Source organism: Rhodoblastus acidophilus (genome assembly GCF_900187365.1).
GTDB lineage: Bacteria > Pseudomonadota > Alphaproteobacteria > Rhizobiales > Beijerinckiaceae > Rhodoblastus > Rhodoblastus acidophilus.
This window is the reverse complement of record NZ_FYDG01000005.1, coordinates 170,848-226,507: the sequence shown is the minus strand read 5'-3', so window position 1 is coordinate 226,507 and position 55,660 is coordinate 170,848. Positions and strand designations below refer to the sequence as shown.

The 55,660-nt window shown below is 65.3% G+C and carries 51 protein-coding genes; 24 read left to right on the top strand and 27 right to left on the bottom strand.

The features are described 5' to 3' along the window. Window positions 1-104 precede the first annotated feature (104 nt). Both acs and CFB24_RS23070 read right to left on the bottom strand, forming a co-directional pair. The gene (gene acs, locus CFB24_RS12715; protein WP_088520981.1) at window positions 105-2,042 is read right to left on the bottom strand and encodes an acetate--CoA ligase; all 1,938 of its coding nucleotides are present in this window, start codon (window positions 2,040-2,042) and stop codon (window positions 105-107) included. 156 nt (window positions 2,043-2,198) lie between these two features. Beyond that, window positions 2,199-2,912: an invasion associated locus B family protein gene (locus tag CFB24_RS23070; protein WP_176440439.1), complete on the bottom strand. Its 714-nt coding sequence runs from the start codon at window positions 2,910-2,912 to the stop codon at window positions 2,199-2,201. Window positions 2,913-3,041: 129 nt separating this feature from the next. On the opposite strand from CFB24_RS23070, the gene CFB24_RS12700 reads away from it, so the two are divergent. From CFB24_RS12700 to CFB24_RS12685, 4 genes are read left to right on the top strand one after another with little or no spacing between them, the layout of a single operon-like run. Next, on the top strand, window positions 3,042-4,025 hold the full coding sequence (locus tag CFB24_RS12700; protein ID WP_088520980.1) for an NADPH:quinone oxidoreductase family protein: 984 nt from the start codon (window positions 3,042-3,044) through the stop codon (window positions 4,023-4,025). 35 nt (window positions 4,026-4,060) lie between these two features. Then, window positions 4,061-4,657: a LemA family protein gene (locus tag CFB24_RS12695; protein WP_088521026.1), complete on the top strand. Its 597-nt coding sequence runs from the start codon at window positions 4,061-4,063 to the stop codon at window positions 4,655-4,657. A gap of 15 nt (window positions 4,658-4,672) precedes the next feature. Beyond that, window positions 4,673-5,455, top strand: a complete 783-nt coding sequence (locus tag CFB24_RS12690; protein ID WP_088520979.1) for a TPM domain-containing protein — start codon at window positions 4,673-4,675, stop codon at window positions 5,453-5,455. Further along, a complete protein-coding gene (locus tag CFB24_RS12685) occupies window positions 5,455-6,063 on the top strand; it encodes a TPM domain-containing protein (RefSeq protein WP_158255193.1) in 609 nt (202 codons plus the stop codon). Before CFB24_RS12690 ends, CFB24_RS12685 begins: the two co-directional genes overlap by 1 nt. 3 nt (window positions 6,064-6,066) lie before the next feature. Here the strand turns inward: CFB24_RS12685 and CFB24_RS12680 are convergent, their stop codons facing one another. From CFB24_RS12680 to purC, 9 genes are all read right to left on the bottom strand, one after another. Beyond that, a complete protein-coding gene (locus CFB24_RS12680) occupies window positions 6,067-7,245 on the bottom strand; it encodes a lytic murein transglycosylase (RefSeq protein ID WP_088520977.1) in 1,179 nt (392 codons plus the stop codon). 54 nt (window positions 7,246-7,299) lie between these two features. Then, the gene (gene leuD, locus CFB24_RS12675) at window positions 7,300-7,905 is read right to left on the bottom strand and encodes a 3-isopropylmalate dehydratase small subunit (protein WP_088520976.1); all 606 of its coding nucleotides are present in this window, start codon (window positions 7,903-7,905) and stop codon (window positions 7,300-7,302) included. A gap of 21 nt (window positions 7,906-7,926) precedes the next feature. Beyond that, entirely contained in the window at window positions 7,927-8,352 is a 426-nt protein-coding gene (locus CFB24_RS12670) for a metallopeptidase family protein (RefSeq protein ID WP_088520975.1), read from the bottom strand. Next, window positions 8,353-8,859, bottom strand: coding sequence for an OsmC family protein (locus CFB24_RS12665; RefSeq protein ID WP_088520974.1), 507 nt, complete (start codon window positions 8,857-8,859; stop codon window positions 8,353-8,355). A 9-nt stretch (window positions 8,860-8,868) separates the two neighbouring features. Further along, entirely contained in the window at window positions 8,869-10,281 is a 1,413-nt protein-coding gene (gene leuC / locus CFB24_RS12660; RefSeq protein WP_088520973.1) for a 3-isopropylmalate dehydratase large subunit, read from the bottom strand. 159 nt (window positions 10,282-10,440) lie between these two features. Then, window positions 10,441-10,833 (bottom strand): 50S ribosomal protein L19, encoded by a 393-nt coding sequence (gene rplS, locus CFB24_RS12655; RefSeq protein WP_088520972.1) that lies wholly within the window; start codon window positions 10,831-10,833, stop codon window positions 10,441-10,443. A 143-nt stretch (window positions 10,834-10,976) separates the two neighbouring features. Then, the gene (purQ, locus tag CFB24_RS12650; RefSeq protein ID WP_088520971.1) at window positions 10,977-11,660 is read right to left on the bottom strand and encodes a phosphoribosylformylglycinamidine synthase subunit PurQ; all 684 of its coding nucleotides are present in this window, start codon (window positions 11,658-11,660) and stop codon (window positions 10,977-10,979) included. A gap of 21 nt (window positions 11,661-11,681) precedes the next feature. Continuing rightward, the gene (gene purS / locus CFB24_RS12645) at window positions 11,682-11,921 is read right to left on the bottom strand and encodes a phosphoribosylformylglycinamidine synthase subunit PurS (protein ID WP_088520970.1); all 240 of its coding nucleotides are present in this window, start codon (window positions 11,919-11,921) and stop codon (window positions 11,682-11,684) included. Window positions 11,922-11,931: 10 nt separating this feature from the next. Further along, complete coding sequence (gene purC / locus CFB24_RS12640) at window positions 11,932-12,696, bottom strand: phosphoribosylaminoimidazolesuccinocarboxamide synthase (RefSeq protein WP_088520969.1); 765 nt, start codon at window positions 12,694-12,696, stop codon at window positions 11,932-11,934. 316 nt (window positions 12,697-13,012) lie between these two features. On the opposite strand from purC, the gene CFB24_RS12635 reads away from it, so the two are divergent. Continuing rightward, complete coding sequence (locus CFB24_RS12635) at window positions 13,013-13,333, top strand: DUF1476 domain-containing protein (protein WP_088520968.1); 321 nt, start codon at window positions 13,013-13,015, stop codon at window positions 13,331-13,333. Window positions 13,334-13,377: 44 nt separating this feature from the next. Further along, window positions 13,378-14,346 carry a tyrosine recombinase XerC gene (locus CFB24_RS12630; protein ID WP_088520967.1) on the top strand — a complete coding sequence of 323 codons (969 nt, stop codon included), beginning with the start codon at window positions 13,378-13,380 and terminating at the stop codon, window positions 14,344-14,346. Here the strand turns inward: CFB24_RS12630 and CFB24_RS12625 are convergent. The 10 genes from CFB24_RS12625 to zapE form a co-directional block, all read right to left on the bottom strand. After that, a complete protein-coding gene (locus tag CFB24_RS12625) occupies window positions 14,343-16,124 on the bottom strand; it encodes a chloride channel protein (RefSeq protein ID WP_088520966.1) in 1,782 nt (593 codons plus the stop codon). The two genes, CFB24_RS12630 and CFB24_RS12625, sit on opposite strands and share 4 nt — an antisense overlap. A gap of 34 nt (window positions 16,125-16,158) precedes the next feature. Then, the gene (locus CFB24_RS12620; RefSeq protein ID WP_088520965.1) at window positions 16,159-16,713 is read right to left on the bottom strand and encodes a hypothetical protein; all 555 of its coding nucleotides are present in this window, start codon (window positions 16,711-16,713) and stop codon (window positions 16,159-16,161) included. A gap of 88 nt (window positions 16,714-16,801) precedes the next feature. Beyond that, the gene (gene lpdA, locus CFB24_RS12615; RefSeq protein ID WP_088521025.1) at window positions 16,802-18,199 is read right to left on the bottom strand and encodes a dihydrolipoyl dehydrogenase; all 1,398 of its coding nucleotides are present in this window, start codon (window positions 18,197-18,199) and stop codon (window positions 16,802-16,804) included. A gap of 95 nt (window positions 18,200-18,294) precedes the next feature. After that, window positions 18,295-19,512, bottom strand: a complete 1,218-nt coding sequence (odhB, locus tag CFB24_RS12610; protein ID WP_088520964.1) for a 2-oxoglutarate dehydrogenase complex dihydrolipoyllysine-residue succinyltransferase — start codon at window positions 19,510-19,512, stop codon at window positions 18,295-18,297. A 75-nt stretch (window positions 19,513-19,587) separates the two neighbouring features. Further along, window positions 19,588-22,602, bottom strand: coding sequence for a 2-oxoglutarate dehydrogenase E1 component (locus CFB24_RS12605; protein WP_088520963.1), 3,015 nt, complete (start codon window positions 22,600-22,602; stop codon window positions 19,588-19,590). Window positions 22,603-22,779: 177 nt separating this feature from the next. Continuing rightward, window positions 22,780-23,670 (bottom strand): succinate--CoA ligase subunit alpha, encoded by an 891-nt coding sequence (gene sucD / locus CFB24_RS12600; RefSeq protein ID WP_088520962.1) that lies wholly within the window; start codon window positions 23,668-23,670, stop codon window positions 22,780-22,782. 1 nt (window position 23,671) lies between these two features. After that, the gene (gene sucC / locus CFB24_RS12595) at window positions 23,672-24,868 is read right to left on the bottom strand and encodes an ADP-forming succinate--CoA ligase subunit beta (protein ID WP_088520961.1); all 1,197 of its coding nucleotides are present in this window, start codon (window positions 24,866-24,868) and stop codon (window positions 23,672-23,674) included. Window positions 24,869-24,966: 98 nt separating this feature from the next. Then, window positions 24,967-25,929, bottom strand: coding sequence for a malate dehydrogenase (gene mdh / locus CFB24_RS12590; RefSeq protein WP_088520960.1), 963 nt, complete (start codon window positions 25,927-25,929; stop codon window positions 24,967-24,969). Between the two features lie 252 nt (window positions 25,930-26,181). Next, entirely contained in the window at window positions 26,182-26,814 is a 633-nt protein-coding gene (locus tag CFB24_RS12585; protein WP_088520959.1) for a TetR/AcrR family transcriptional regulator, read from the bottom strand. Further along, a complete protein-coding gene (gene zapE / locus CFB24_RS12580; protein ID WP_088520958.1) occupies window positions 26,811-27,992 on the bottom strand; it encodes a cell division protein ZapE in 1,182 nt (393 codons plus the stop codon). The genes CFB24_RS12585 and zapE overlap by 4 nt, the downstream gene beginning before the upstream one ends. A gap of 170 nt (window positions 27,993-28,162) precedes the next feature. Between zapE and CFB24_RS12575 the strand changes: the two genes are divergently transcribed. Further along, window positions 28,163-28,711 (top strand): MarR family winged helix-turn-helix transcriptional regulator, encoded by a 549-nt coding sequence (locus CFB24_RS12575; protein WP_088520957.1) that lies wholly within the window; start codon window positions 28,163-28,165, stop codon window positions 28,709-28,711. Window positions 28,712-28,721: 10 nt separating this feature from the next. On the opposite strand, the gene CFB24_RS12570 is transcribed toward CFB24_RS12575, so the two are convergent. Both CFB24_RS12570 and CFB24_RS12565 read right to left on the bottom strand, forming a co-directional pair. Then, window positions 28,722-29,138 carry an EVE domain-containing protein gene (locus tag CFB24_RS12570; protein ID WP_088520956.1) on the bottom strand — a complete coding sequence of 139 codons (417 nt, stop codon included), beginning with the start codon at window positions 29,136-29,138 and terminating at the stop codon, window positions 28,722-28,724. Next, window positions 29,135-29,422 carry a YciI family protein gene (locus tag CFB24_RS12565; protein ID WP_088520955.1) on the bottom strand — a complete coding sequence of 96 codons (288 nt, stop codon included), beginning with the start codon at window positions 29,420-29,422 and terminating at the stop codon, window positions 29,135-29,137. Before CFB24_RS12565 ends, CFB24_RS12570 begins: the two co-directional genes overlap by 4 nt. Window positions 29,423-29,612: 190 nt before the next feature. Between CFB24_RS12565 and CFB24_RS12560 the strand changes: the two genes are divergently transcribed. Further along, complete coding sequence (locus CFB24_RS12560; protein WP_088520954.1) at window positions 29,613-30,041, top strand: DUF3597 domain-containing protein; 429 nt, start codon at window positions 29,613-29,615, stop codon at window positions 30,039-30,041. 26 nt (window positions 30,042-30,067) lie between these two features. On the opposite strand, the gene CFB24_RS12555 is transcribed toward CFB24_RS12560, so the two are convergent. From CFB24_RS12555 to tsaD, 3 genes are read right to left on the bottom strand one after another with little or no spacing between them, the layout of a single operon-like run. Beyond that, window positions 30,068-31,051, bottom strand: coding sequence for an NAD(P)H-dependent glycerol-3-phosphate dehydrogenase (locus CFB24_RS12555; RefSeq protein ID WP_088520953.1), 984 nt, complete (start codon window positions 31,049-31,051; stop codon window positions 30,068-30,070). Next, window positions 31,048-31,605, bottom strand: coding sequence for a phospholipase D-like domain-containing protein (locus CFB24_RS12550; protein WP_088520952.1), 558 nt, complete (start codon window positions 31,603-31,605; stop codon window positions 31,048-31,050). Before CFB24_RS12550 ends, CFB24_RS12555 begins: the two co-directional genes overlap by 4 nt. Further along, window positions 31,605-32,675, bottom strand: coding sequence for a tRNA (adenosine(37)-N6)-threonylcarbamoyltransferase complex transferase subunit TsaD (gene tsaD, locus CFB24_RS12545; RefSeq protein ID WP_088520951.1), 1,071 nt, complete (start codon window positions 32,673-32,675; stop codon window positions 31,605-31,607). The genes CFB24_RS12550 and tsaD overlap by 1 nt, the downstream gene beginning before the upstream one ends. 149 nt (window positions 32,676-32,824) lie before the next feature. Here tsaD and hemC point away from each other — a divergent pair, with 149 nt between their 5' ends. From hemC to CFB24_RS12495, 10 genes are all read left to right on the top strand, one after another. Then, complete coding sequence (gene hemC / locus CFB24_RS12540) at window positions 32,825-33,745, top strand: hydroxymethylbilane synthase (RefSeq protein ID WP_088520950.1); 921 nt, start codon at window positions 32,825-32,827, stop codon at window positions 33,743-33,745. A gap of 3 nt (window positions 33,746-33,748) precedes the next feature. Further along, window positions 33,749-34,447 (top strand): uroporphyrinogen-III synthase, encoded by a 699-nt coding sequence (locus CFB24_RS12535; protein ID WP_088520949.1) that lies wholly within the window; start codon window positions 33,749-33,751, stop codon window positions 34,445-34,447. Then, complete coding sequence (locus tag CFB24_RS12530) at window positions 34,444-34,818, top strand: DUF2147 domain-containing protein (RefSeq protein WP_158255192.1); 375 nt, start codon at window positions 34,444-34,446, stop codon at window positions 34,816-34,818. Before CFB24_RS12535 ends, CFB24_RS12530 begins: the two co-directional genes overlap by 4 nt. 210 nt (window positions 34,819-35,028) lie before the next feature. Further along, a complete protein-coding gene (gene secA / locus CFB24_RS12525) occupies window positions 35,029-37,836 on the top strand; it encodes a preprotein translocase subunit SecA (RefSeq protein WP_088520947.1) in 2,808 nt (935 codons plus the stop codon). Window positions 37,837-37,871: 35 nt separating this feature from the next. Next, window positions 37,872-40,130 (top strand): primosomal protein N', encoded by a 2,259-nt coding sequence (locus CFB24_RS12520; protein WP_088520946.1) that lies wholly within the window; start codon window positions 37,872-37,874, stop codon window positions 40,128-40,130. A 203-nt stretch (window positions 40,131-40,333) separates the two neighbouring features. Then, on the top strand, window positions 40,334-40,906 hold the full coding sequence (locus CFB24_RS12515; RefSeq protein ID WP_088520945.1) for a F0F1 ATP synthase subunit delta: 573 nt from the start codon (window positions 40,334-40,336) through the stop codon (window positions 40,904-40,906). Continuing rightward, a complete protein-coding gene (atpA, locus tag CFB24_RS12510) occupies window positions 40,906-42,435 on the top strand; it encodes a F0F1 ATP synthase subunit alpha (RefSeq protein WP_088520944.1) in 1,530 nt (509 codons plus the stop codon). Before CFB24_RS12515 ends, atpA begins: the two co-directional genes overlap by 1 nt. Before the next feature lie 87 nt (window positions 42,436-42,522). Then, a complete protein-coding gene (locus CFB24_RS12505; RefSeq protein WP_088520943.1) occupies window positions 42,523-43,386 on the top strand; it encodes a F0F1 ATP synthase subunit gamma in 864 nt (287 codons plus the stop codon). Between the two features lie 27 nt (window positions 43,387-43,413). Then, window positions 43,414-44,853, top strand: coding sequence for a F0F1 ATP synthase subunit beta (gene atpD, locus CFB24_RS12500; protein WP_088520942.1), 1,440 nt, complete (start codon window positions 43,414-43,416; stop codon window positions 44,851-44,853). An 86-nt stretch (window positions 44,854-44,939) separates the two neighbouring features. Then, a complete protein-coding gene (locus CFB24_RS12495) occupies window positions 44,940-45,341 on the top strand; it encodes a F0F1 ATP synthase subunit epsilon (RefSeq protein ID WP_088520941.1) in 402 nt (133 codons plus the stop codon). 138 nt (window positions 45,342-45,479) lie between these two features. Here CFB24_RS12495 and ubiG read toward each other — a convergent pair whose 3' ends face one another. Further along, window positions 45,480-46,241 carry a bifunctional 2-polyprenyl-6-hydroxyphenol methylase/3-demethylubiquinol 3-O-methyltransferase UbiG gene (gene ubiG / locus CFB24_RS12490; protein WP_088521024.1) on the bottom strand — a complete coding sequence of 254 codons (762 nt, stop codon included), beginning with the start codon at window positions 46,239-46,241 and terminating at the stop codon, window positions 45,480-45,482. Between the two features lie 109 nt (window positions 46,242-46,350). Between ubiG and CFB24_RS12485 the strand changes: the two genes are divergently transcribed. From CFB24_RS12485 to CFB24_RS12460, 6 genes are all read left to right on the top strand, one after another. Further along, window positions 46,351-47,586 (top strand): aspartate kinase, encoded by a 1,236-nt coding sequence (locus CFB24_RS12485; protein WP_088521023.1) that lies wholly within the window; start codon window positions 46,351-46,353, stop codon window positions 47,584-47,586. A gap of 180 nt (window positions 47,587-47,766) precedes the next feature. After that, window positions 47,767-50,031 (top strand): phosphoenolpyruvate--protein phosphotransferase, encoded by a 2,265-nt coding sequence (gene ptsP, locus CFB24_RS12480; protein WP_088520940.1) that lies wholly within the window; start codon window positions 47,767-47,769, stop codon window positions 50,029-50,031. Window positions 50,032-50,068: 37 nt separating this feature from the next. Further along, entirely contained in the window at window positions 50,069-51,145 is a 1,077-nt protein-coding gene (gene prfA, locus CFB24_RS12475) for a peptide chain release factor 1 (protein WP_088520939.1), read from the top strand. A gap of 85 nt (window positions 51,146-51,230) precedes the next feature. Next, window positions 51,231-52,643: a mannose-1-phosphate guanylyltransferase/mannose-6-phosphate isomerase gene (locus tag CFB24_RS12470; protein ID WP_088520938.1), complete on the top strand. Its 1,413-nt coding sequence runs from the start codon at window positions 51,231-51,233 to the stop codon at window positions 52,641-52,643. 24 nt (window positions 52,644-52,667) lie between these two features. Next, window positions 52,668-54,167 (top strand): phosphomannomutase/phosphoglucomutase, encoded by a 1,500-nt coding sequence (locus CFB24_RS12465; RefSeq protein WP_088520937.1) that lies wholly within the window; start codon window positions 52,668-52,670, stop codon window positions 54,165-54,167. 144 nt (window positions 54,168-54,311) lie between these two features. Continuing rightward, a complete protein-coding gene (locus tag CFB24_RS12460) occupies window positions 54,312-55,625 on the top strand; it encodes an Nramp family divalent metal transporter (protein WP_088520936.1) in 1,314 nt (437 codons plus the stop codon). The last annotated feature ends 35 nt before the right edge of the window (window positions 55,626-55,660 follow it).

The following is a 55,660-nucleotide window of genomic DNA, read 5'->3' as shown; positions in this document are numbered from 1 at the left end:
GAACGAAGGCGTGAATTCTGCGGCGAGGATACGAGGGCGGCATAAAAAGCCCCTCGTCCAGCGGACGAGGGGCTTGCCGCATTTATTTTGCGCGCGGTTGAAGATCAGCCGCCGCGATTGGCGATCAGATCGTCGACGACCGTCGGGTCGGCCAGCGTCGAGGTGTCGCCGAGCGATCCGAACTCGTTTTCCGCGATCTTGCGCAGGATGCGGCGCATGATCTTGCCCGAGCGGGTTTTCGGCAGGCCCGGCGCGAACTGGATCACGTCAGGCGAGGCGATCGGGCCGATTTCCTTGCGCACCCAGGCCACCAGTTCCTTGCGCAGCTCTTCGGTCGGCTCGACGCCTTCCATCACGGTCACATAAGCATAAATGCCCTGACCCTTGAGGTCGTGCGGATAGCCGACCACCGCGGCTTCGGAGACGGCCGGATGCGCCACCAGCGCGCTTTCGACTTCCGCCGTGCCCATGCGGTGGCCGGATACGTTGATGACGTCGTCGACGCGGCCGGTGATCCAGTAGAAGCCGTCGGCGTCGCGGCGGCAGCCGTCGCCGGTGAAATATTTGCCCGGATAGGTCGAGAAATACGTCTGCTGGAAGCGCTCGTGGTCGCCATAGACGGTGCGCATCTGGCCGGGCCAGCTGTCGGCGATCACCAGATTGCCTTCGCAGGGTCCGTCGAGCACGGCGCCGCTGGCGTCAACCACCTGCGGCTGGACGCCGAAGAACGGACGGGTGGCCGAACCGGGCTTGAGCTTGGTGGCGCCGGGCAGCGGGGTGATGAGAATGCCGCCGGTTTCGGTCTGCCACCAGGTGTCGACGATCGGGCAACGCTCCTCGCCGACGACGCGGTGATACCATTCCCAGGCTTCCGGGTTGATCGGCTCGCCCACGGACCCGAGCAGGCGCAGCGTCTTGCGCGAGGTCTTCTTCACCGGCTCCTCGCCAGCGCCCATCAGCGAGCGGATCGCCGTCGGGGCGGTGTAGAAAATGTTGACGCCGTGCTTGTCCACCACATCCCAGAAGCGGGAAATCGTCGGATAATTGGGGATGCCCTCGAACATCAGCGTGGTCGCGCCATTGGCCAGCGGGCCATAGACGATGTAGCTGTGGCCGGTCACCCAGCCCACGTCGGCGGTGCACCAGTAGATGTCGCCGTCGTGATAGTCGAACACATATTGATGCGTCATCGACGCATAGACCAGATAGCCGCCGGTGGTGTGGACGACGCCTTTGGGCGCGCCGGTCGAGCCGGAGGTGTAGAGGATGAACAGCGGGTCTTCCGCGTTCATTTCGGTGGGGGGGCAATCCGCGGAGGCCGCCGCCATTTCCTCATGCAGCCACACGTCGCGGCCTTCGCTCCAGGCGACGTTTCCGCCGGTGCGCTTCACCACGATCTGCGTCTTGACGATGTCGCCGGTCTTGGCGATGGCGGCGTCGGCGTTGGCCTTGAGCGGCACCTTGCGTCCGCCGCGCAGGCCCTCGTCGGCGGTGATGACGACCGCGGATTTGCAGCCCTCGATGCGCCCCGCGAGCGAGTCGGGCGAGAAACCGCCGAACACGATCGAATGGATTGCGCCGATGCGCGCGCAGGCCAGCATGGCGTAGGCCGCTTCGGGGATCATCGGCAGGTAGATGGTGACGGTGTCGCCCTTGCCGACGCCCTTGGCCTTGAGCACATTGGCGAAGCGGCTGACTTCCTCGTGCAGCTGCTTGTAGGTGATCTTCCTGGATTCGTCGGGGTTGTCGCCTTCCCAGATGATCGCGACCTGATCGCCGCGCTTGGCGAGATGACGGTCGATGCAGTTCAGCGAGACGTTGGTCGTGCCGTCCTCGAACCATTTGATCGAGACATTGTGGGGGTCGTAGGACGTTTCCTTCACCTTGGTGAAGGGCTTGATCCAGTCGATGCGCTTGCCATGCTCGGCCCAGAACGCCGCCGGGTCCGACACCGACTTGGCGTAGAGTTCGCTGTATTTGGCGTCATCGACAAAGGCGCGCTTTTCCCACTCCGCCGGAACGGGATAAACTTTCTCGGACATGAATTCCTCCCCAACAACAATCGACGCCACTCTTTTCAAGCAGAGCGCCTGACGATCTACGCATATTATGGCTCAAGCGCGTAATGTCTCACAAGCAGGGCCACAATCACACTTTGGTCCTGCGACATTGGAGGGATCAAAACCGAGCGGGCGGCCTCAGGGGCATTCCTTGTGGACCTTGTCCAGCGCCTGGGCGAGCCCCGTCAGCGTATACGTGTCGGTGGTCGTCTTGCCCTTCACCGAATCGGCCGTGACGACCAGCTTTCCGCCCTTTTTCATGGCGGCGATGAACTGGGTTTCTTCCGCCGGGTTTTTCACCCAGGCGTTGGCGCCTTTGGCGAGCAGGCTGAAGCTGGTCGAGCCGATTTCGGCGGTGGCCTCGGCGCCGTCCTTCATCGCGAACCCCATGATGATGGAGATTTCATTCTTCACATTTTCCGCCGGCCGCGTGGAGATGAACACATAGGCGGGATCGCGGGTCAGGGCCTTTGGCTCCCGGCTCTTGGGCTTGGCCAGCGCGTAACAGGTCTTCGACTTGCCCTGGGTCTGATAGGCGCCCCATTCCCCGAACGTGCCGAGCCGCAGCGTCTTGTTGGCGTCGGAGGCTTTGTCGGCCTTGTCGGTCTTCTCGGTCTTGTCGGCCTTTTGCGCCTTCTTGCCCTTGTCGGCTTTGGCGTCCTTGCCCTTGGCCGGTTTGGCGTCCTCGCTGTCGGCGGGACTCGCCGCCGCGGGCTTGTCCTTCTTGTCCTTGGCCAGCGCGCCTGCGGTCGGGGGCAGCGCGCAGACTGACGCGGCGAGCAGTCCGATCATGAGCGTGCGAGCATTGCGGGGAAAAAAGGAGATCATGGTGCAGCCGTTGACAGGTTTCATTTCAGGCGAATCACTTGGCGAGGATCATAGCGTGGTTTTCTTTTTGGCAAGAGCGTAGCTCCAGCCGGATATGGTAAGAACTGGGCGGAAATCGGACCAGACTGGGAACTCCCGCCAAGGTGCAGAGGCATGATCGCAGCATTATGTGAAAGTTTCGGGCCGCCGGAAAATCTGGTTTTGCGAAACCTGCCCGATCCGACGCCGGAAGCGGGCGAGATTCTCGTCGCGCCCTCGCGCGTGGCGCTCAATTTTTTCGACACGCTGATCATCGCCGATAAATATCAGGTAAAGCCGGCGTTGCCATTTTCGCCGGGGGGCGAGTTTTGCGGCCGTGTGATCGCGCTCGGCGCGGGCGTCGAGGGTTTTGCTGTCGGGCAGCGCGTGGCCGGCTATTGCTCCTACGGCGCCGCGCGGTCGCGCCTGATCGTCTCCGCCGCCGATCTCGCGCCTGTGCCGGACGGTTTGAGCGACGATCAGGCCGCCGGCCTGTTCATCACCTATGGCACGACGCTCTATGCGCTGAAGCAGCGCGGCGCGCTGCAAGCGGGCGAGACTTTGGCGGTGCTTGGCGCTTCCGGCGGCGTCGGGCTGGCGGCGGTCGAAATCGGACGCGCTCTCGGCGCGGAGGTGATCGCCTGCGCCTCCTCGCCGGACAAGCTGGCTTTCGCGCGGGAGTTTGGCGCGCAGCGTGGCGTCGATTATTCCACGGAGGATTTGAAGGAGACGCTGAAACGCATGACCGGCGGGCGCGGCGTTGACTGCGTCTATGACGCGATCGGCGGCGAATTCAGCGAAAAAGCCTTGCGCGCCATCGCCTGGAACGGGCGGTTTTTGGTCGTCGGCTTCGCCGCCGGCGACATCCCGAAAATTCCGCTGAATCTCACGCTGCTTAAGGGCTGCGCCATCATCGGGGTCTATTGGGGCGAGTTCGTCAAACGCGAGCCCGAGGCCCATCGCGCAAATATGGCGCAGCTGTTCGCCTGGGCGGCGGACAAGACCATCTCCGCCCACGTCCACGCGGTGCTGCCGCTGGAGAGAATCGCCGAGGCGCTGAACCTGCTCAAGGAACGCAAGGCGCAGGGGAAGATTGTGCTGGCGGTGCCGCAAGCTTAGATTGAGCCGCACGACCTGAAACGAGGATGCAAGCCATGCGCCTTTCGACCCGGCTGAGAAATTTCGCCGTCATCGCCGCCGTCGGACTCAGCCTTTCCGGCTGCGGCTACAATACGATCCCCACCGCCGAGGAAGAAGCCAAAGCGAAATGGGCCGACGTGCAGAACCAATACCAGCGCCGCGCCGACCTGATCCCGAATCTCGTCGCCACCGTGCAGGGTTACGCCAAGCAGGAAAAGGACGTGCTGGTCGGCGTGACCGAGGCGCGCGCCAAGGCGACGCAGGTGCATGTGGACGCCTCGCAGCTGACGGACCCGGATAAGCTCAAGCAGTTTCAGGACGCGCAGGCGCAGCTTTCCGGCGCGCTCGGGCGTCTGATGGCGATTTCGGAGAGCTACCCCGATCTCAAGTCGAACCAGAATTTCATGGCGCTGCAGTCGCAGCTCGAGGGCACGGAGAACCGCATTGCGGTGGCGCGGCGCGACTATATCTCCGCCGTGCGCGACTACAATCTGACGCTGGAAACCCTGCCGTCGGCGCTCTGGGCCGTTACCGTGTTTCGCGGCAAGAAGCCGATGGCGGGCTTCGCCGCTTCGGACAATTCGCAATCGGCGCCGCAAGTGAAGTTCTGACGCGCGGAGGCGCCTATGCGGCAGGCTTGGCCTTCACCGGCGCGGCAGGCGCTCGCCTGGCTGATCATGGGCGTCTTGCTGACCTTCGCGACGCTCGCGCAGGCGCAGAACCTGAAATTCCCCGAGCTGACCGGCCGTGTGGTCGATCAGGCCAATGTTCTGTCGCCTGACAGCCGGCGGGCGGTCGAGTCCAAGCTGGCCGATCTGGAGAACAGGTCGAGCATCCAGTTCGTGGTCGCGACGCTCGCCTCCTTGCAGGACCAGGATATCGAAACCTTCGCCAATCTGCTGTTTCGCAAATGGGGGCTGGGCGAGAAGACAAAAAACAACGGCGTCCTGCTGCTGGTCGCGCCCAAGGAACGAAAGGTGCGGATCGAGGTCGGCTACGGCCTCGAAGGCGTCCTGACCGACGCCTTGTCGAAGCTGATTATCGTCAATGGCGTCGCCCCGCGCTTCAAGGCGGGCGATTTCGCCGGCGGGATCGACCGGGGCGTCGACGACGTCATTTCGATTCTGACCACCGACACCAGCGAATGGCAGAAAAAGCCGGATCTGCGTCAGGATTCGCCGGACTCCCTGTTCAATGCGATCCTGCCTTTCCTCATTGTCGCCCTGGTGATCCTCATCATCTGGCAAAGTCGGCGCGGTGGCGGAGGCGGAGGCCCCTTCATCGTCATGGGCGGTCCCGGCGGGTCCAGCGGCGGCGGCGGATGGGGCGGTTCTTCGGGCGGCGGCGATTCCGGCTTTTCCGGCGGCGGCGGCTCGTCGGGCGGCGGCGGCGCTTCGGGAGACTGGTGATGCGCGCTCAGGTCGATGAAACGCAAATCGTCGCGGCGGTGCGGCGGGCCGAGGCGAGGTCGAGCGGCCAGATCGTCTGCGTCCTCGCGCAAAAATCCTGCGATTCCGGCGGCGCCGCCGCGCGCTATGCCGGCGTGTTGGCGTGCCTGGTTCCGTGGCCGCTGTTGTCGGCGACGGACTGGTCCGCCCAATCTATCTTTGCGCTGCAAGTCGCGGTTTTTCTCGGCGCGCTGCTGCTGTTGGGCCTCACCTCGCTCGGGGTCGCGCTGGTTCCGCGCGCCGAACGACGTCGGCAAGCGTTCCGCGCCGCGACCGAGCAATTTTTCACGCGAGGCGTCGGCGGCGCCGAAAGCCGGGCGGGCGTGCTGATCTTCGTGTCGCTCGCGGAGCGTTATGCGCGCATCCTGCCTGACGGCGCCCTGGCGCAAACAATTTCAGACGAGGAATGGCGCGAGGCCATCGCGCTGCTCACCGAGCGCTTGCGCGACGGACGGGTGACCGAGGGATTTGTCGCGGCCATCGACCGCTGTGGCGCCTTGCTCGAACGCGCCGCGCCCTCCAAAGGCGGCGGCAACGAATTGCCGGACGCCCTCATCAAGCTGGATTGAGCCTCAACGTCCCGCGCGCAAAAGTTCGAGCACTTTTTGGCCGGCGCGGCCGTCCGGCTTGAGGCCGTTGGCGTCCTCATACGCCTTGATCGCCTCGCGGGTCTTGGTTCCCATCACGCCGTCATGCTTGCCGCCGACGTCAAAACCACGCTGTTCCAGCCGCGCCTGGACCTCGCGGCGCTCGGCGCGCGACAGACCGGGGTCGTCGGTGGGCCAGGGCGTCCGCACCCCCGGCTTGCCTTTGAGCCGGTCGGACAGCAAGGCGATGGCCAGCGCATAGGATTCCGCGGCATTATAGGCGTAGAAGGCGTCGAAGTTGCGCGACACCAGGAAGGCCGGTCCCTGCGGTCCCGCGGGCAGCAGCAGGCCGAACGCGCCCGAGCCGGACAGGGCGGAGCCGTCGATGCGGGTCAGGCCGCGCGCCGCCCAGCTCGCCAGCGGATGCTTCGCCGACCGCCCCGACGGTCCATGGTAATTTTCCGGCAGCGCGACCTCAAAACCCCAGGGCAATCCGCTCACCCATCCCGAAGACCGCAGGAAATTGGCGGTGGAGCCGAGGGCGTCGGCGACCGAACCGACCACGTCGCGGCGCCCGTCGCCGTCCATATCGACGGCGAGGCGCAGGAAGGTCGAGGGCATGAACTGGGTGTTGCCGAACGCGCCCGCCCAGGAGCCGGTGAATTCATCAAGCTGGACGTCGCCGTGATCGACGATTTTCAGGGCGGCGATCAACTCGCTGCGAAAATAGTCGTTGCGGCGGCTGCCCAGACAAGCCAGCGATGCCAGCGACTGAATCACGGGACGCGCGCCAAAATTCTTGCCGAAATTGGATTCCACGCCCCAGACCGCGACGACGGCGGCGGCCTCGACGCCAAATCGCTGCTGGGCGGCCACGGCGGCCTGCCGGTTGGCGGCGAAAGCGGCGCGGCCTTCGCTGACGCGTTCCTCATCCACCAGTCCGGCGATATAGTCCCAGATCGGCGTCGAGAATTCCGGCTGGACCCCGAGGAAGCTCGGGGCGTCATTCGGCTCGAGGTCGTCGAGGGCGCGCGAAAGCGTTGCGCCCGACACGCCCTCGGACGCGGCCTCGGCCTTGATGCGCGCCTTGCAGGAATCGAAATCGGCGCGCGCGGACACGCCGAGCGCGAGAAGGGTGCAAAGAGAAAGGCTCAGGACTTTCATGCCCCGAGCCTAACTTGATTTTGTTAACCAATCATCAGCCTTGTCGGACGGTCGTCAGATCCAGGGGCGCTCCTGCGCGATCTTGGATTCGAACGCGCCGATCTTGGGCGCCTTGACCAGGGTGAGGCCGATATCGTCCAGCCCTTCCAGCAGGCAGTGCTTGCGATGCGGGTCGATGTCGAATTTCACCACGCCGCCGTCGGGGCCGCGCACTTCCTGCGCCGCGAGGTCGATGGTCATGGTGGCGTTGGCGCCGCGCTGGGCGTCGTCCATCAGCTTTGCGAGGTCTTCCTTCGACACCTTGATCGGCAGAATGCCGTTCTTGAAGCAGTTATTGTAGAAAATGTCGGCGAAGCTGGTCGAGATGATCGCGCGGATGCCGAAATCGAGCAGCGCCCAGGGCGCGTGTTCGCGCGAGGATCCGCAGCCGAAATTGTCCTCGGCGACGACGATCTGCGCCTTGCGATAGGCCGGCTGGTTGAGGACGAAATCGGGGTTTTCCGAGCCGTCTTCCCTGTAGCGCATTTCCGAAAACAGACCCTTGCCCAGGCCGGTGCGGGCGATCGTCTTCAGATATTGCTTGGGGATGATCATGTCGGTGTCGATATTGGTGATCGGCAGCGGCGCGGCCACGCCCGTCAATACCGTGAACTTGTCCATTGTCTTGCTCGCTTTGTTAAACTAGTCGGCTTCGCGCTCGATGGTTTCCATGTCCTCGTCGGACAGACCGAAATGGTGGCCGATCTCATGGATGAGGACGTGCCGGACGAGATCGCCCAGCAACTCCTCGCCTTCGGCCCAGGCGTCCAGGATCGGACGACGGTAGAGATAGACCATGTTGGGGAACTGCCCGGTCTGAACCTCATCGCCCTGGGTGAGGCCGCGCCCGTGAAACAGGCCCAAAAGCTCGAATTCGCTTTCGCAGCCCATTTCGTCGAGCGTTTCCTCGTCCGGGAAGTCCTCGATCTGGATCACCAGTCCGTTGCAATAGCGCAGGAACCTTTTGGGGAGGCGCAGGAAGGCGGCTTCCGCCAGCGTCTCGAAATCGGCCAGCGACGGCGCCTTGCGCAACGCCCAATCGACGGAGGGAGGGTTGATGCTGCCCATTCAGCGCTTCACCGTCAGCGTGATCTGCGGCGGCTTCGCCAGCGTCTGGAACACCACGCAATAGCGTTCCGTCAGCTTGGTCAGCGCGTCGATGCGCTCCTGCGGTTCGTCTGTTTCCAGATCGAACAACAGGCGTATCGCGACGAAGCCGACCGGGGCGTCCTTGGCGACGCCGAGCGTGCCGCGAAAGTCCAGATCGCCCTCGGCGCGCACGGCGCCGCCCTTGAGCTTGAAGTCCAGCGCCGTCGCCACCGCCTTCAGCGTGACGCCGGCGCAGGCGACCAGGGCCTCCAGCAGCATGTCGCCGGAACAGGCTTGAACGCCCGTTCCGCCGGTGGCGGGATGCAGACCGGCCTCGATCAAGGCGCGCGACGTCTGGACCTTGCAGGCCAGGCCGTCGCCGGACACGTCGCCCTGCGCATGGAGCGTCACCAGGGCGGATTGCGCATCCGTCCTGTATTTCTCCTTCAACGGCGCCTGAAGCGCGCGCAGGTGTTCCGCGTCCATCCGCGCCTCTTACTTGACGTCGCGCACGTCGACGAAATGGCCGGCGATCGCCGCCGCCGCCGCCATGGCGGGGGAGACGAGGTGGGTGCGGCCCTTAAAACCCTGGCGGCCCTCGAAATTGCGGTTCGAGGTCGAAGCGCAGCGTTCGCCGGGCGCCAGACGGTCGGGGTTCATCGCCAGGCACATGGAACAGCCGGGCTCGCGCCACTCAAAGCCGGCGGCGACGAAAATCTTGTCGAGGCCCTCGGCTTCCGCCTGTTCCTTGACCAGACCCGAACCGGGCACCACCAGCGCATTGACGTGGGCGGCGACGGTCTTGCCCTCTGCAATCTTCGCGGCGGCGCGGAGATCCTCGATGCGGCCGTTGGTGCAGGAGCCGATGAAGACGCGGTCGATCTTGATGTCGGTCGGCTTCTCACCGCCCTTGAGGCCCATATAGTCGAGGGCGCGGGCGATCTTGGCGCGCTGCGCCTCGGTCTTGCCGCTCTCGACGGTCGGGACGAGGCCGTCGATGGTGACGACGTCCTCGGGGCTGGTGCCCCAGGTCAGCACCGGCGGAAGATTGCCGGCGTCGAGTTCGACCACGGCGTCGTAATGCGCGCCCGGATCGGACTTGAGCTGGCTCCAGTAATGGATCGCGCGCTCCCAGGCCTCGCCCGTGGGCGCCTTGGGGCGATCCTTCAGGTAAGCGAAGGTCTTTTCGTCCGGGGCGATCAGTCCGGCGCGGGCGCCGCCTTCGATCGACATATTGCAGACGGTCATGCGGCCTTCCATCGACAGGCTCTCGATGGCCTCGCCAGCATATTCGATGACATAGCCGGTGCCGCCGGCGGTGCCGATCTTGCCGATGATCGCCAGCACGATGTCCTTGGCGGTGACGCCTTCGCCGAGCTTGCCATTGACCTTGACCAGCATGTTCTTGGCCTTGGCCTGGATCAGGGTCTGGGTCGCCAGCACATGCTCGACCTCGGAGGTGCCGATGCCGTGGGCCAGCGCGCCGAACGCGCCATGGGTGGAGGTGTGGCTGTCGCCGCAGACGATGGTCGCGCCGGGCAGGGTGAAGCCTTGTTCGGGGCCGACGATGTGGACGACGCCCTGGCGGCGGTCGTGTTCATTGTAATATTCGACGCCGAAGTCGGCCGCGTTGATCGCCAGCTGCTCGACCTGCGCCTTGGATTGCGGGTCTTCGATCGGCTTGGAGCGGTCGGTGGTCGGGACGTTGTGATCGACCACGGCGAGGGTTTTGGCCGGCGCATGGACCTTGCGGCCGGCGATGCGCAGGCCCTCGAACGCCTGGGGGCTGGTGACTTCGTGGATCAGGTGGCGGTCGATATAGAGCAGGGCGGTGCCGTCTGGCTGAATGTCCACGACGTGATCGTCCCAGATCTTGTCATACAGAGTGCGCGGCTTGCCCGTGGTCATGTTTATTGTCCCTGTCGCGGCGGATCGGTCCGCCCGGAAATGTTGAGTCTATCTGGCGCTTTGCGGCGCAAGGCGCAACAGTTTTGAGTTGCAAATGCAAAAAGGCTGGCGCAGCGGCCAGCCTTCGCAAAAAGTCGAGTTTTTTCACCCCAAAAAGGGTTACTCGCCCTTGGCGGTCTTGGCCTTGGCCTTGAGGTCGGTGCGCTCGGCGATACGGGCCGACTTGCCGCGACGGTCGCGGAGGTAATAGAGCTTGGCGCGACGCACCTTGCCGCGACGGACCACCTTGATCGAGTCGATCAGCGGGCCATAGACCGGGAACACGCGCTCCACGCCTTCGCCATAGGAAATCTTGCGGACGGTGAAGCTCTCGTTGAGACCGCCGCCGTTGCGGGCGATCACCACGCCTTCATAGGCCTGGACGCGGGAGCGGTCGCCTTCCTTGACCTTCACGTTGACGATCACGGTGTCGCCGGGACCGAACTCCGGAATGGTCTTGTTTTCGGAAAGCTTGGCGATCTGCTCGGCTTCGAGCTGCTTGATAAGGTCCATGTCATTCTCCGTTTCGCCTTGCGGCGAGCGTTTCGGAACGCTGTTGTGAGTTGTTTTCCGCCCGCGCGAGACGTGGGCGGCTTTGGTCCGGCTTTGCGGCCGGAGGCGGTCCCATACAGAATTATCCGGCCGTTGTCGAGCCTTTATGCCGCGACAAGGCTCTGGAACAGGCCGCGTCCGTCAATGCCGCCGACCAGCGGGTCGATCAGGTTTTCCGGATGCGGCATCATGCCGAGCACGTTGAGCTTTTCCGAATAAATCCCGGCGATGTCGTTGGTCGAGCCATTGGGATTGGCGTCGCCGCCGACCACGCCGTCGGCGTTGCAATAGCGGAAGGCGACCCGGCCCTGGTCCTCCAGTTCGCGAATCGTCTCGTCATGCGCCTCGTAATTGCCTTCGCCATGGGCGATGGCGACGTCGATCGCCTGATGCTTGGCGTAGGCGCGGCTGAAAGCGGTGTCATTGCGCTCGACGCGCAGGAACTGGCGCTTGCAGACGAAGCGCAGGTCGCGGTTGCGCATCAGCACGCCCGGCAGCAGGCCGCTTTCGCACAGGATTTGAAACCCGTTGCAAATGCCCAGCACATAGCCGCCGCGCGCGGCGTGAGCGCGCACGGCGTCCATGATCTTGGCGCGGCCGGCGATGGCGCCGCAGCGCAGATAGTCGCCATAGGAAAAGCCGCCGGGCAGGACGACAAGGTCGGTTCCCGCCGGAAGCGCATGGTCGTCATGCCAGACGATGCTTGCATCCGCCCCCGCCTGTCTGAGCGCGCGAAAAGCGTCGCCCTCGCGGTTGGAGCCGGGGAAAAGAACGATCGCGGCTTTCATCAAAACCTCTTGAACCCGAAATCAGAGGATTTCGACGCGGTAGTTTTCGACGACCGTATTGGCCAGCAGTTTTTCGCTGGCGGCGGCCAGAGCCGCCTTGGCGGCTTCGGCGTCGTCGCCTTCGACTTCGATGTCGAACACCTTGCCCTGGCGCACCGACGCCACGCCGGCGACGCCGAGCGAGTGCAGCGCGCCTTCGATCGCCTTGCCCTGCGGGTCGAGCACGCCGGTCTTCAGGGTGACGGTGACACGGGCTTTCATCGACAAAACCTCACTGCACGAGCTTGGGGCCGGTGGCCTGCGGCTTTTCGTTTTCCTGCATGATGCCGAGGCGGCGCGCCACTTCGGCGTAAGCTTCGACCAGCCCGCCCATGTCGCGGCGGAAGCGGTCCTTGTCGAGCTTGTCGTTCGACTTGATGTCCCACAGACGGCAGGAATCGGGGGAGATTTCATCGGCGACGACGATGCGCATCATGTCGCCTTCCCACAGGCGGCCGCATTCCATCTTGAAGTCGACGAGGCGGATGCCAACGCCGAGGAACAGGCCGGTGAGGAAATCATTGACGCGGATGGCCAGCGCCATGATGTCGTCGATTTCCTGGGGCGTGGCCCAGCCGAACGCGGTGATGTGCTCTTCCGACACCATCGGGTCGTTGAGCGCGTCGTTCTTGTAGTAGAATTCGATGATCGAGCGGGGGAGCTGCGAGCCCTCCTCAATGCCGAGCCGGGTGGACAGCGAGCCGGCGGCGACATTGCGCACCACGACTTCGAGCGGCACGATCTCCACTTCGCGGATCAACTGCTCGCGCATGTTGAGGCGGCGGATGAAATGGGTGGGAACGCCGATGTCGTTCAGATTCTGGAAAATATATTCCGAAATCCGGTTGTTCAGGACGCCCTTGCCGTCGATCACTTCATGCTTCTTGGCGTTGAAGGCGGTGGCGTCGTCCTTGAAATGCTGAATGAGCGTGCCAGGCTCCGGGCCTTCGTAAAGCACCTTGGCCTTGCCTTCGTAAATGCGACGGCGGCGGTTCATGGGTTCAACCGATCACTTCGAGAAATCCAGGGAAGGTCCGGTCGTTCGCATGCGCGCCTCGCCTTCCGCGACGATGCGTCCAACTCTCCGCAAGGCGCGACAGCGGCATAACCTGCTTTCGCGCGCGCTCACGACATCGCGACGCGTTTGCAAGGTTCCTAGCCCGTTCCGAGCCGGAGCACAACCGGATTCGTCGCGCAAGCGTGATCTCGGGCGCGCGAACTGCGACATGTTGGACAGAAGGGTTACTGGCATAGCCGATTCCAAGCCGATATATAATTGCGAGCAACGGCCTTGAAAATGGAAGGGAAAACTCATGTCCACGTTCGACAAGCGCGAAGACGCCTACGAGAACAAGTTCGCGCATGACGAAGAGCTTCAGTTCAAGGCCTTGGCCCGAGCGCACAAGCTGCTCGGGCTCTGGGCCGCGGAGAAGCTCGGGAAGAGCGGAACGGCGGCGGAGGATTACGCCAAGGATCTGGTCGCCGAGGGAGTCGTCGATCACGATTCGAAGAAGGTCGTGGCCGCCGTCTTGAAGGAGTTCACGGCTGCGGGCGTCGCCCAGTCCGAACATCAGATCGTCCGGCATTTCGAGGAGTTCCGGGCCCAGGCGCTCGACGCGGTCAAGAACAGCTGAGTTTTGGGCGGCAGGCTTTAACCTTCTCAAGGTAAATTGGGCGCATGTCCAAATCCGAGCCTTCCGTCCTCGCTTTTCCGCATGCCGATGCGGAGCTCGCCACGCTCGCCGGCGCCTGGTTGCGCCGGCTGGCCGGCGAGCGGCGGGTTTCGCCGCTGACGCGCGACGCCTACGCGCGGGATCTCCGGCAATTTTTCTCTTTTCTGCGCGATCGGTTTGACGCGGCGGTCACGCTTCCCGCTCTGGCGGCGCTGAAGCTGACGGATGTCCGCGCGTTCATGGCGCATCGGCGCGCGCAGGGCGTGTCGTCGCGCTCGCTGTTGCGGCAACTCGCCGGCCTCCGGTCGTTCGCGCGGCATCTGGGCCGCGAAGGCATCGTGTCCATCGACGTTTTCACCAAGGTGCGCTCGCCCAAACTGGCGCGCGTGCTGCCCAAGGCCCTGTCCGTGGACAAGGCGCGCGAACTGGCGTCCGGCGAAGGCGACGATGAAGCGCGTCCGGCCTGGATCGTCGCCCGCGACGCGGCGGCGCTGGCGCTGCTTTATGGCGCGGGCCTGCGCATTTCCGAGGCTCTGGCGATCAAGCGCGGCGACGCGCCGGTCGGATCCGTCGACAGCCTGACCATCGTCGGCAAGGGCGGCAAGACGCGGGCCGTTCCGGTGATTCAGCCGGTCCGCGCGGCGGTTGAAAGCTATCTCGACCTCTGCCCGCACCCGCTCGCGGCGGACGGGCCGTTGTTTGTCGGGGCGCGCGGCGGGCCGCTGTCGCCGCGAATCATCCAGTTGACGGTGCAAAGGCTGCGCGGCGCGCTGGGTCTGCCGGATTCGGCGACGCCGCACGCCCTGCGCCATTCGTTCGCCACGCATCTGCTGGGGCGCGGCGGCGATCTGCGGTCGATCCAGGAACTGCTCGGACACGCCAGCCTGTCCACGACGCAGATCTACACCGCCGTCGACAGGGCGCGGCTGCTCGACGCCTATCAATCGGCGCATCCGCGCGCGACAACAGCCTAAATTCCGATGGCGTTGCGCGCGGCGGCGTCGGCGTGCTCCGCATAGCGCCGCGCCAGAAAGGTTTCGGTGACCGCGCCGAGCGGCGCGCGCGTGACGGGATGAACGACCGCGAGCAGGTCGGCTTCGGCCTTGTCGAACAGCGCCATCGCCGTCTTGGCGTTCATGTCGGGGGTGAGCCGGACGTCGGCGTGGCGGGCGAGGTCTTTCGCCCAACCCTCGCGGTCGCGCGCCTGCGCGTGCGCCTCCGTCGTGTTGACGAGGCCGGCGTAGCGGCCTTCGCGGTCGATCAGCGCGACAAACTGCTCGCCGCCGGCGGGAAACAGCTGGCAGAAGGCGTCGAGGTCGATCCAGACCGGCGCGGTGGGCGGCGCCGGCCGCATCAGCTTGCCCACTTTCAACTCTTCGATCCAGCCGATGTCGTTGGCGCTGCGAATCGTCGCGCCGCGCAGATGCAGCCGCCAGGTCGAGAAGGAATAGCCGAAGGTCGCGCGAGCGATGAGATTGGCGGCGACGGTCGCGGCGATGATGGCGCTGGCGGCGGAAAAATCGGACACGCCTTCGAGCACGAGGAAAGCCATGGTGAGGGGGCCGCCGACGATCACCGCGCCCAGCGTCGCCATCCCCGCGAGCATGCACAGGGTCGCATCGGGCGCGAGCGCGGGAGCGAATTGCGCCAGGCCCAGCGCGTAAATTTTTCCGAGCAGCGCGCCCATCAGCAGGGAGGCGAAGAACAGGCCGCCGCGAAATCCGCTCGCCAGCGAGGCGAGGCAGGCGACCAGCTTCATGCCGAGGAAGGCCAGCAGCACGGCGGCCGGAAAATCCGTGGCGACGTCGAGGGCGAGCGCGCCATGCCCGGCGCCAAGCACTTGCGGCGTGAACACCGCGAGCGTGGCGACGATCACGGCGCCGACCACGGGGCGAAACAGGGGTGAGATTCGGGTGGCGTCGAGCGCCTTTTCGGCGAAGCCCGCCGCGCGCATGGCGAACACGCCCAGCGCCGTGGTCAGCGCCGCCAGCCCGATCAGCAGGAGATAGGAGCTGAACACGAGCGGCTGCAAGTGCGGCGTCTCGATCTGATAGGGCGCGACGGCCACGAGCTTGGTCACCAGCGTTCCCGAGATCGCCGCCGCGAAAATCGGCGCGGCGCCGGAAATGGCGTAGGAGCCGAGCACGACCTCGAAACCGTAGAAGGCGCCCGTCAGCGGCGCATTGAAGGCGCCGGCGATGGCGGCGGCGGCGCCGGCGCCGACCAGCAGGCGCAGGTCATTGCGGCGCAGCCGCAATTTCTGTCCGAGCGTCGAGCCGAGCGCGGCGCCGATCTGGGCGTAGCCGGCTTCGAGGCCCACCGAGGCGCCGGCGGAATTGGAGACCAGGGTTTGCAGCGCGACGACGACGCTGTCGCGCAGCGACATGCGGCCGCCGCGCAGGGCGTTGGCCTCCACGGGATCGACGGCGGCGGGCTGTTTTTTGCGGCGCCGCCAGCTCTCCATCGCGCCCAGGGCCAGACCGGCGAGGATCAGCGTGGAAAAGGCGGCCCAGGGCGAGACTTTGGCGGCGGCGCTGAGGCGCACGTCGAACGGCAGGTCGTAGATTTTTTCGTGAAAGAAGATCGCCGTCTGCGTCATCGCGATGACGCAGAGCGCGGCGAGTCCGCCGATCAGCGCGGCGGCGGCGACCAGCGCGAATTCATTGGCGCGCAGGAAGGCGCGGACGCCGCCGAGAAGGCGCCCGGTCGGCGAGGGTTTCGACGTTTTGGATGTTTGAGGGTCTGGCGGCACTATGGAGGTCTTGGCGCCGGCGGCGCGGCTTCGATTATCCGTTGCGCTGGGCGATCCAGCGTCGGCTGCGCGCGCGCAGGCGGGCCACCATGGCGGATCCGCGCGCGCCGCGCCACAGCCGAATCCGGGCGCGCAGGGCTTGCGTGCGCCGGCGCAGTTCGGCGCGATAGGGCTCGATCAGGTCGTGGGCGAAGCCGCGCCAGCGGATCAGCGTGGCGTGGAGCTTGGCGAACAGGGCGATTTGCAGCAGTTTCGGCCGGCACAGCTCGAACAGATAGGCGCCCGCCGCGAAGCCGATCAGTTTCGCGGCGAGGAAGCAGCCCAGGCCCGCGACAAGATGATGATGGGCGAGGAGGAACAGCGCGGCGAATTTGAGCGGCAGCAGCGGCAGGATGGGGAGCACGAAGATCGGCACGCTGCCCCAGGGCGAAAGGGTTTTGACGAAACCCTCGAACGAGTCGCGCGCCTGTTGGATCGGGAGAGCGGCGACGAGCGTCCCCAAAGTCGCGCCCAAAACATCCCAAAGCCAGGCTTCAAACAGAAAGAAGCCGGCGAGCGTGAGCCACAGATATTTCTTGAACTGGCGCATGGCGGTCCCCGTATGCGCGGATAATGTCGCAGAAATCAGGTTAAAAAAAAGGCCCGGACGCGCCGGGCCTTTCGCGGTCGGTTGCGCGTCAGATGTGGATGGCGCGTTTCTCGACGGCCAGCGCGGCTTCCTTGACCGCTTCCGACATGGTGGGATGGGCGTGGCAGGTGCGCGCGAGATCTTCGGAGGAGCCGCCGAATTCCATCAACACGGCGGCCTCGGCGATCATTTCGCCGGCGCCATGGCCGAGGATGTGGACGCCGAGCACGCGGTCGGTGGTCGCATCCGCCAGCACCTTGACGAAACCGTCGGTGTGGTTGGCGGCGCGGGCGCGGCCGTTGGCGGTGAAGGGGAATTTGCCGGCCTTGTAGGCGACGCCCCTGGCCTTCAGATCCTCTTCGGTGGCGCCGACGCAGGCGATTTCCGGGCTGGTGTAGACCACGCCGGGGATCACCTCATAGTTCACATGGCCGTGCTGTCCCGCCAGGATTTCGGCGATCGCTATGCCCTCGTCCTCCGCCTTGTGGGCGAGCATCGGGCCGCGCACCACGTCGCCGATGGCGTAAACGCCGGGGACATTGGTGGCGAAATGGCTGTCGATCACGATCTGGCCGCGCTCCAGCGCGACGCCCAGCGCCTCCAGGCCGAGGCCCTGGGTGTAGGGGCGGCGGCCGATGGCGACCAGCACCACATCGGCGTCGAGCGTGGAGGCGGCGCCGCCGGCGGCCGGCTCGATCGTCACCTTGGCGCCCTTGCCGGTGTTTTCGACGCTCGACACTTTGGCGCCGAGCTGGAATTTCACGCCCTGCTTTTCCAGCAGGCGCTGGAACTGCTTGCAGGTTTCGAGATCGAGACCCGGCAGGATGCGGTCCAAAAATTCGACCACGGTGACTTCGGCGCCGAGACGGCGCCAGACCGAGCCGAGTTCGAGGCCGATCACGCCGGCGCCGACCACGATCAGTTTGCCTGGAACTTTCGGCAGTTCGAGCGCGCCGGTCGAGGACACCACCACCTGTTCGTCAATGGTCACGCCGGGCAGCTGGGCCACGTCCGAGCCGGTGGCGATGACGATGTTCTTCGTCTCCAGCACCTGCTTGGCGCCATCCTCGGCGGTCACTTCCACCTTGCCGGCGGCGGGAATGGAGCCGGTTCCGATAAACCCGTCCACCTTGTTCTTCTTCAGCAGGAAGGCCACGCCCTGCACATTGGCGCCGACCGTGTCGTCCTTGTGCTTCATCATGGCGGGCAGGTCGAGCTTGGGCTTGCCGACGCTGACGCCGAGCTTGCCCAGGCCGTGCGCGACTTCCTCGAACATTTCGGAGGCGTGCAGCAGCGCCTTGGAGGGGATGCAGCCGATGTTGAGGCAGGTGCCGCCGTAGGTCTTGCGCTTTTCGACGATGGCGGTCTTCAGGCCGAGCTGCGCGGCGCGGATGGCGCAGACATAGCCGCCCGGGCCGGAGCCGATGACGATGAGATCGTAGGACATGGAATTCTCCGCGAGAGGGAACATGCCCGGCCGGGCCGGGACTTTCTCCACAAGGCAGGATCATGCCCGGCTGCGCCGGGCATGGCGGGATGCGATCAGAGATCGAGCACGAGGCGCGCCGGGTCTTCCAGCGCTTCCTTGACGCGGACGAGGAAGGTGACGGCTTCCTTGCCGTCGACGATGCGGTGATCGTAGGACAGCGCCAGATACATCATCGGGCGGATCTCGATCTTGCCGCCGATCACGACCGGGCGCTCCTGGATCTTGTGCATGCCGAGAATGCCGGACTGCGGCGCGTTCAGGATCGGCGTCGACATCAGCGAGCCATAGACGCCGCCGTTGGAGATGGTGAAGGTGCCGCCCTGCATTTCATCAATTTTGAGCTGGCCGTCGCGCGCCCGCTTGCCGAAATCGGCGATGGTCTTCTCGACCCCGGCGATCGACAGCTTGTCGGCGTCGCGCACCACGGGCACCACAAGGCCCTTGTCGGTGCCCACGGCGACGCCGACGTGACAGAAATTCTTGTAGATGAGGTCCGTGCCGTCGATCTCGGCGTTCACCGCCGGGATTTCCTTCAGCGCATGGGTGCAAGCTTTCACAAAGAAGCCCATGAAGCCGAGTTTGACCCCGTGCTTCTTCTCGAACAATTCCTTGTACTGCGTGCGCAGGCTCATCAGCGGCTGCATGTCCACTTCGTTGAACGTGGTCAGCATGGCCGCGACGTTCTGCGCATCCTTCAGGCGGCGCGCGATGGTCTGGCGCAGCTTGGTCATTTTCACGCGTTCTTCGCGGGGGGCGTCAGCCGGCGCCGACGGCGCGCGCAGCGCGACCGGCGCAGGAGCGGGCGCGGCCGGCGGCGCGTAGGTGAGCACGTCGCCCTTCAAGACCTGGCCGCGCTTGCCGGAGCCGGGAACCTGCGCGACGTCGATGCCGCGGTCGGCGGCGTTTTTCGCGGCGGCCGGGGAGGGCGGGGCGCCCGCGCCAACCGACGCGGCGACCGGCGCAGCGGCGACGGGAGCCGGCGCGGCGGCCGGGGCCTCAGCGGCCGGAGCGGCGGCCGTGGCGCCGGCGACTGCGGCGCCGCCGATCTTGCCGAGCAGGGCGCCCGGCGAAACGGTGTCGCCGTCCTTGGCGATGATTTCCGCCAGCGTGCCGGCGGCGGGGGCGTTGACTTCGAGCGTGACCTTGTCGGTTTCGAGTTCGAGCAAGGGTTCGTCGGCCTTCACAACATCGCCGATTTTCTTGAACCAGCGGCCAATGGTGGCTTCGGAAACGGATTCGCCAAGGGTGGGAACGACAACATCGGTGGACATGAGCAACCTCATCCGCTTAAGGCGCGGCTTCGTAAGGGAAGGGGGGACGCCCCGGGGCGTCCCGATTCACGCGGATCAATTCGCGAAAGCGTCGTCCAGGAAGGCCTGGAGCTGGGCGAGGTGGCGCGACATCGTGCCGGTCGCCGTGGCGGCGGAGGCCGGACGTCCGACATAGCGGGCGCGATTGCTCTTGCCGCCGGCCTGCGTGCACACCCATTCCAGATAGGGCTCGACGAAGGACCAGGCGCCCATATTTTTCGGCTCCTCCTGGCACCAGACCACATCGGCCTTCTTCCAGCGCTTCAGACGCTCGACCAGCGCCTTGAGCGGCATGGGATAGAGCTGTTCGACGCGCAGCAGGTAGACGTCGTCAATGCCGCGCTTCTCGCGCTCCTCGTAGAGGTCGTAATAGACCTTGCCGGTGCACAGCACGACGCGACGAATCTTGTCGTCCTTGACCAGCTTGATCTTCTCGTTGGGATCGGTCTCCGCCGTGTCGGACAGCAGGCGGCGGAAATGGCCGTCGCCGGTCAGTTCGTCCATCGTGCAGACCGCGCGCTTGTGGCGCAGCAGCGACTTCGGCGTCATCAGGATCAGCGGCTTGCGGATGTCGCGCTTCAGCTGCCGGCGCAGGATGTGGAAATAATTGGCCGGGCTGGAGCAGTTGGCGACCTGCATGTTGTCTTCGGCGCAGAGCTGGAGATAGCGCTCCAGACGGGCCGAACTGTGCTCGGGACCCTGGCCCTCGTAGCCATGGGGCAGCAGGCAGACCAGACCGGACATGCGCAGCCATTTGCGCTCGCCCGAGGAGATGAACTGGTCGAACAGCACCTGCGCGCCGTTGGCGAAATCGCCGAACTGCGCTTCCCACAGCACCAGAGCGTTGGGCTCGGCGAGGGAATAGCCATATTCGAAGCCCAACACCGCCTCTTCCGACAGCATGGAATTGATGACTTCGTAATGGCCCTGCCCGTCGCGGATGTGGTTCAGGGGCACATAGCGGCTTTCGTTCTCCTGGTCGATCAGCACGGAATGGCGCTGCGAGAACGTGCCGCGCTCGCAATCCTGGCCGGACAGGCGGACGCGATAGCCGTCGTCGACGATGGAGGCGAAGGCCAGCGCTTCGGCCAAGGCCCAGTCGATGCCCTGGCCGGTTTCGATCGCCTTGGCGCGATGATCGAGGAAGCGCTGAATGGTCTTGTGGAGATTAAAACCTTTCGGCGGGGTGGTGAGCGCCTTGCCGTAGGCCTTGACTTTTTCCACGCTGAGCGCCGTCGCGCCGCGGCGCGCGTCTTCGAGGTCGGCGCTCGGCACGGCGCGCAGGCCGGACCAGCGGCCGTCGAGCCAATCGGCCTTGTTGGGCTTGAACGCCTGGCTGGCCTCATATTCGGCGTCGAGCCGGCTGCGCCAGTCCGCCTTCAGCTTGTCCACCTCGCCCTTGGTGACCAGCCCCTCGGCGATCAGCTTGTCCGCATAGATGTCCAGCGTCGACTTGTGCGACCGGATCTTCTTGTACATCAGCGGCTGGGTGAAGGACGGTTCGTCGCCTTCGTTATGACCGAAGCGGCGATAGCACCACATGTCGATCACGACCGGCTTCTGGAATTTTTGACGGAATTCCGTCGCCACCTTGGCGCAGAACACCACCGCCTCGGGATCGTCGCCGTTGCAGTGGAAGATCGGCGCCTCGACCGTCTTGGCCACGTCGGACGGATAGGGCGAGGAGCGCGAATAGCGCGGATAGGTGGTGAAGCCGATCTGGTTGTTGATGATGAAATGCAGCGAGCCGCCGGTGCGGTGGCCCTTCAGCCCGGACAGGCCGAAACACTCGGCCACCACGCCCTGACCGGCGAAGGCCGCGTCGCCGTGGATCAGCAGCGGCATGATCGAGCGGCGGTCGTCGGGCGCGCGTTCGGTGTCCTGGTCGAGTTTGGCGCGCACCTTGCCGAGCACGACGGGATCGACGATTTCAAGGTGCGAGGGATTGGCCGTCAGCGACAGATGCACCTTGTTATGGTCGAATTCGCGGTCGGACGAGGCGCCCAGATGGTATTTGACGTCGCCGGAGCCTTCGACCTCGTCGGGCAGGAACGAGCCGCCCTTGAATTCGTTGAACAGGGCGCGGTGCGGCTTGCCCATCACCTGACAGAGGATGTTGAGGCGGCCGCGATGGGCCATGCCCATGACGATTTCCCTGGCGCCGAGGGCGCCGCCGCGCTTGATGATCTGTTCGAGCGCAGGCAGCATGGCTTCGCCGCCGTCAAGGCCGAAGCGCTTGGTGCCGGTGTAGCGCACGTCGAGGAATTTCTCGAAACCCTCGCCCTCGATCAGCTTTTGCAGGATGGCGCGCTTGCCTTCCTTGGTGAAGGTGACCTCCTTGTCCGGCCCTTCGATGCGTTCCTGGATCCAGGCTTTTTCGGCCGGATCGGAAATGTGCATGAATTCCCAGCCGATGGTCGAGCAATAGGTGCGGCGCAGGATCGCCAGCATCTCGCGGATGGTGGCGTAGTCGAGGCCGAGCACATGGTCGATGAAGATCTTGCGGTCGTAGTCGGCTTCGGTGAAGCCGTAGGTCGAGGGATGCAGCTCCTCGTGATCCTTCATCGGGTCGAGGCCGAGCGGATCGAGATTGGCGTGCAGGTGGCCGCGCATGCGATAGGCGCGGATCATCATGATGGCGCGCACGGAATCCTGGGTGGCGCGCTGCAGTTCGGCGGCGGAAATCTCGCCCTCGCCCGCGGCGGCGGTCTTGTTCTTGATCTTGTCCGCCAGGGCCTTTTCGTTGACCGGCCATTGGCCGTCGAGCGCGGCGACCAGTTCGCTTTGCGGCGCGAGCGGCCAGTTCTTGCGCTTCCAGGAGGCGCCCTTGGCGTTGGCGGCGACAGATTGGGCGTCGTCGTTCAGACCGCCGAAGAATTCGCGCCATTCCGCGTCCACGGCGGCGGGATTTTCTTCATAGAGCGCATAGAGCTGCTCGATATAGGCGGCGTTGCCGCCGAACAGGAAGGACGAATTGGCGAAGGCCTCGTTCGTCTGCGATCGGCCGTTTCCTCCACCGCCATTGGTTGTTGTGCTGTCTGGACGCGCCATAATGGTTTTTCCTCTCGACCCGCCGCCGCTGTCGCGACTTTGCCCGCGGTATCAGGCATTCCCCGTGGAATGCATTCGAGCCTCAAACCGAGTTTGTCTCGGGGCTTCCGCCGGCGGCTCTCTTGACCGACGGAAGGAAAAAGGCGCGGGCGTTGTTGTTTTCGCCCGCGCCTCAAATCATTTGCCCTTCAGAACATCGACCAGGGTCGAGCCCAGTCGCGCCGGCGAGGGAGAGACGCGGATGCCCGCGGCTTCCATCGCGGCGATCTTGTCCGCGGCGCCGCCCTTGCCGCCGGCGATGATCGCGCCGGCATGGCCCATGCGGCGGCCGGGAGGGGCGGTGCGGCCCGCGATGAAGCCGACCATCGGCTTCTTGCGGCCGCGCTTGGCCTCGTCGGCGATGAACTGCGCCGCATCCTCTTCCGCCGAACCGCCGATTTCGCCGATCATGATGATCGATTCGGTCTTGTCGTCGGCCAGGAACAGTTCGAGCATGTCGATGAATTCGGTGCCCTTGACGGGGTCGCCGCCAATGCCGACCGCCGTGGTCTGGCCGAGGCCGACCTGCGTGGTCTGGAACACCGCTTCATAGGTCAGCGTGCCCGAACGCGAGACGATGCCGACATTGCCCGGCTTGAAAATATTGCCGGGCATGATGCCGATCTTGCATTGGTTGGCGGTCATGACGCCGGGGCAGTTCGGGCCGATCAGGCGCGACTTCGAGCCGATCAGCGACCGCTTCACCTTGATCATGTCCTCGACCGGGATGCCCTCGGTGATGCAGACGATCAGCGGAATTTCCGCGTCGATGGCCTCGCAGATCGCGTCGGCCGCGCCGGGCGGCGGCACGTAGATCACGGAGGCGTCGGCGCCGGTGGCCTCTTTGGCTTCCGCGACCGTGTCGAACACCGGCAGGCCCAGATGGGTTTTTCCGCCCTTGCCGGGCGAGGTGCCGCCGACGACCTTGGTGCCGAAATAGGCCAGCGCCTGTTCAGAGTGGAACGTGCCGTTCTTGCCCGTAAAACCCTGGGTGATGATTTTGGTGTTGCTGTCGATCAGGATGGACATGTCAAACCTCCTTCACGGCCTTGACGATTTTCTGGGCGGCGTCGTCGAGGTCATCGGCGGAGATGACGTTGAGACCGGATTCGCTGATGATCTTCTTGCCGAGATCGACATTGGTGCCTTCGAGGCGCACCACCAGCGGAACCTTCAGGCCCACTTCCTTCACGGCCGCGATCACGCCTTCCGCGATCACGTCGCAGCGCATGATGCCGCCGAAGATATTGACGAGGATGCCCTTCACGTTCGGGTCTGCGGTGATGATCTTGAACGCCGCCGTGACCTTCTCCGTGGTGGCGCCGCCGCCGACGTCGAGGAAGTTGGCGGGCTCCATGCCATAGAGCTTGATGATGTCCATGGTCGCCATGGCGAGGCCCGCGCCGTTGACCATGCAGCCGATGTCGCCGTCGAGGGCGACATAGGACAGGTCATGTTTGGACGCTTCGATTTCCTTGGCGTCCTCCTCGGTCTCGTCGCGCAGCGCGAACACGTCGGGGTGACGGTAAAGCGCGTTGGAATCGAACGACACCTTGGCGTCGAGCACGCGCAGGTCGCCCTGCTTGGTGACGATCAGCGGGTTGATCTCCAGCATGGACATGTCTTTGGCGACGAACGCCTTGTAGAGAATGTCCACGAGCTTGCCGGCCTGCTTGGCGAGATCGCCGGTGAGGTTCAGCGCCTGGGCGACGGTGCGGCCGTGATGCGGCATCACGCCGGTGGCCGGATCGACGGAGAAAGTCTTGATCTTTTCGGGCGTGTGGTGGGCGACGTCCTCGATGTCCATGCCGCCTTCGGTGGACACGACGAAGGAGACGCGCGAGGTCGCGCGGTCGACCAGAGCCGAGAGGTAGAATTCCTTCTCGATATCCGCGCCTTCCTCGATATAGAGGCGGTTGACCTGCTTGCCGGCCGGGCCGGTCTGGACGGTCACCAGCGTGGCGCCGAGCATCTGCTTGACGTTTTCCTTGACCTCGTCGATCGACTTGGCGAGGCGCACGCCGCCCTTGTCGCCGGCGCTCGCTTCCTTGAACTTGCCCTTGCCGCGTCCGCCGGCGTGAATCTGCGATTTGACGACCCAGAGCGGACCGCCGAGCTCCTTCGCGGCCGCCTCGGCCTGCTCGACTTTCAGCACGGCAACGCCGCGCGAAACCGGCGCGCCGAATTCTTTGAGGATGGCTTTCGCCTGGTACTCGTGAATATTCATTCAAAACCTCCCGAGGAGAGATGTGCGGCGCCGCCGGCTGTTCTCGCCGTGCGGATCCGCAGTCCCCGACGGTCGTCGCCGGGGACTGGATCGAAAAATCAGGCGAGCGCCGGATTGATCTGCTTGCAGGCCGCGATCAGACCCTGCACCGAAGCCAGCGACTTGGCGAACTGCTCTTTCTCCGTCGCGTCGAAGGAGACTTCGATGATCTTTTCCACGCCATTGGCGCCGATCAGCGCGGGCACGCCGACATAGGTGTCCGTCACGCCATATTCGCCGTTGAGATAAGCGGCGGCCGGCAGGACGCGCTTCTGATCCTTGAGATAGGATTCGGCCATGGCGATGGCGGAGGCGGCCGGGGCGTAGAAGGCCGAGCCGGTCTTGAGCAGCGCGACGATTTCGCCGCCGCCCTTGCGGGTGCGGTCGACGATCGAGTCGAGCTTTTCCTGGGTCAGCCAGCCGGACTTGACGAGTTCCGGCAGCGGCACGCCGCCGACGGTGGAATAGCGCACCAGCGGCACCATGTCGTCGCCGTGGCCGCCGAGCGTCATTGCGTGGATGTCCTTGACGGACACGCCGGTGGCTTCGGCGAGGAAGTAGCGGAAACGGGCGGAATCGAGCACGCCGGCCATGCCGACGACCTTGTTGGCCGGCAGGCCCGAAGCCTTCTGCAGCGCCCAGACCATGGCGTCGAGCGGGTTGGTGATGCAGATCACGAAGGCGTTCGGGGCGTTCTGCTTGATGCCCTGGCCGACGGCGTCCATCACCTTGAGATTGATGCCGAGCAGGTCGTCGCGGCTCATGCCGGGCTTGCGCGGCACGCCGGCGGTGACGATGATCACGTCGGCGCCTTCGATGGCCTTGTAGTCATTGGCGCCGCAGAGCTTGGCGTCGAAGCCGTCGACCGGCGAGGATTCGGCGATGTCGAGCGCCTTGCCCTGGGGCGTGCCTTCGGCGATGTCGAACAGGACGATGTCGCCAAGCTCCTTGAGGCCGGCGAGATGGGCCAGGGTGCCGCCGATCTGTCCAGCTCCGATCAGTGCAATCTTGTTACGCGCCATGGGTGTGTCCTTGCTTCATGATCCCTGCGCGCCCGCGCGGCAGGGTTGGCCTCAGTGTCGGACAGGGCTTGTGCCTCCAAGCGGCCGGGCTTTCAAGTCGGGAGAAAGGCTAACGGCCGGGGGCGCGCCCGCCGCGGGGCGACAAAAAGCCGCAGATCGAGCTTGGAAGGTGGCTAAGTATCAGGATGTTAGACCGTTTTCGCGGCGGCGGACGGCGGGGCGCGGCAAGTCTATGACAAATAACATTATTTGTCATAAGTCAAAGTCGGGATCGCCATAGACAAGGCTGCGCTGGATCGCGGCGAAGGCCCGGCTGGCGCGAAAATCCAGATCCGGCGTCGGGATGAACCGGTCGAGCGCGATGGAGATCGGCTGAATGAAACGGTGCGCCAGGTCGAACACCAGCGCCATGGCGCGGCGCCTGTCCGCCAGGCGAAACGAGCCGGAATTGATGCCCTCTTCCACGATCGCCTGAATTTCGCCCTGCATCTTGTTGCGGTGCTTGCGCGCGACGACGCGGTTCTTCGCGATGGCGTCGCAGAGCAGGTCGAACAAGGCCGGATCGGCCTCGAGCTTGGCGCGATAGGTCTTCTGGATGGCGGACAGCGCCCGCTCCAGCTTGTCATAGGCAGGGTCCGGCCCCTCCTTGATCACGCGCAACTGGCTTTCCAGCGCCTTCAGCCATTGCTCTGTCACCGCGTCGAACAGGGCGAGCTTGGACGGAAAATACCGATAGACATTGGCGTGCGACATGCCCGCGGCCTCGGCAATGTCGAGGATCGTCGTCCGTTTCGGGCCGAAGCGCCGCAGATGATCGCAGGCGTGTTCAAGAATCCTTTGGTCGGGCGTCGTCTCGGGCGGTCGCGCCGACGCGGACGCGCTCATGTCTCGACCAGACCCGCTGTGTCGCCGCTGATCCCGATGCTGGCGTGCGGCTGCGCCAGATAATCTTTGGAGCGCATTTCGATCAGCCGGGACACGGTGCGCTCGAATTCGAAGGCTTCGCGGCCCTGCGGCGCCCGGTAAAGCTCGTGCGGTTCGGCCGCGGCCGAGGCCAGCAGCTTGACCCGCCGGTCGTAGAGCGCGTCGATCAGATTGATGAAACGCTTGGCCTCGTTGCGCTCGTCCGGCCCGATCACCGGGATGTTGTCCACGATCAGCGTATGGAAACAGTCCGAGATCATGACGAAATCCGCCGCGCCCAACGGCATCTTGCACAGATCGGCGTAATCGAACCGCGCGACATGGCCGGCGGCTTCCGGCACTGCGACCTCACGGCCCAAAATGGGCAGGCGCGTCGCCGCGCCCTTGGCGACGCCGCTCAGGGCGGTAAACGCTTTGGTCAGCGTGGCTTTCGCGTGATCGTCAGGAGGGGTGAGCCAGACGGGCGCGTTCTCCAGCCGCTCCAAGCGAAAATCGCGGGGGGCGTCGAGCTTCATCACGTCCATATTGGCGCGGATCAATTCGATGAAGGGCAGGAACAGCGCGCGATTGAGCCCGTCGCGGTAAAGATCGCCCGGATCGACGTTGGAGGTGGCGACCACGACCACGTTTCGCGCCCAGAGCGCCTGGAACAGCCGGCCCAGGATCATGGCGTCGGCGATGTCGGTCACGGCGAATTCGTCGAAACACAGCAGCGTGGCGTCCCTGGCCAGCGCTTCGGCCACCGGGACGATCGGATCGTCGCCCTTGACCGCGTTGGCTTTCTTCTTCTGGCGCCAGTCGAAAATCCGCCGGTGGGCGTCGGCCATGAAGGCGTGGAAATGGACGCGCCGCTTCGATTCCAGCGGAACCGACTCGAAGAACAGGTCCATCAGCATGGTCTTGCCGCGCCCGACCGAGCCCCAGACATACAGGCCTTTGATCGGCGTCTCCGCGCCGCGGCGCGCGCCGAACAGCCAGCCCAGCGCGCTCGATTTTTTCGCGAGACGCGATTCGACCAGGGCTGCGCGCAAAGCGTCGAGCTTCGCCACGATCAGCGCCTGATGCGCGTCGCGTTCGATGCGGCCCTCCGCAACCAGGGCATTGTAGCGGTCGGCGATCGAGCGAGGAGAGCTTTCCATCGGGTGTGTCCGGCGGCAATGGTTTCGTGTAAAGGCGCAGCCGGAGCGATGACAAGCTCGCCTTTCGCCTAGACGAGAGGAAAAGGTGGGCAATTTGTCACAAATTCCGGCGGCGGCTGAGCCATTCACAGCGTAAGATTAAATCGACTTCGACTTGCATCGGGCCAACCATGACCAAACTTCGCGTCCCCCAGGAATTCGCCGCGCCGGAGGCTGACAAGCGCAAACAGCTGCGTCTTTCGGAGCTTCCCGGCGAAAATGGCGATCTCGCGACGTTGTTGCGCCAGGCGGCCGCGGCGCAGCGGTTGGCGGAGGAGCGCCTGCTCGCCGATCTCGGCGTGACGCCGCCGCAACTGGCGGCGCTGCATCTGCTTGGGGCGAGTCCCGGCTTGCTGGCCGCCGATATCGCGCGGCGCGTCAAGCTGACGCCGCAAACGGTCAGCCTGATCATCGCCAATCTGCGTCGCGCCGGTCTGGTGCGCGAGGAGGACGGCGCCGTCGCCAACGATCTCCGCGCCAATGGCTCCCGGGCGCGGCCGCTGGCGCTGACGCCGCAGGGCGAGACGATCCTGCGGCTGGGCCGGGAGCGGATCGAGGCGGCGTCGGCGCGTCTTGCCGAGGGCATGCGGCCCAAGCGCGAACGCGCCTTGCGGCGCTGGCTCGCCGGCGTGGCGGCCGGCGTCGCCCAGCCCGGCGGACTCGATCCGGACGATTTCTAGAGCGAGTCCGTCACAGCCCGCCCAGCGCCCGGATCGCGTTCCAATGTTCGGCCGAGACCGGCTGAACCGAAAGACGCATGTTGGTGACCAGCGCCATATCGGCGAAGCGCGCGTCGGCCTTGATCTCCTCCAGCGTCACCGGGCGCGGCAGCGGCTCCACCGCGCGCACGTCCACCATGCCGAACTTGCCGCTCTCGTCGGTGGGGTCGGGGTGGAACGTCTTGATGACTTCGACCACCCCCACCACGGCCTTGCCGACGTTGGAGTGGTAGAAGAAGCCGAGATCGCCGGCCTGCATGGCCTGCATCTGCTTCTTCGCCAGATGGTTGCGCACGCCGGTCCAGCCGGTTCCCGCCGCGCCGCAGGCGACCATCTGGTCCCAGGACCACGCGTCGGGCTCGCTCTTGAATAGCCAGAAGGCGCTCATGCCAGGGAGACGCCGACCACGGGCTTGAATGCGCGAAGCTCCACCGACGCGAACAGGTCCGCATGGGCGTAGGGGTCCTGCGCCAGCAGGCTTTTGGCCTCGGCTTCGTCGGCGCAATCGAGAATCAGCATGGAGCCGCACATCTTTCCGCCAGCGTCCAGAAACGGGCCGCCGAGCTTCACCTTGGCGGCGTTGGCGGCGAGAAAACCGAGATGTGCGGTGCGATTTTCGGTCCGTTTGGCCAGCGAATCGGGCTTGTCGAGGCAGATGGCGACGTAATGCATGGGAAAGGCTCTCAAGGGTTCAACATTTAAATGAGCGTCGCCAGATGCTTGCATAACTTGGCCGGCGCATTCAATCCCGTTTGGCCCCCGGCGTGTTGTAAGCGTCGCACATTGGTCCTACTGTTCCAGCGCCTGACGGTGAACGAAAGACTGTGCAGGACCGTTTTATTGCGAGCAGGGAGGATTTCCCGTGAGCATCTTCGGTTCAATCATCAACAAGATTTTTGGTTCGGCCCCGGCGACACCCGCCTCCGCCTCACAGCCCGAACCAGGCGCGGCGAACGCGGCCAACGCCCCTGTCTCTCCGGCCGGGTCCGTCCCGGCCGGGCAAACGCCCGCGGCGGCGACGCCGGCAGCCCATGTCGATATCGCCAAAGTCCTCGACGATCTGAACGACGCCAATCCCGAAACCCTGGACTGGCGCGTCTCCATCGTCGACCTCTTGAAACTGCTCGGTCTCGATTCCAGCCTGGCCGCGCGCAAGCAATTGGCCGCCGAGTTGAAATATGACGGCGATACGGAAGACACCGCCGTCATGAATGTCTGGCTGCACAAGAAGGTGATCGACCTTGTCGCCGCCAATGGCGGCGAGGTTCCGTCCGAACTGCTCAAGCGTTGAGGCGACGCGCCCGGGTTGCGGGCGCGCTATCCCTCGGCCTTGAACGGCCGGCTCATCAGCGCGCCGATGGCGTCGGCGACTGCGGTGCGCTCCTCCAGGATCGCCTGCACCGCTTCCGCGATCGGCATTTCCACGCCGAGGCTGCGCGCCTTGGCGGTGAGAATCGGCGCCGTCCACGCGCCCTCGGTGAGGGCGCCGCGTCCGGCGACTTGCGGCTTTTCGCCTTGTCCGATGGCGAAGCCCAGCGAATAATTGCGCGATTGCGGCGAGGAGCAGGTCAGCGCGAGGTCGCCGAGTCCCGAAAGGCCCATCAGCGTTTCGGTCTTGGCGCCCTGCGCCAGCGCGAATCGCCGGAGTTCCGCGAAGCCGCGCGCCAGCAGCGCGGCATGGGCGCTGGCGCCGAGGCCGCGTCCCATGGTGACGCCGCAGGCGATGGCCAGCACGTTTTTCACGGCGCCGCCGATTTCGACGCCTTTCAGATCGTCCGAGCGGTAAAGCCGGAAATGCGGCGAAGCCAGCCGGTCGCTGAGCATTTCCGCCAGTTCGATGCGGTCGGCCGCCAGCGTGACCGCCGTGGGCAGGCCGCGCCCGACGTCCTCCGCGAAGCTCGGTCCCGACAGAGCGGCGCCCGGCTGATCCGGCAGCACGTCCGCCAGCACCTCGCGCATGTAGAGACCCGTGCCGCGCTCGATGCCCTTGGCGCAGCTCACCACCACGGAGTCCGGCCGCAGCCGGCCTTTCAGAGAAACGCAAACCGAGCGCACCACCTGGGCGGGCGTCACCATCAGAATATGGTCGGCCTCGCGCACGCAATCGAGGTCGTCGGTCGGCTCGATGCAATCGGCCAGCGGCGCGCCGGGCAGGCGCGCCTTGTTTTCGCGGTCCTTGCGCATGTCCGCCGCGAGCCAGGGCTCATGCGCCCAGATCCACACCTTGTCGTGGTTGCGCGCGGCGCTGTTGGCCAGCGCGGTGCCCCAGGCGCCGGCGCCGAGAACGGCGAGAGTCTTCATCGCGCGGCCTCCCGATTGTCGCGCCGCGCCCAGATGCGGTCGAAATGACGGGAGAAGTCCTGCGCCAGTTCGGGACTGTCGATCACCACAATGTCATTGTCCTGCCGGCGCTCGCCGCTCCAGGAGAAATTGGCCGAACCCGTGCGCAGCCAGCGGCCGTCCACGGCGAAAGTTTTCAAATGCATCATGTCGTTCTGCTCGGCCTTGATTCGGGCGCTTACGTTGGGCTGGTTGACCAGAGCTAACATATTTTCATTGCCGGACGCGATGCGACGGAATTGCTCGGGGTCGAGATAAATGCGGATTTTGACGCCGCGCGACGCCGCCTCCGACAGGGCTTCGATGATTTTCCGGTCGCTGAGCACATAGGCGGCCATGTCGATCCGGTCTTTCGCCCGGTTGATGAGGTCGGGATCGATGGCCTCGAACCCGTCGCTCGGACCATAGGCGACCCGGACCGGCGCCGTCACCGGAGATGTGGGCTGCAAAAATGTCTTGGGTGCGGCCAGCGCCACGAGCAAGGCGCCCGCGATCAGGATCGTCTTGCCGCGCATTACGCCTTGCCGTGCCAGCGCGGGTCCTGACGGCTGTCGAGCGGCCAGCGCGGCCGGGCGGCGAAGTCCATGCCGTCGGTCCAGCCGAGACGGAAACGCTCCAGCCCCGCCCAGGCGATCATGGCGCCGTTGTCCGAGCACAGGCCGACCGGCGGCAGCGCCAGCTTCAGCCCGCTTTCAAGGCACAGCCGCGCCAGTCCGCGCCGGATCGGGCCATTGGCGGCGACGCCGCCGGCGGCGACCAGCGCGGTCGGCGGCTTGGGCTGGTCGGCGAGCAGCCGCAGCGCCGCCCGGCAGCGGTCCACCACCACGTCCACGGCGGCGGCCTGGAACGAGGCGCAGAGGTCGGAGACGTCGCCCACCGTAAGCGGCGCGAGCTTTTCCGCCTCCTGCCGCACCGCGGTCTTCAGGCCGGAAAAGGAGAAATCGGGATTGCGCCGCCCCGCCATCGGCCGGGGCAGATCGAAGCGTTCGGGATCGCCCTTTTGCGCGGCCAACTCGACCTTGGGGCCGCCGGGATAGGGCAGGCCCAGCAGTTTGGCCGCCTTGTCGAAGGCTTCGCCCAGGGCGTCGTCCACGGTCGAGCCGAGACGGCGATAGTCGCCGACGCCTTCGACCGAGACCAGTTGGCTGTGCCCGCCGGAGACCAGCAGCAGCAGATAGGGAAAATCGATTCCATCGGTCAGGCGCGGCGTCAGCGCATGGCCTTCGAGGTGGTTGACCGCGACGAACGGCTTGTTGGCGGCCAAGGCGATGGCCTTGCCGGTGGTCAGGCCGACCATCACGCCGCCGATCAGGCCGGGGCCGGCGGCGGCGGCCACGGCGTCGATGTCTTTGAGGCCGCAGCCCGCCTCCTCCAGCGCGCGCCGGATCAGCCGGTCGAGCGCGTCGACATGGGCGCGCGCCGCGATCTCCGGCACGACCCCGCCATAGGCCGCATGTTCGGCGATCTGGCTCAACACGGCGTTGGACAGGATCCGTCCGCGTCCGTCGGAATCGGCTTCCACCACCGCCGCCGCGGTTTCGTCGCAGGTGCTTTCGATGCCGAGCACGCGCAGGCTGGCTTGCATTGACGGCTCCCCTGAACGCGACCAAACGCCACGTTGCAAAAAAAATGGCCAATTACCGAGGCGGCTCCGCTTCCGTCGCCGGACTCTTTTCCCTATAGTCCCGCACCCGAAGAAAAGAAAACCGCAAACAACATTTCTGGAGTTTCGTCTTGACCGTCCGGCTAAAAATCGGGACGCGCGGCAGCCCTCTGGCGCTTGCGCAAGCTTATGAAACCCGCCGGCGTCTCGCCGCGCATTTCAAGACGTCGGAAGACGCGTTCGAGATCTGCATCATCAAGGTGATGGGCGACGAAATTCTGGATCGCGCCTTGAGCGAAGCCGGCGGCAAGGGGCTTTTCACCCGCGAGCTCGATCAGGCTCAGCTCGATAGTCAGGTCGATATCTGCGTTCACTCCGCCAAGGATCTGCCGACCCTTCTGCCGGAGGGTCTGATCGTCGCCGGCTATCTGCCGCGCGAAGACGTCCGCGACGCCTTCATCGGCGGCGCCGCCCCCACTCTGGCTGAACTGCCGCAGGGCGCCCGCGTCGGCTCGGCCTCGCTGCGCCGGCAGGCGATGATTCGCCGCTTGCGTCCCGATCTGCAGATCGAATTGCTGCGCGGCAATGTGCAGACCCGCCTGAACAAGGTCGCCAGCGGCGAATTCGCGGCGACCCTGCTGGCGCTCGCCGGCCTGCGCCGCCTCGGCCTCGCCGACAAGGTGACGTCGATCCTCTCGCTGGACGAGTTCCCGCCGGCTTGCGGCCAGGGCGCCATCGCCATCACCGCGCGTCCGCAGGACAAGCAGCTGCTGGCCGACGTCGCCGCCATCTGCGATCCCGCGACCGGATACGCCCTGACGGCCGAGCGCGCGTTCCTGCATGTGCTCGACGGCTCCTGCCGCACGCCCATCGCGGGCCACGCCACGGTTTCGGGCGATCAGCTCAAGTTCTACGGTCTCGTCCTGCGCAAGGACGGCTCGCAGGCTTTTGACGCGCGAATCGAGGGGCCGGTGTCCGAGGCGGCTTCCCTTGGCGAGCAGGCGGCGCGAAAAATCCTCGCCGACGCGCCGAGCGACATTCTGGCGTTCTGACCCATGCGGCTGCTGGTGACGCGTCCCGTTGACGAGGCGGCGCGCACCGCCGCAAGGTTGACGGCGCTGGGCCATGAACCGGTGCTCGCGCCGGTTCTCGACATCGCTCCGACCGGCGCCGTCGCGCCGGCGGGTCCGTTCGATTTGGTGATCGCGACCAGCGCCCGCGCGCTGCTGCCGTCCTATACGGTCGAGGCGCCGCTGGTCTGCGTGGGGGAAAAGACGGCGGCCGCCGGACGGCGCGCCGGTTTCTCCGTCGCGGCGACGGCGCCCGACGCCGAACGGTTGGCGGACGCCCTTCTGAAGGACGCTTCGCCCAGGACGGCGCTTTATCTCGCCGGGCAAGAGCGCCGCGCCGATCTTGAAACCCGGTTGCGCGCGGCGGGATGGCGCGTCGATCTTGTCGAAGTCTACGCCGCGCGCCCGGTTGCGGCCTGGCCCCGCGACATTATGTCCGCGCTCGCAGAAGGTGGAATCGACGGGATCCTGCACTATTCTCCGCGCAGCGCCGAATTGGCCGCAAAACTGACCGGCGAGATGTGGCCGCGCCTCGCGCATTTTTGCCTGTCGCCCGCCGTCGCGCGGATTTGCGCGCGTTGCGCCGGCGCAATAACCATTTTCACCGCTTCTCAACCGACCGAAGAATGTTTAATGACCTTGATTGGCGAACATCGCGCCTCATTGGGGGTCAAGACGACATGAAAATCCTGGTGGTCGCAGCCGTCGCCTGCGGTTTCTCCCTCGCTCCGGCGGCGGCCCAGGCGCCGGCGAATCCGTTGGGCTTGTGGCGGGTGGCGGACGGGTCCGCGATCATTCGCATCAAGGCGTGCGGCAAGGCGGTTTGCGGCTATGTCGCCGCCGCCCCGGCGCCGGCCGCGGGCGCGAAATCGGTGGTCGGCACCAAGATTTTGCTGGGCCTGCGCCAGGAGGGCGAGATTTGGCGCGGCGCGATTTTCAACATCGACGACGGCAAGACCTATCACGGCGAAATCTCGTTGAACGGAGACCGTCTCAAGGTCAAGGGCTGCCTGCCGAACGGTTTCTGCGGCGGCGAGACTTGGCGGCGCGAATGAAATCTTGGAGCGAGGCGCCAATGCCTTCGCGTTGACAAGCCGGCGCCCCGCTCTTATTCCTCCGGCGCGCGAAATTTTCGCTGTTTACCGTCCGAAGCGCCTGCTTTGAAGCGTCGCATGGCTGTGCAATCGGGCGGCGCTCCTTGTGCTTTGCGGAGCGCTGCCCACATTGGGGCGAGCCTGACAGGCGTCGTATGAAGGATCGTTGGAATGTTCGGAAGCCTGGCCAAAAAAATCTTCGGCACCGCCAACGACCGCCGTTTGAAAAGCTACAAGCCGAGGGTTGCGGAGATCAATGCGCTCGAGCCGGAGGTCGCGGCTTTGTCGGACGAGGCGCTGCGCGCCCGCACCGATGAATTCCGCGCCCAGCTCGCCAACGGCGCCAAGCTCGACGATTTGCTGGTTCCCGCCTTCGCCACCGTCCGCGAGGCGGCCAAGCGCTCGCTGGGACAACGCCATTTCGACGTGCAGCTGATCGGCGGCATGGTGCTGCACGAAGGCGCCATCGCCGAAATGAAGACCGGCGAGGGCAAGACGCTGGTCGCGACGCTGGCCTGCTATCTCAACGCCCTTGACGGCAAGGGCGTGCATGTCGTGACCGTCAACGACTATCTCGCCCGCCGCGACGCGGAAAACATGGGCCGCGTCTACAATTTCCTCGGCCTGAGCGTCGGCGTCATCGTCCATGGCCTGAGCGACAGCGAACGCGCCCAGGCCTACGCCGCCGACATCACCTATGGCACGAACAACGAGTTCGGCTTCGACTATCTGCGCGACAACATGAAATATGAGCTGAACCAGATGGTTCAGCGCGGCCATGTCTTCGCCATCGTCGACGAGGTCGATTCGATCCTGATCGACGAGGCGCGCACGCCGCTGATCATTTCAGGCCCTTCCGAAGACAGGTCCGATCTCTACACCGCCATCGACAAGCTCATCCCCAATCTGACCGATGGCGATTTCGAGCTGGACGAGAAGCAGCGCGCCGTGTCCCTCACCGAACAGGGCAACGAGCATGTCGAGGAGCTTCTGCGCGGCGCGGGACTGCTGACCGAGGGGTCGCTTTACGAAGCCGCCAATGTGACGCTCGTCCACCACGTCAATCAGGCCTTGCGCGCCCATAAACTGTTCGCGTGCGACAAGGACTATATCGTCCGCAACGGCGAAGTCGTCATCATCGACGAATTCACGGGACGCATGATGCCGGGCCGCCGCTATTCCGAAGGCCAGCACCAGGCGCTGGAAGCCAAGGAAAACGTCACGGTCCAACCCGAAAACGTCACGCTCGCCACCGTCACCTTCCAGAATTACTTCCGTCTATACAAAAAACTCGCCGGCATGACCGGCACGGCCTCGACCGAGGCCAATGAATTCGCCGAAATCTATCGTCTCGACGTGGTGGAGATCCCCACCAATGTCGCGGTGGCGCGCATCGACGCTGACGACGAAGTGTATCGGTCGCAGGAAGAGAAGCTCAACGCGATCATCGCCGAAATCGAGGACGCCAACGCCAAGGCGCAGCCGCTGCTGGTCGGCACCACCTCGATCGAAAAGTCGGAACAGCTGGCCGACCGGCTCAAGGCGCGCGGCTACAAGGTGATCGACTTCGGCGCGCCCGGCGCGCTCGACAAGCTTTATCAAGGCGCGCGCTCCGGCAAGCCCTCGAAGAATTTCGCGGTTCTGAACGCCCGCTTCCATGAGCAGGAAGCCTATATCGTGGCGGAGGCCGGCGTGCCCGGCGCCATCACCATCGCGACCAATATGGCGGGTCGCGGCACCGACATTCAGCTCGGCGGCAATATGGACATGCGCCTGCGCCTGGAATGCGCCGGGCTTGAAGGCGAGGCGCGCGCGGCGAAGGAAAAGGCGCTTCGCGCCGAAATCGCCGATTTCAAGCAGAAAGCCATCGCCGCCGGCGGTCTCTATATCGTCGGCACCGAGCGCCACGAGAGCCGCCGCATCGACAACCAGCTGCGCGGGCGCTCCGGCCGCCAGGGCGACCCCGGCAAGTCGAAATTCTTCCTGTCGCTGCAGGACGACCTGATGCGGATTTTCGGCTCCGACCGCATGGAGACCATGCTGGTCAAGCTGGGACTCAAGGAAGGCGAGGCCATCGTCCACCCCTGGATCAACAAGGCGCTGGAAAAGGCGCAGCAGAAGGTGGAAGCGCGCAATTTCGACATGCGCAAGAACGTGCTGAAGTTCGACAACGTCATGAACGACCAGCGCAAAGTCGTGTTCGAACAGCGCCGCGACATGATGGCCCAGGAGTCCATCGAGGACATCATCGCCGAGATGCGCGACGGCGTGGTGGAAGACCTCGTCAGCGAGCACGTGCCGCATGACGCCTATCCCGAGGCCTGGGACATCGCCGGGCTCGACGCGGCGGTGAAGGCGCAGCTCAATCTGGAGCTGCCGCTGGCCGACTGGGCCAAGGAAGAGGGCATCGCCGACGAGGAGTTGCGCGAGCGCATCGAAAAGGCGGCCGAAGAAGCTTACGCCGCGCGCGAGCAGAAAAATTCGACCGCGCTGACCCGCTATGTCGAGAAGCAGGTGCTGCTGCAGACGCTCGACCATTTGTGGCGCGAGCATCTCGTCGTGCTCGACCATTTGCGGCAGGTGATCGGCTGGCGCGGCATGGCCCAGCGCGACCCGCTCAACGAATACAAGTCCGAGGCGTTCGATCTGTTCGACGGCTTGATCACCAAGCTGCGCGAAGTCGTGACGGCGCAGCTCATGCGCGTCGAAGTCAGCGTGGAGCCGCCGCCCGGCCTGACGCCGCCGCCGATGTTCGGGTCGCATGTCGACCCGGCGACCGGCGAGGACGAGGAAGCGCTCGCCGGCATCAACGCCGCCATCGCCTCCGGCGAATTCACGCCCGTCGCGCTGGCCGGCGAGGAGCCCGCTGCGCCGCGCGATCCGAACAACCCGGACAGCTGGGGCCGCGTCGGCCGCAACGAGGCTTGCCCCTGCGGTTCGGGCAAAAAGTACAAGCATTGTCACGGCGCCGTCGCGTGAGCGGCGCCGGCGGCTGAACCGCCGCGGAGCGGACCATGGACCGCGCGCGAGCGCATGAAGCCGGGGACTGCGCGCGAGGCCCTGAGCCTTGCGCTGTCGCCGAAGTCCTGGTCCCCGTCGCCGTCGATCAGACCTATTCTTACGCCATTCCGCCGGAGGTCCGCGTGGCCCCCGGCGATTTCGTCGCGGTGCCGCTCGGCGCGCGCAAGACTTACGGCGTCGTCTGGGGGCTGGGCGCCGGCTCCGGCGCCAATCTGAAACGCATCGAATCGCGCCTCGATTTCCCGCCGCTGCCGGAAAAACTGCGCGACTTTCTCGACTGGGTGGCGACCTGGACCGTCGCGCCGCGCGGCATGGCGCTGCGCATGGCCGCCCATGCGGCGGTCGAGGCCGGGGCCGAGCCGGTGCGAATCGGCCTGCGCGCCACCGGCGCGGCGCCGGCGCGGCTGACCGAGGCGCGGCGGCGCGCCCTGGCGTCGCTGCCGGCCGACGCGCCCGTCAGCAAGGCGGAGCTGGCGCGGCTGGCCGGCGTCTCGGCCAGCGTGATCGACGCCCTGATCGACGACGGCGCGCTGGAGCCGGTGGCGCTGGGGCCGGAAAAGACCGCAGCGCCCGATCCCGATTTTTATCGCGCCGGCCTGTCCGACGCCCAGGAGCAAGCGGCGGCCGCGCTGCGCGAGGCGGCGCGCCAACATGAATTCAAGCCTATCCTGCTGGAGGGCGTGACCGGTTCGGGCAAGACCGAAGTCTATTTCGAGGCGGTGGCCGAAGCCATCGCCGCTGGCGGGCAGGTGCTGATCCTGATGCCGGAAATCGCGCTGACGTCGCAATTCCGCGACCGGTTCGCCCGGCGCTTCGGCGTTCCTCCCGCCGAATGGCATTCGGAACTGACGCCGCGCCGCCGCGCCCGCGTCTGGCGCGCGGCGGCGGAGGGCGAGGCCAAGGTCGTCGCCGGCGCGCGCTCGGCCCTGTTCCTGCCGTTCCAGAACTTGCGCCTGATCGTGGTCGATGAGGAGCACGAAGCCGCCTACAAGCAGGAGGAAGGGGTCATCTACCACGCCCGCGACATGGCGGTGGTGCGGGCGCGAATCGAGCGCTGCGCCGTCGTGCTCGCTTCGGCGACCCCGTCGATCGAGACGCGCGAGAATGCGCGCCAGGGCCGATACGGCTATTTGCGCCTGGCAAGCCGTTTCGCCGGCCGGCAGATGCCCGCTCTCAAGGCGATCGACCTGCGCCAGCATGGCGCGGCGCGGGGCAAGTGGATTTCGCCCCCGCTGGAAGAGGCGCTGAAGCACAATCTCGCCCAGGGCGAACAATCCCTGCTGTTCCTCAACCGGCGCGGATACGCCCCGTTAACCCTGTGCCGCGCCTGCGGCCATAAATTCGAGTGCCCGAATTGCTCGGCCTGGCTGGTCGAACATCGGTTTCGCCGGGCGCTGGTCTGCCATCATTGCGGCCATGTCGAGCGCCGACCCGACGTTTGCCCGGCTTGCGGGCAGGCTGACACCCTCTCGGCCTGCGGGCCGGGCGTCGAACGGCTGGCCGAGGAGGCGGCGGCGCTGGCGCCCGAGGCGCGCCTGCTGGTGTTGTCGTCCGACATGCCCGGCGGGACCGAACGGATGCGCGCGGAATTGCAGGCGATAGCGGAACAGAAATTCGATCTGGTGATCGGGACGCAGCTCGTCGCGAAGGGCCATAATTTTCCGCATCTGACGCTGGTGGGCGTGGTCGACGCCGACATCGGCCTGTCCAACGGCGATCCGCGCGCGGCCGAGCGCACGTTTCAGCTCCTCAACCAGGTGGCGGGGCGCGCCGGGCGCGGCGAGAAGCCGGGCCGCGCCTTGCTCCAGACCTGGCAGCCCGACCATCCCGTTCTGCGCGCGCTGCTGTCGGGCGATTTCGAGCGTTTTTACGCGGAGGAGACCGATGCGCGCCGCCTCGCGCGCCTTCCCCCGTTCGGGCGGCTCGCCGGCGTCGTCGTTTCCGGCTCCGACCGCGCCGCCGCCGAAGTGTTCGCCCGCGCCCTGGCGCGGGCGGCGATCCGGCCGCCTGAAGGCGGCGGATGGAGCGTGGCCGCGCCGGGCGCCTTCCCCGGGCCGGACGATGTCGCCGTCTACGGTCCCGTGGAAGCGCCCATCGCGATGGTTCGCGGAAAGTATCGTTTCCGTCTGCTGATAAAAGCGCCACGCAAGGCGAATATTCAGGCGTTCCTGCGCGCCATGCGCGCGCGCGGCCCCAAGCCGGTCAAAGATTTGAAGGTCAGTCTCGACGTTGACCCACAAAGCTTTCTCTGAAGCTCAGGTCGTCATTTGGTAGCAGGCTGCGAATTTGCTTGGCGTCGCAGGGTTGCGCCGCAGGGCGCCCTATGTTACGTGAGCGCCGCCTTTCGGTTGGAGCGCCTTGGGTCATCCAGCCGTCTCCAGACAGGATTGTCCGCTGCAGCGCCGCCCAGGCGCGGCGGGCTTATGTCAGACTTTCATAAAGGGGGCCTTTCCGCGTGGCTGAAGTCGAAGACTCCGTTAATCCGACGTCCGGCGTTGCGGAACGCTATGCCCAGGCCCTCTACAAGTTGGCTCAGGAACGGAACGTCACCAGCGCCGTCGCCGAAGCGCTTGGCGATTTTGGCGCCATGATCGAACAATCGTCCGATCTGAAGCGCTTTGTCGCCAGCCCGGTTTTCTCCGCCGAAGACCAGTTGAAGGCGATCACCGCGCTGCTCAACCAGTTCGGTTATGGCGACATCACCGCCAATTTCATCAAGCTCGTGGCGTCCAAGCGCCGCCTGTTCGTCCTGCCTGAAATGATTCGCGCTTATCTCGCGCTGAACGACAAGGCCAAGGGCGTCACCCGGGCGCAGGTCACCGTCGCGGCGCCGCTCTCGGCCGACCGTTCCGCCGCGCTCGAAGCCGCGCTGCGTCAGGTCGCCGGCGGCCAGTCCGTGAAAGTCAACGTCAAGGTCGATCCCTCGATCATTGGCGGCATCGTCGTCAAGCTTGGCTCTCGCATGGTCGACGCCTCGCTCAAAACCAAGCTCAATTTGCTCCGCACACGTATGAAAGAGGTCGGCTGATGGATATCCGCGCCGCAGAAATCTCTGCGATCCTCAAGAATGAGATCGCGAATTTCGGGAATGAAGCCCAGATCACCGAAGTCGGCCAGGTTCTGTCCGTCGGCGACGGCATCGCTCGCGTCTACGGCCTCGACAACGTCCAGGCGGGCGAGATGGTCGAGTTCGAGAACGGCATCCGCGGCATGGCGCTGAACCTCGAAGCCGACAATGTCGGCGTCGTGATCTTCGGTTCCGACCGCGAGATCAAGGAAGGCCAGACCGTCAAGCGCACCGGCGCCATCGTGGACGTTCCCGTCGGCAAGGGCCTGCTCGGCCGCGTCGTCGACGCGCTCGGCAATCCGATCGACGGCAAGGGCCCGATCGTCGCCGAGAAGCGCGCCCGCGTGGACGTCAAGGCTCCCGGCATCATTCCGCGCAAGTCGGTGCATGAGCCGATGGCGACCGGCCTCAAGGCCATCGACGCGCTGATCCCGATCGGCCGCGGCCAGCGCGAGCTGATCATCGGCGACCGCCAGACCGGCAAGACCGCCGTCGCGCTCGACTCGATTCTCAACCAGAAGCCGCTGAACCAGGGCACGGACGAGAGCGCCAAGCTCTATTGCGTCTATGTCGCCGTCGGCCAGAAGCGCTCCACCGTCGCCCAGTTCGTGAAGGTGCTGGAAGAGCAGGGCGCGATGGAATATTCCATCGTCGTCGCCGCCACCGCTTCGGACCCGGCGCCGATGCAGTTCCTGGCGCCGTTCGCCGGCGCGGCCATGGGCGAGTATTTCCGCGACAACGGCATGCACGCGCTGATCGTTTATGACGATCTGACCAAGCAGGCCGTCGCCTATCGCCAGATGTCGCTGCTGCTGCGCCGCCCGCCGGGCCGCGAAGCCTATCCCGGCGACGTGTTCTACCTGCACAGCCGCCTGCTCGAGCGCGCCGCCAAGCTGAACGACGCCAACGGCGCCGGCTCGATGACCGCTCTGCCGGTGATCGAAACCCAGGCCAACGACGTGTCGGCCTACATCCCGACCAACGTGATCTCGATCACCGACGGCCAGATCTTCCTCGAAACCGATCTGTTCTATCAGGGCATCCGCCCGGCGGTGAACGTCGGCCTGTCCGTGTCGCGCGTCGGTTCGTCGGCGCAGACCAAGGCGATGAAGAAGGTCGCGGGCAAGATCAAGGGCGAGCTCGCCCAGTATCGCGAAATGGCCGCCTTCGCCCAGTTCGGCTCCGATCTGGACGCCACCACCCAGCGTCTGCTGAACCGTGGCGCGCGCCTGACCGAGCTGCTGAAGCAGGCGCAGTTCGCGCCGCTGAAGATGGAAGAGCAGGTTTCGGTGATCTACGCCGGCGTCAACGGCTATCTCGACGGCCTCCCGGTCGCCCGCATCAAGGCTTATGAGGAGGGCCTCCTCAACCTGCTGCGCACCAGCCACGGCGAAATCCTCGATGCGATCCGCTCCTCGAAGGACCTCAAGGACGATGTCGCCGACAAGCTGAAGTCGGTGATCGAGGGCTACACCAAGTCCTTCGCCTGAATCCGAACCGGACCCGTCCGATTGTGACGGGTCCGTCCCCTTACAGCTCCGGCCTCGCGCCGCGGGCGGTTTTCGAGCGGATAAACTATGCCCTCGTTGAAGGATCTTCGTAACCGCATCGCTTCCGTGAAGGCGACGCAAAAAATCACCAAGGCCATGCAGATGGTCGCGGCGGCAAAGCTTCGCCGTGCGCAGTTGGCCGCGGAAGCCGCGCGTCCCTATGCCGAGCGCATGGAGACCGTGCTGGCGAACCTCGCCTCCGGCATTTCCGGCGGCGGCCCCGCGCTGCTGTCGGGCACGGGCAAGAGCGAGACGCATCTGCTGGTCGTCGCCACCGCCGAGCGCGGCCTGTGCGGCGGCTTCAATTCGTCGATCGTCCGCCTCGCCCGCGAGAAAATCCTGGCGTTGCAGGCCGAGGGCAAGACGGTCAAAATCCTTTGCATCGGCAAGAAGGGTTTTGAGCAGCTCAAGCGCCAGTTCGAGAAACAGATCGTCGAGGTCGTGGACCTTCGCTCGGTGCGTCAGCTCGGCTTCGACAACGCCGATCCGATCGGCCGCAAGATCATCGCCTGGTTCGAAGACGGCCAGTTCGATGTCGCCACGCTGTTCTATTCCAAATTCCGCTCGGTGATCGCGCAGATTCCGACCGCGCAGCAGCTCATTCCGGCCGAGGTCGGCGCGGGCGCCTCCCTGTCCGGCGCTTATGAATATGAGCCGAGCGAAGAGGAAATCCTCGCGACCCTGCTGCCGCGCAACATTTCCGTGCAGATTTTCCGCGCCTTGCTGGAAAACGCCGCTTCGGAGCAGGGCGCCCGCATGAGCGCCATGGACAACGCCACGCGGAACGCGGGTGAAATGATCAAGAAGCAGACGACGATCTATAATCGGTCGCGTCAGGCGATGATCACCAAGGAACTGATCGAAATCATCTCGGGCGCCGAAGCGCTCTGACCGTCATAAAGAATGTGAGGACGAGAAATGGCTAACCTGTCCAAGGGCCGCGTCACCCAGGTCATCGGCGCCGTCGTCGACGTGAAGTTCGACGGTCATCTGCCGGAAATCCTGAACGCGCTCGAAACCAGCAACAACGGCAACCGCCTCGTTCTCGAAGTGGCCCAGCACCTCGGCGAAAGCTCCGTGCGCTGCATCGCCATGGACGTGTCCGAAGGTTTGGTGCGCGGCCAGGAGGTGAGGGACACCGGCGCGCCGATCACGGTGCCGGTCGGCGAGGAATGCCTCGGCCGCATCATCAACGTCATCGGCGAGCCGGTTGACGAAGCCGGCCCGGTCGTGACCGCCGGCAAGCGCGCCATTCACCAGCCGGCGCCGTCCTATGCGGAGCAGGCCACCGACGCGCAGATCCTCGAAACCGGCATCAAGGTCGTCGATCTGCTCGCGCCCTACGCCAAGGGCGGCAAGATCGGCCTGTTCGGCGGCGCGGGCGTCGGCAAGACCGTTCTGATCATGGAGCTGATCAACAACATCGCCAAGGCTCACGGCGGTTATTCGGTGTTCGCCGGCGTCGGCGAGCGCACCCGCGAAGGCAACGACCTCTATCACGAAATGATCGAGGGCGGCGTCAACAAGAACCCGAAGGAAAACAACGGTTCGACCGTCGGCTCCAAGTGCGCCCTCGTGTACGGCCAGATGAACGAGCCTCCGGGAGCCCGCGCCCGCGTCGCGCTGACCGGCCTGACCGTGGCGGAAGACTTCCGCGACAAGGGCCAGGACGTGCTGTTCTTCGTCGACAACATCTTCCGCTTCACCCAGGCGGGCTCGGAAGTGTCCGCGCTGCTCGGCCGCATTCCCTCGGCGGTGGGCTATCAGCCGACCCTCGCCACCGACATGGGTGCGCTGCAGGAACGCATCACCACCACCACCAAGGGCTCGATCACCTCGGTGCAGGCGATTTACGTCCCGGCCGACGACTTGACCGACCCGGCGCCCGCCACCTCCTTCGCCCACTTGGACGCGACCACCGTGTTGTCGCGCTCGATCGCGGAAAAGGGCATCTACCCGGCGGTGGATCCGCTCGACTCGACCTCGCGCATGCTGTCGCCGGCCATCGTCGGCGAGGAGCACTACGACGTCGCCCGTAAGGTGCAGTCCACGCTGCAGCGCTACAAGTCGCTGCAGGACATCATCGCGATTCTCGGCATGGACGAACTGTCCGAAGAGGACAAGCTGGTGGTGGCGCGCGCCCGTAAGATCGAGCGCTTCCTGTCGCAGCCGTTCCACGTCGCGGAAGTGTTCACCGGTTCGCCCGGCAAGCTGGTGTCGCTCGCCGACACGATCAAGGGCTTCAAGGGCCTGGTGAACGGCGATTACGACCACCTGCCGGAAGCCGCTTTCTACATGGTCGGCTCGATCGACGAAGCGGTCGAGAAGGCTCAGAAGCTGGCCGCGCAGGCCGCCTGATTTTCTAAAATTCGGCCCGGCGGATCATCGCCGGGCCGGTTCAATCCGCGCCGAGACGGGTGAAACGCCCGGTTCTGGAGAGTTTTATGGCGACATTTCACTTCGAACTCGTCTCCCCCGAAAAGCTGCTGTATTCGGGTGACGTCGAGGCCGTGGTCGTGCCCGGCGCCGAAGGCCTGTTTACGGTCATGAAGGATCATGCGCCGGCGATGGCCGTGCTCAAGGCCGGCGTCGTCGAGATCGACGAGACCGCCAACAAGAAGACCAAGCTGTTCGTGCGCGGCGGGTTCGCCGATGTGGCGAGCGGCGGCTTGACCATTCTCGCCGAATATTCCAAGCCGCTGGCGGAATTCGACGCCGCCCAGCTGGCTCAGGAAATCAAGAACGCCGAAGAAGATCTGGCCGACGCCAAGACGGAAGAGGCCAAGAAGACGGCCGCGGCGAAGATCGACCAGCTCAACGAGTTGAAGTCGGCTGTCGCCGCCTGAATCTCGGCTTGATCCAAAAGAAAAAAGCGGAGAAAGCCCGTTCGGTCAACGAAGGGGCTTTCTCTTTTTGTTGTAACGCGTTTGCTTTACGCGAACCGGGCTCCACTTCGCTCGAAAACGCTTTCGTGAGCCGCTTTTTTATGCCGGCCGCTCAAACGCGATCATGTAGTTGACGTCGGTGTCGCCCGACAGCCGCCACTGATCCAGCAGCGGATTATAGACCATTCCCGAGCGGTCGATTTCCTTCAGCCCGGCCCGTTGCAGCGGGCGCGTGAGCTCGCCCGGCCGCAGGAATTTTGTCCAGTCGTGCGTGCCCGGCTCGACCCAGCGCAGCAGATATTCGGCGCCGACGATCGCCAGCGCATAGCTTTTCAGCGTGCGGTTCAAGGTCGCGCCGACGAACAATCCGCCGGGACGGACCAGCGACGCGCCGGCGGCCAAAAAACTGTTCACATCCGCGACATGCTCCAGCACCTCCATGGCGAGCACGGCGTCGAACGACTCGCCGGCCTGCGCCAGCGCTTCGACGGTGACCGACCGATAATCAATCGTCAGTCCGCGCAGATCCGCATGGCGGCGCGCGGCGAGAATGTTCTCCTCGGCCGGGTCGATGGCGGTCACTTGGGCGCCGAGCCTGGCCAGCGGCTCCGCCAGCAGGCCGCCGCCGCAGCCAAGATCGACGATGCGCAGGCCGGCGAGCGGCTGCTCAGTGGCGCGCGACCGCGGTTTGTCGCCGTCGGGGAAATGGGCGCAGAGCAAATTGCGCAGGTAGTTGACCCGCGTGGGATTGAATTTGTGCAGGGCGGCTTGCGGTCCGTTCAGGTCCCACCAGAGATCGCCGAGTCGGGCGAAGCGGGCGAGTTCTTCGGGATCAGTGCTGGCGGAGCGATTCTCGGACATTTCCCACTCAATTAAACGGACGCGAAGATTGACAGGCGTCAAGCGCGCCTTCATGTATAGCCGCCCCGCGCGAGCGGAGCGAGAGCTGAAGCGATTCTATCAGGTCATTATGGCGCGTCTGGTCATGAAGTTCGGCGGCACGTCGGTCGCCAATATCGAACGTATCCGAAATGTGGCGCGCCACGTCAAACGGGAGATCGAGGCCGGCTTCGACGTCGCCGTCGTGGTCTCCGCGATGTCCGGCAAGACCAATGAACTGGTCGGCTGGGTCAATGAGTCGCACAGGCAGTACGACCCGCGCGAATATGACGCCGTGGTCGCCTCGGGCGAACAGGTGACCTCCGGGCTGCTCGCGATCGTGCTGCAGGAGATGGGCATTCCCGCCCGGTCCTGGCAGGGCTGGCAGATTCCGATCGAAACCGACGACGCCCACGGCTCCGCGCGCATCGCCCGGATCGACGGCGCGCGGCTGATCGAAGGGTTTTCGCGCAAGGAAGTCGCGGTGATCGCCGGCTTCCAGGGCGTCGATCCCGCCACCGGCCGCATCGCGACGCTGGGGCGGGGCGGGTCCGACACCAGCGCGGTCGCGGTGGCCGCCGCCATTCAGGCGGAACGCTGCGATATCTATACCGACGTCGACGGCGTTTACACCACCGATCCGCGCGTGGTGCCGAAAGCGCGGCGGCTCGACAAGGTGGCGTTCGAGGAAATGCTGGAAATGGCGTCGCTCGGCGCCAAGGTGCTGCAGGTGCGCTCGGTCGAAATGGCCATGGTCCACGGCGTGAGAACTTATGTGCGGTCGTCGTTCGACGATCCCGAGAACCCGAAGCTGGGCACGCTGATTTGCGACGAGGAGGATATTTTGGAACAGCCGGTCGTGACTGGAATCGCCTTCTCCAAGGACGAGGCGCAGCTCACCTTGCGCAAGGTCGCCGACAAGCCCGGCGTCGCCGCGGCGATCTTCCAGCCGCTCGCCGAAGCCAATATCAATGTGGACATGATCATCCAGGTCGTGTCCGACGATGCGGCCCACACCGACATCACCTTCACCGTCCCGGCCGCCGAATTCGAGCGCGCCCGCGCTATTTTGGAAAAGGCGAAGGGCGAGATCGGCTACACCACGCTGCAATCGTCGGGCGATGTGGTGAAAATTTCGGCCATTGGCGTGGGAATGCGCAGCCATGCCGGCATCGCCGCCGCCGCCTTCCGCGCGCTGGCGGAAAAGAAGATCAATATTCGCGCGATCACCACGTCGGAGATCAAATTTTCCGTGTTGATCGACGCCGCATACACGGAATTGGCCGTGCGCACGCTCCATTCGCTCTACGGTCTCGATAAGGGCTGAAGCAACCGGACCTTGCGGTCCGGTCCTTGCATCCTTATTGGTGGCGGAAAGGCGGCGCACGAATCGCCTTGGATAAATCCGCCAGCGGCCGAACAGCCCTCGCCGGTCGGCGCGGACGGATTTGCGGTAGGAAGGTAACGAGCAACACGCTTCCTGCGTGTTCGAGGACGGGACGACATTATGCGCGGCGGTTTGGGCGGACCTCGTCTGCTACTGCGCCGGCTTCGCGAAGTCATGGCGGAGCCGGTGAGCGCGCAGGCGCGTCTCGACCGTATCGTCATTCACATCGCCGCCAATATGGTGGCCGAGGTCTGCTCGGTTTACGTGCAGCGTTCGGACGCCAAACTCGAGCTTTACGCCACCGAGGGTCTGAACCGCGAGGCGGTCCACCTCACCACCATGACCACCGGCGAGGGCCTCGTCGGCCTGATCGCGGAAAAGGCCGAGCCGCTGGCGCTCGCCGACGCCCAGGCGCATCCCGCTTTCAGCTACCGCCCGGAAACGGGCGAGGAAATCTATCAGAGCTTCCTCGGCGTGCCGATCCTGCGCGGCGGCAACACGCTTGGCGTGCTGGTCGTGCAGAATCGGGCGCGCAGAACCTATTCCGAGGAGGAAGTCGAGGCGCTGCAGACCACGGCCATGCTGCTGGCCGAGATGATCGCCTCCGGCGAATTGCAATCGCTGGCGGCGCCCGGCCAGAGCCTGAGCCTGCAAAAACCGATGGCGCTGACGGGGTCGCCGCTTTCGGACGGCGTCGGCCTCGGCCATGTCGTGCTGCATGAGCCGCGCATCATCGTCAAGCAGCTGGTGGCCGAGAATCCCGAGGCGGAAAGCGCCCGGCTCGACTGCGCGATCCAGGCGATGCGCGAGCAGATCGACATGCTGATCGCGCGCGGCGACCGCTATGGCGCCGGCGAGCATCGCGACGTACTGGAAACCGTGCGCATGTTCGCCAACGATCGCGGCTGGATGCGGCGGCTGCGCGAGGCGCTGGAGTCCGGCCTGACGGCCGAGGCGGCGGTGGAGCGGGTGCAGAACGACGCCCGCGCCAAATTGCAGCGCCAGACCGATCCCTATCTGCGCGAGCGGCTGCACGATCTCGACGATCTCGCCAATCGCCTGCTGCAGCAACTCACCGGCGTGGCCCCGCCGCACGGCGGCGCCTTGCCCGACAACGCCATTCTGGTCGCCCGCAACATGGGCCCGGCGGCGCTGCTCGATTACGAGCGGTCCAACCTGCGCGGCCTCGTGCTGGAGGATGGCGGCCCGACCAGCCATGTCGCCATTATCGCGCGCGCCCTGGGCATTCCCGCCGTCGGCGACGTGCCGAATGTGACGGATCTGGTCGAGACCGGCGACGCCATCATTGTCGATGGCGGCTCGGGCGACGTGCAATTGCGGCCGCCGGCGGATGTCGAGACGGCCTATGGCGAGAAGGCGCGGCTGCGCGCCCGCCGGCGCGAGCAATATCACAAGCTGCGCGACATGCCGGCGCTGACGCGCGACGGCGTCGAGATCGGCCTGCATATGAACGCGGGCCTGCTGATCGATTGCCAGCACGCCAGCGAGGTCGGGGCGCAGTCCATCGGCCTGTTCCGCACCGAATTGCAATTCATGGTGGCGCCGAGTTTTCCGCGCCAGTCGCAGCAATATACGCTCTATCGAAAAGTGCTGGACGCCGTCGGCGATCTGCCCGTGACCTTCCGCACGCTGGACATCGGGTCGGACAAGGTCCTGCCCTACATGACCAAGATGGAGGAGGAGAATCCGGCGCTCGGCTGGCGCGCCATCCGCATCGGCCTTGACCGTCCCGGCCTGCTGCGCATGCAGTTGCGTGCGATGCTGCGGGCCGCCGAGGGACGCGGCTTGCGCATCATGTTCCCCATGGTGGCCAAGATCGGCGAATTCGTCGCCGCCCGCGACATTTGCCTGCGCGAGGAGGAGTTTCTGCGCAGCCATGGCTACGCGACCCCCAGCGAATTGAAGCTCGGCGTGATGGTCGAAGTGCCCTCGCTGTTGTGGCAGCTCGACGAGATTTGCCAGCTGGCGGATTTCCTTTCGGTCGGCTCCAACGACCTCACTCAATATCTGTTCGCCGCCGATCGCGACAACAAGCGGGTGTCGGCGCGCTTCGACGACTTGTCGGCGCCCAACCTGCGCGCGCTCAAATCGATCGTCGATGCCGCGGCCCGCTATGGGACGCCGGTGACCCTGTGCGGCGAAATGGGCGGCAAGCCGCTGGAGGCGCTGGCGCTGGCGGCCATCGGCTTCCGCGGCCTGTCGATGACGCCTTCGGCCATCGGCCCGGTCAAGGCGGCGCTGCGCTCGGTCGATCTCTCCGCCCTGCGCGCGGTCTTGACGCCGATGATCGAAAGACTGGATCATTCCGTCTCGATCCGGCAAGAGCTGCAGGCGTTCGCCGAGGCGCATTGCGTTCCGCTCTAGCGATCGTCCCCGCGCCCTTTCCATTGCAAAGTCAAAAATGCTGCCTGCTGACAAACTCGACATCATTCTGCGTCGTCACGAGGAAATCGCGCATCGGCTCGCGGAGGGCGTGGAGGCCGGCGCGTTTTCGACGTTGTCGCGCGAACTCGCCGAACTTGAGCCGGTCGCCGAATCGATTCGCGCCTATCGCGCCCTGTTGGCCGAATGCGCCGATCTCGAAAGTCTGCGCGGCGATCCCTCCGCCGATTCGGACATGCAGGCCCTGGCGGAGGACGAGTTGCCGCTGGTCCGCGAAAAGCTCGCGCAGGCGGAGCTTGCGTTGCGCCTTTCGCTGTTGCCGCGCGATGCGGCGGACGAGAAGGGCGCCATTCTCGAAATCCGCGCGGGCACCGGCGGCGACGAGGCCGCGCTGTTCGCCGGCGACCTGTTCCGCATGTATCAGAAATATGCGGCGCTGCATGGCTGGAAGCTGGAGCTTCTGTCCGCCAGCGAGGGAACCGCCGGCGGCTACAAGGAAATCATCGCGCAGGTGCAGGGCAAGGGCGTGTTCGCCCGGCTGAAATTCGAAAGCGGCGCCCATCGCGTCCAGCGCGTGCCCGCGACCGAAACGCAGGGGCGCATCCACACCTCCGCCGCGACCGTCGCCGTTCTCCCCGAAGCCCAGGAGGTCGATCTCGCCATCGACGACGGCGACCTGCGCATCGATACCATGCGCGCACAGGGCGCTGGCGGCCAGCACGTCAACAAGACGGAATCGGCGATCCGCATCACGCACATTCCCAGCGGTCTGGTGGTGATGATGCAGGAGGAGCGTTCGCAGCACCGCAACAAGGCCAAAGCCATGGAAGTGCTGCGTTCGCGGCTCTATGATCTCGAGCGCCACCGGCTCGACTCCGCGCGCGCCGCCGACCGCAAGGCGCAGGTCGGGTCCGGCGACCGTTCCGAAAGAATTCGCACCTATAACTTCCCGCAAGGGCGCGTCAGCGATCACCGGATCAATCTCACGCTCTACAAGATCGACAAGGTGATGGAGGGCGAGGCGCTGGACGAAATTCTCGATCCGCTGATCGCCGATCATCAGGCGCGTCTGCTGGCGGAAAGCGAGCAGGCGTGAGCCGCGCCGCGCGTGGTTCCCGTCAACTTGTGCGCGTCATATCGTAAAGCTATTCTTAATCAGTCGAGCCGACGTCGAGGGCGTTATGAAAAAAGTCATTCCCGTGATCATGTGTGGCGGCGCTGGCACGCGCGTCTGGCCGGCGTCGCGCGAGACCATGCCCAAGCAGTTCATCGCCCTGCTCGGCGAGCGCTCGACCTTCCAGAATACGTTGCTGCGCCTGAACGCCGAGGCGTTCGACGCGCCGGTGATCGTCACCAACCACGACTACCGCTTCCTCGTCGAGGAGCAGATGGCGCAGGTCGGGATCTCGGGCCAGATCGTGCTGGAGCCCGAGCGGCGCGATTCCGCCGCCGCCGTGGCCATCGCCTGTGAAATCGCGGCGGCGCGCGCGCCCGACGCCGTGGTCGCGGTCTTCGCCGCCGACCATGCGGTGCAGAAGGTCGACGCGTTCCAGGCCCTGTGCCTGAAAGCGGCGGAGGCGGCGGCGCTCGGCCATATCGTCACGCTCGGCATCGCGCCCACCGGGCCGGCCACCGGCTATGGCTACATCCGCCCCGGCGCCGTGGCGGTCGCCGCCGCCGGCGTCGCCAAGGTCGAGGCTTTCGTCGAAAAGCCCGACGCCGCCACCGCGCAGAAATATATCGAGCAGGGCTATCTCTGGAATTCCGGCAATTTCTTCTTCCGCGCCGATGTGATGCGCGACGAACTCGCCGCCTTCGAGCCGGAAATCGCCGCCGCCGCCGCCGAGGCCTTCGCCAGGGCCAAGACCGATCTCGGCTTCCTCGCGCTCGACAAGGAGGCTTTCGCCAAGGCGCCGAAGACCTCGATCGACTATGCCGTAATGGAGCGCACCTCGCACGCCGCCGTCATTCCCGCCGACATCGGCTGGTCGGACGTCGGCACCTGGCAGGCGGTGTGGGAACTGTCCGACAAGGACGATCACGGCAACGCCATTCGCGGCCATGGCGTGGTGGTCGGCGGCGAGAATTGCTACATCCGCGCCGACGACACCCTCACCGCCGTGCTCGGCGTGAATGATGTGATCGTGGTCGCGACCGACGACGCCGTTCTGGTGGTCGGCGCGCAATATGGCGACAAGGTCAAGGATCTGGTCGATGAGCTGAAGCGCCGCAAGCGCAAGGAGGCGCGGGAGCATCGCCGCGTCTATCGTCCCTGGGGCTATTACCAGTCCATCGACGGCGGCGAACGGCATCAGGTCAAGCGCATCGTGGTCAAGCCCGGCCACAAGCTGTCGCTGCAAAAGCATTTTCATCGCGCCGAACATTGGATCGTGGTGCGCGGCGCGGCGGAGGTCACCCGCGACGCCGAGACCGTGATGGTGCATGAGAACGAGTCGATCTACCTGCCGATCGGCAGCGTTCACCGTCTGGTCAATCCCGGCAAGATCGACCTGGAGTTGATCGAGGTGCAGACCGGCTCCTATCTCGGCGAGGACGACATCGTCCGCATCGAGGACGTCTATCACCGCGCCTGACGCGCCAAAAATTGCGAGGCCGAAATGCTGCCCAAGCCCGTCGCCGTCCTTGAGCCCAACACGTTCGAATATGAGCGCCTGCCCCTCGTGAAGCCGACCGGCTTCCGCGAATATGACGCGCGCTGGCTGTTCGGCAAGGAGCTGAACCTGATGGGCGTGCAGGCGCTGGGGCTCGGCCTCGCCACGCTGCTGCATGAAATGGGCGTCAAGCCGCGCCTCGCCACCGGGCACGATTTCCGCTCCTATTCGTCCTCGATCAAGCAGGCGTTGATTTGCGGCCTGATGTCGGGCGGCGTCGAAGTGGTGGACATCGGGCTGGCGCTGTCTCCGATGGCTTATTTCGCCCAATTCGCGCTGGATTGCCCCGCCGTCGCCATGGTCACGGCCTCGCACAATGACAATGGCTGGACCGGGGTGAAGATGGGCGCGCAGCGTCCGGTCACCTTCGGCCCCGACGAGATGGGGCGGCTGCGCGACATCGTGCTGTCGGGCCGGTTCGAGACGCGCTCGGGCGGCTCCTACCAATATGTCGAGAATTTCGGCCGGACCTATCTCGACGATCTCGCGTCCGGCAAAAAACTGACCCGCAAGCTCAAGGTGGTCGCGGCCTGCGGCAATGGCACCGCCGGCGCCTTCGCCCCGCAATTGCTGGAGCGCCTCGGCTGTGAGGTGGTCCCGCTCGACGTGACGCCGGACTACACGTTTCCGCGCTACAATCCCAATCCCGAAGATATGGAAATGCTGCACGCCATGGCCGCCAAGGTGCGCGAGACCGGCGCCGATGTCGGGCTTGGCTTCGATGGCGATGGCGACCGCTGCGGCGTGGTCGACAACCACGGCGACGAGATTTTCGCCGATAAGGTCGGCGTCATGCTGGCGCGCGACCTGTCCAAGCAGCATCGCGGCGCCACCTTTGTGGTCGATGTGAAGTCCACCGGCCTGTTCGCCAGCGATCCCGTGTTAAAAGCGCATGGCGTCAAGACCGATTACTGGAAGACCGGCCACAGCTACATCAAGCGCCGCGTCAACGATTTGCAGGCTTTGGCCGGCTTTGAGAAATCCGGCCATTTCTTCTTCAACGCGCCGGTCGGGCGCGGCTATGACGACGGTCTGCTGACCGCCGTGCATGTGCTGGAAATGCTCGACCGCAATCCCGACAAGAGCATGGCCGATCTCTACGCCGACCTGCCGAAAACCTGGGGCTCGCCCACCATGTCGCCGCATTGCGCCGACGAGGTGAAATATGGCGTGGTGGACAGGGTGACCGCGCGGTTCGAGGCCATGCACGCCGACGGCGAAAAGCTGATCGGCCAGCGCATCGAAAGCCTGGTCACCGTCAACGGCGTGCGCGTCACCGTCGAGGATGGCACCTGGGGGCTGGTGCGCGCCTCCTCCAACAAGCCGGAACTGGTGGTGGTGATCGAAAGCCCGGCTTCGCAGGACAATCTTTACGCCATGTTCAAGGCGGTGGACGCCATCTTGCGCGAGAATCCCGAAGTCGGCGCCTATAATCAGACGATCTGAGCGGAAACCCGGAGCGATCCGGGTTTTCTTTCGTCCGACTTATCGAAAAAAGCGATCACAAAATCGTGTATTGTTTGCTTGCGTCGAACAGTCCTGTTTGTGCATTATCTCAGCGTGCCTACAGCCAGTCCATTTGGATCAGCCATGAACACGCGAGTCCTCACCAATCCTCAGTTGCTGACCGACCAATCCCGGGCGACGGCGCGCGCCGTGCTCGACGGCGAGCGCAAGGGCTGGCGCGCCGCTTTCGCCTTCGCCGGTCCCGCGGTGATCGCCTCCATCGCCTATATGGATCCCGGCAATTTCGCCACCAACATCCAGGCCGGCGCCAAATATGGCTATGGCCTGCTCTGGGTGGTGCTGCTGGCCAATGTCGTGGCCATGGTGTTCCAGGCCCTGTCGGCCAAGCTCGGCATTGTCACGGGCAAGAATCTCGCGGAGATGTGCCGCGACCAGTTTCCCAAGCCCGTGGTCTGGCTGCTGTGGGGCGTCAGCGAAATCGCGGCCATGGCCACCGATCTCGCCGAGTTTCTGGGCGGCGCCATCGGCTTTTCCCTGCTGCTCAACGTGCCGCTGATGGTCGGCATGGCCATCACCGCCATATTGTCCTACGGTCTGCTGTCGCTGGAGCGTTTCGGCTTCCGCCCGCTGGAGCTGGCGATCGGCCTGCTGGTGGCGATCATCGGCCTGTCCTATATCGCCGAACTGTTCGTCGCCCCGATCCATTGGGCGGGCGTGGGCGCGGGCCTGACCACGCCGCATCTGGCGGACGCCGGCGCGCTGACGCTGGCGGTCGGGATCATCGGCGCCACCGTGATGCCGCACGCCCTGTTCCTGCATTCCGGCCTGACGCAAAACCGCACGCCCTCCAACGGCGTTGAGGAGAAGCGCACGCTGATCCGCTTCTCCAACCGCGAAACCTTCATCGCCCTGGCGTTTGCCGGCTTCGTCAACATGGCCATGGTGGCGGTCGCCGCCGCCGCCTTTCACGCCGGCGCCAGCGATGTCGCGGAGATCGAGACCGCCTACAAGACGTTGACGCCTTTGCTGGGCGGCGCGGCGGCCAGCGTTTTCCTGCTGTCGCTGATCGCCTCGGGCCTGTCGTCCTCGACGGTCGGGACCATGGCCGGGCAGATGGTGATGCAGGGCTTTGTCGGCTTCCGCATTCCCGTGCTGCTGCGCCGGCTGATCACCATGATTCCCGCCTTCATCGTGGTCTGGCTGGGGGCGGACGCCACGCATTCGCTGGTGTTGAGCCAGGTGGTGTTGAGCGTGGCGCTGCCGGCGCCGATGATCGCGCTGCTGCTGTTCACCGGACGGCGCGCGCTGATGGGGCCGTTCGTCAACAACCGGGCGCTGCAATGGGGCGCCGGCGTGGCGGCGGCGGCGGTCCTGGTCTTGAACGGGGTGCTGATCGCGCAAGCCCTGGGTTGCGAAATTCCCGGATTCCCCAGCTGAATTTTGCTTTAGTCTCAGGCCGAAGCCGCCGGTCC

What these genes read in the sequence shown, in the direction of transcription:
- CFB24_RS12485 (WP_088521023.1), top strand. Translation starts at nt 46,351, where the DNA reads ATGGCGCGTCTGGTCATGAAGTTCGGCGGCACGTCGGTCGCCAATATC.
- ptsP (WP_088520940.1), top strand. Translation starts at nt 47,767, where the DNA reads ATGCGCGGCGGTTTGGGCGGACCTCGTCTGCTACTGCGCCGGCTTCGC.
- leuC (WP_088520973.1), bottom strand. Translation starts at nt 10,281, where the DNA reads ATGACCACGGGCAAGCCGCGCACTCTGTATGACAAGATCTGGGACGAT.
- atpA (WP_088520944.1), top strand. Translation starts at nt 40,906, where the DNA reads ATGGATATCCGCGCCGCAGAAATCTCTGCGATCCTCAAGAATGAGATC.
- CFB24_RS12665 (WP_088520974.1), bottom strand. Translation starts at nt 8,859, where the DNA reads ATGGACGCGGAACACCTGCGCGCGCTTCAGGCGCCGTTGAAGGAGAAA.
- tsaD (WP_088520951.1), bottom strand. Translation starts at nt 32,675, where the DNA reads ATGCAAGCCAGCCTGCGCGTGCTCGGCATCGAAAGCACCTGCGACGAA.
- rplS (WP_088520972.1), bottom strand. Translation starts at nt 10,833, where the DNA reads ATGGACCTTATCAAGCAGCTCGAAGCCGAGCAGATCGCCAAGCTTTCC.
- CFB24_RS12620 (WP_088520965.1), bottom strand. Translation starts at nt 16,713, where the DNA reads ATGCGCCAGTTCAAGAAATATCTGTGGCTCACGCTCGCCGGCTTCTTT.
- CFB24_RS12555 (WP_088520953.1), bottom strand. Translation starts at nt 31,051, where the DNA reads ATGAAGACTCTCGCCGTTCTCGGCGCCGGCGCCTGGGGCACCGCGCTG.
- secA (WP_088520947.1), top strand. Translation starts at nt 35,029, where the DNA reads ATGTTCGGAAGCCTGGCCAAAAAAATCTTCGGCACCGCCAACGACCGC.
- CFB24_RS12550 (WP_088520952.1), bottom strand. Translation starts at nt 31,605, where the DNA reads ATGCGCGGCAAGACGATCCTGATCGCGGGCGCCTTGCTCGTGGCGCTG.
- CFB24_RS12565 (WP_088520955.1), bottom strand. Translation starts at nt 29,422, where the DNA reads ATGCATTACGTCGCCATCTGCCTCGACAAGCCCGATTCGCTGGCCAAA.
- CFB24_RS12685 (WP_158255193.1), top strand. Translation starts at nt 5,455, where the DNA reads ATGCGCGCTCAGGTCGATGAAACGCAAATCGTCGCGGCGGTGCGGCGG.
- sucC (WP_088520961.1), bottom strand. Translation starts at nt 24,868, where the DNA reads ATGAATATTCACGAGTACCAGGCGAAAGCCATCCTCAAAGAATTCGGC.
- CFB24_RS12630 (WP_088520967.1), top strand. Translation starts at nt 13,378, where the DNA reads ATGTCCAAATCCGAGCCTTCCGTCCTCGCTTTTCCGCATGCCGATGCG.
- CFB24_RS12585 (WP_088520959.1), bottom strand. Translation starts at nt 26,814, where the DNA reads ATGAGCGCGTCCGCGTCGGCGCGACCGCCCGAGACGACGCCCGACCAA.
- CFB24_RS23070 (WP_176440439.1), bottom strand. Translation starts at nt 2,912, where the DNA reads ATGAAACCTGTCAACGGCTGCACCATGATCTCCTTTTTTCCCCGCAAT.
- acs (WP_088520981.1), bottom strand. Translation starts at nt 2,042, where the DNA reads ATGTCCGAGAAAGTTTATCCCGTTCCGGCGGAGTGGGAAAAGCGCGCC.
- CFB24_RS12635 (WP_088520968.1), top strand. Translation starts at nt 13,013, where the DNA reads ATGTCCACGTTCGACAAGCGCGAAGACGCCTACGAGAACAAGTTCGCG.
- odhB (WP_088520964.1), bottom strand. Translation starts at nt 19,512, where the DNA reads ATGTCCACCGATGTTGTCGTTCCCACCCTTGGCGAATCCGTTTCCGAA.
- CFB24_RS12520 (WP_088520946.1), top strand. Translation starts at nt 37,872, where the DNA reads ATGGACCGCGCGCGAGCGCATGAAGCCGGGGACTGCGCGCGAGGCCCT.
- mdh (WP_088520960.1), bottom strand. Translation starts at nt 25,929, where the DNA reads ATGGCGCGTAACAAGATTGCACTGATCGGAGCTGGACAGATCGGCGGC.
- CFB24_RS12670 (WP_088520975.1), bottom strand. Translation starts at nt 8,352, where the DNA reads ATGGGCAGCATCAACCCTCCCTCCGTCGATTGGGCGTTGCGCAAGGCG.
- CFB24_RS12605 (WP_088520963.1), bottom strand. Translation starts at nt 22,602, where the DNA reads ATGGCGCGTCCAGACAGCACAACAACCAATGGCGGTGGAGGAAACGGC.
- CFB24_RS12470 (WP_088520938.1), top strand. Translation starts at nt 51,231, where the DNA reads ATGAAAAAAGTCATTCCCGTGATCATGTGTGGCGGCGCTGGCACGCGC.
- CFB24_RS12460 (WP_088520936.1), top strand. Translation starts at nt 54,312, where the DNA reads ATGAACACGCGAGTCCTCACCAATCCTCAGTTGCTGACCGACCAATCC.
- atpD (WP_088520942.1), top strand. Translation starts at nt 43,414, where the DNA reads ATGGCTAACCTGTCCAAGGGCCGCGTCACCCAGGTCATCGGCGCCGTC.
- CFB24_RS12695 (WP_088521026.1), top strand. Translation starts at nt 4,061, where the DNA reads ATGCGCCTTTCGACCCGGCTGAGAAATTTCGCCGTCATCGCCGCCGTC.
- zapE (WP_088520958.1), bottom strand. Translation starts at nt 27,992, where the DNA reads ATGGAAAGCTCTCCTCGCTCGATCGCCGACCGCTACAATGCCCTGGTT.
- CFB24_RS12465 (WP_088520937.1), top strand. Translation starts at nt 52,668, where the DNA reads ATGCTGCCCAAGCCCGTCGCCGTCCTTGAGCCCAACACGTTCGAATAT.
- CFB24_RS12535 (WP_088520949.1), top strand. Translation starts at nt 33,749, where the DNA reads ATGCGGCTGCTGGTGACGCGTCCCGTTGACGAGGCGGCGCGCACCGCC.
- sucD (WP_088520962.1), bottom strand. Translation starts at nt 23,670, where the DNA reads ATGTCCATCCTGATCGACAGCAACACCAAAATCATCACCCAGGGTTTT.
- purQ (WP_088520971.1), bottom strand. Translation starts at nt 11,660, where the DNA reads ATGAAAGCCGCGATCGTTCTTTTCCCCGGCTCCAACCGCGAGGGCGAC.
- purC (WP_088520969.1), bottom strand. Translation starts at nt 12,696, where the DNA reads ATGAACCGCCGCCGTCGCATTTACGAAGGCAAGGCCAAGGTGCTTTAC.
- CFB24_RS12690 (WP_088520979.1), top strand. Translation starts at nt 4,673, where the DNA reads ATGCGGCAGGCTTGGCCTTCACCGGCGCGGCAGGCGCTCGCCTGGCTG.
- purS (WP_088520970.1), bottom strand. Translation starts at nt 11,921, where the DNA reads ATGAAAGCCCGTGTCACCGTCACCCTGAAGACCGGCGTGCTCGACCCG.
- CFB24_RS12700 (WP_088520980.1), top strand. Translation starts at nt 3,042, where the DNA reads ATGATCGCAGCATTATGTGAAAGTTTCGGGCCGCCGGAAAATCTGGTT.
- lpdA (WP_088521025.1), bottom strand. Translation starts at nt 18,199, where the DNA reads ATGTCCTACGATCTCATCGTCATCGGCTCCGGCCCGGGCGGCTATGTC.
- CFB24_RS12530 (WP_158255192.1), top strand. Translation starts at nt 34,444, where the DNA reads ATGAAAATCCTGGTGGTCGCAGCCGTCGCCTGCGGTTTCTCCCTCGCT.
- leuD (WP_088520976.1), bottom strand. Translation starts at nt 7,905, where the DNA reads ATGGACAAGTTCACGGTATTGACGGGCGTGGCCGCGCCGCTGCCGATC.
- CFB24_RS12495 (WP_088520941.1), top strand. Translation starts at nt 44,940, where the DNA reads ATGGCGACATTTCACTTCGAACTCGTCTCCCCCGAAAAGCTGCTGTAT.
- CFB24_RS12680 (WP_088520977.1), bottom strand. Translation starts at nt 7,245, where the DNA reads ATGAAAGTCCTGAGCCTTTCTCTTTGCACCCTTCTCGCGCTCGGCGTG.
- prfA (WP_088520939.1), top strand. Translation starts at nt 50,069, where the DNA reads ATGCTGCCTGCTGACAAACTCGACATCATTCTGCGTCGTCACGAGGAA.
- CFB24_RS12570 (WP_088520956.1), bottom strand. Translation starts at nt 29,138, where the DNA reads ATGAGCGCCTTCTGGCTATTCAAGAGCGAGCCCGACGCGTGGTCCTGG.
- ubiG (WP_088521024.1), bottom strand. Translation starts at nt 46,241, where the DNA reads ATGTCCGAGAATCGCTCCGCCAGCACTGATCCCGAAGAACTCGCCCGC.
- CFB24_RS12505 (WP_088520943.1), top strand. Translation starts at nt 42,523, where the DNA reads ATGCCCTCGTTGAAGGATCTTCGTAACCGCATCGCTTCCGTGAAGGCG.
- CFB24_RS12575 (WP_088520957.1), top strand. Translation starts at nt 28,163, where the DNA reads ATGACCAAACTTCGCGTCCCCCAGGAATTCGCCGCGCCGGAGGCTGAC.